The sequence below is a fragment of the Pseudomonas sp. 43A genome (assembly GCF_013363935.1).
Taxonomy (GTDB): Bacteria; Pseudomonadota; Gammaproteobacteria; order Pseudomonadales; family Pseudomonadaceae; genus Aquipseudomonas; species Aquipseudomonas crudilactis.
Map to the genome: position 1 here is coordinate 5,727,832 of NZ_CP054880.1, position 54,499 is coordinate 5,782,330.

Consider the following 54,499-nt stretch of genomic DNA (forward strand, 5'->3'; position numbering starts at 1 on the left):
GCGTTTGCGATTGGCAATGCGATCGGTCTGTCGCTACTGTCCGGCGGTTCGGTGCGCTACCGTTTATATGCACGCCTGGGTCTGGGGGCGTCGGAAGTCGCGCACATGACCTTGTTCGCCAGTCTGTCGCTGGGTTGCGCCTTGCCGCCGCTGGCTGCACTGGCAACGCTGAGCGACCTGCCTGCTGCCTCTCAAGCCCTGGGTTTGTCCGAAGGTCTGCTCGGCACAGTCGCCGCTGTCGTGCTGGCGCTTGGCGCAGTACTGGCTATTGGCATTTACCGTCGGCGCCTGCCGGAACAACCGTTGCGCGACAATCTGCTGGTCAGGGTTGGTCGCCGCACGCTGCGCTTGCCGGGGCGTCGTCTGACTTTCCTGCAACTGATCATTACCGCCCTCGACGTTGCGGCTGCCGCCACGGTCCTTTATCTGTTGCTGCCGGAAGCGCCACCGTTTGGTGCGTTCCTGTTGGTGTACCTGCTGGCACTGGCTGCCGGCGTACTCAGCCATGTACCCGGTGGCGTCGGTGTATTCGAAGCGATCCTGCTGGCTGCGTTCGCCGACAAGCTCGGTGCCGCACCACTGGCCGCCGCCCTCCTGCTCTATCGTCTGATCTACGTGGTGCTGCCGCTGTTGGTCGCCTGCGTATTCCTGCTGATCAACGAAGGTCAGCGTCTGTTCCAGACTCAAACCATGCGCGCAGCCTCCGGTCTGGCGGCACCGATTCTGGCGGTACTGGTGTTCCTCTCCGGTGTGGTGCTGCTGTTTTCCGGCGCGACTCCCGAGATCGACACACGCTTGGAGCACATCGGTTTTCTGATCCCGCATCGTCTGGTCGACGCCTCGCACTTCGGCGCCAGCCTGATCGGCGTGCTCTGTCTGATGCTCGCTCAGGGCCTGCGTCGGCGCTTGTCGGCGGCGTGGATGCTCACCACCATTCTGCTGCTGGTCGGCGCCCTGCTCTCGCTGCTTAAAGGTTTCGACTGGGAAGAAGCGACGCTGATGACCCTCACCGCGGCGTTGCTCGGTGTGTTCCGTCGCTCGTTCTATCGCCCGAGCCGCCTGACCGAACTGCCCTTCTCGCCGCTGTACCTGGTAGCCAGCCTGTGCGTGCTCGGTGCCTCGACGTGGCTGCTGCTGTTCGCCTATCAGGACGTGCCTTATAGCCATCAACTGTGGTGGCAGTTCACCCTCGACGCTGACGCGCCACGTGGCCTGCGTTCGCTGCTTGGCGCTGCCGTGCTGTTGCTGGTGATCGCCCTCACTTGGCTGCTGCGCACCGCGCGCCCGGTCATTCACCTGCCGACGCCTGACGAACTCGATCGTGCGGCGAAAATACTGATGGCGTCGTCACAACCCGACGGCGGCCTCGCCCTGACCGGTGACAAGGCGCTGCTGTTTCACCAGAACGACGAAGCGTTCCTGATGTACGCGCGCCGTGGCCGCAGCCTGGTGGCGCTGTACGACCCGATCGGCCCCGGCCAGCAACGCGCCGAGATGATCTGGCAGTTCCGCGACCTCTGCGACATTCACCATGCCCGCCCGGTGTTCTATCAGGTGCGCGCGGAGAACCTGCCGTACTACATGGACATCGGCCTGACCGCGATCAAATTGGGCGAAGAAGCCCGAGTCGACCTGCACCGCTTTGACCTGGAAGCCAAGGGCAAAGAGATGAAGGATCTGCGCTACACCTGGAACCGTGGCACCCGCGACGGCTTGTCGCTGGAGATTCACGAACCGGGTCAGGCGCCGATGGATGAGCTGAAAGTGATTTCCGATGCGTGGCTGACCGGCAAGAACGTGCGTGAGAAAGGCTTCTCCCTCGGCCGCTTCAGCGACGATTACCTGAAGCATTTCCGCATCGCGGTGATTCGCTTCGAAGGTCGCCCGGTGGCATTCGCCAATCTGCTCGAGACTTACAGCCACGACCTGGCCAGTCTCGACCTGATGCGCGCGCACCCGGACGCCCCCAAGCTGACCATGGAATTCATGATGGTCGGCCTGATTCAACACTATAAGAGTCACGGATACGCGCGCTTCAGCCTGGGCATGGTGCCTTTGTCGGGGTTGCAACCCCGGCGTGGTGCACCGCTGACCCAGCGTCTGGGCTCGATGGTTTTCCGCCGTGGTGAGCAGCTCTACAACTTCCAAGGCTTGCGCCGCTTCAAAGACAAATTCCAGCCTGACTGGGAACCCCGTTATATGGCCGTGCCCGCCGGACTCGATCCGCTGGTGGCGCTGGCCGACACTGCTGCCCTGATCGCGGGCGGCTTGACTGGATTGGTGAAACGCTGATGATTCAACGCTCCCTGAAGTACATCCTGGCCGCACTGATCGTGCTGGCCGTGATTGCCGGCGGCGGTTTCTGGTACCTCAAACGTCCGGCACCGGAACCGACCGTCGAACAGCTCAACCCGGCCGATGGCGCCGCCATGACCCGCGTCATTCCCGGCACCAAGCCCAAGGCGCAGGTGCTGGTAGCCGTCAACGACGACCAGAAGCTCTCTGAAAAACAACTGACCACCCTGAGCCGCAGTGCCTCGGCGCAGATCGTTCAGGTGATTCTGCCCAAGGACTGCCTGCTGCAAAGCCGCGCCCTGCAATCGGGCCTGCGGGAACTGAATGGCCCGGCCACTCTGGTCAGCGGCATTGGCCCAGGTGCTGTGCTGGCCTGGCGCTGGTTGGCTGAACAGAAAGACGACAAGGCCCAAGCCATTTCCGTGGATCTGGCCCTGGAAAAAGGTGGCTGCACCCACCTGCTGCCAAAATCCGCCGCCCACGGCCACTGGCTGGCAGCCTGGAACGACAACCCGGACGACGCCAGCGCAGGTTTCGTGCGCGACCAACCGAACGCCGAAACCAGCATCAGCGACTACGACATCAACCTGCCGCAAGTGCTGAACAACGAACTGCGCAAGATCCTCGTCGGCGGCGACAAGGCCAACGGCGGTCTGGCGATTCCGGTGGTTGAAGTGCCGGCCGGTCAGGCCAAAGACACCGTGACCCTGTTCCTCTCCGGAGACGGCGGCTGGCGCGATCTCGACCGCGACGTGGCGGGCGAGATGGCCAAAATCGGCTACCCGGTGGTCGGCATCGACACCCTGCGCTACTACTGGCAGCACAAGAGCCCGGAGCAAAGCGCACTGGACCTGACCGAACTGATGCAACACTACCGGCAGAAATGGGGCACCAAGCGCTTCATCCTCACCGGTTACTCGTTCGGTGCTGACGTACTGCCGGCGATCTACAACCGCTTGCCAGAAACCGAGCAGCAACGCGTCGACGCGATCATCCTGCTGGCCTTCGCCCGCACCGGCAGCTTCGAAATCGAAGTCGAAGGCTGGCTGGGTAACGCCGGCAAAGAAGCCGCCACTGGCCCGGAAATGGCCAAGCTGCCACCGGCCAAGGTTGTGTGCATCTATGGTGAAGAAGAGACGGATGAAAGCGGCTGCACGGACAAGACTGCGGTGGGTGAAGCGGTGAAACTGCCCGGCGGCCACCACTTCGACGAGAACTACCCGGCGCTGGCCAAGCGCTTGGTGGACTTGATCGAGAAGCGTCAGAGCAAGGACTCGGTCGCCGAAGAGTGATCTGAGCCACGCCCATAAAAAGCCCCCGCAACTTCGCAGTTGCGGGGGCTTTTTACATCTCGGACGATGAACCCGTTCCCCTGTAGGAGTGAGCCTGCTCGCGATAGCGGAGTGTCAGCCACCTAGTTGCCAACTGACACACCGCTATCGCGAGCAGGCTCACTCCTACAAGGGATGGCGCTGGATTCAGACAACTCTTCAGTCTTGCTGGCCAAGCTGAACATCTATCCACGTGACATCATCGTCGCCAACGCTAATGTCGCTTTCCGGCGCCGCCAACAAACTGCTTTGCTGGGCTTGCGTCAAGTCCGCCCAAAAGCCATCAGTGACAAAAACCAAGCGCTCAACAGCGTCCAGTGCACAACAAACAAAGTCAGGGTTCGGAACCCGATTGATCTTCAAGCATCGTGTTACCGAATTTCGCGCGGGGTCTTGCGCCAACTCGCAGTGCGAACGGTCGCGCCGCCAATTGGCCTTGCAGTGAGGTGGCGTAATCCAATCGATGGCTCCCGCCAGCGTCACAATCCCGCATGAACAGTCACCTTCGTATGCAACGGTGAGTCGGCCATGAGCGACCAAGCCAATCAGGTAACAGATCGCTCCCGTCTGATCAGCAGGCAACGATGCATGAAAATCCGCCAGTATTGAACCCAATAGACGCTCAACAGCTTCGGGTTCTGCAGGATAGCTCCCCTGCTCCACCTGTGTGGAATGAGCCGCCAACATGCCGCTTACGAAGCTTTCAGCCAGCTGTCCACTGCCGCGCCTGGAAGTGCCATCCGCGACAACAAAAAAACCACCGTCACCCTCACAGGTCGCTCCGGCATAGTCATTATTTGTTCTGCTGGCTTGCCCAGTGATTGATCGGGAGTGGTATCTCATGCGTTGGCCAGCGCTTTCATACGCCTGTGAATAATCTGCCCTCTGCCCGGATTCGCCTGCACCGAGCCTGAACTTTCGATCACGTAGCCAACCCCATCGAGCGCCATCAGCTTGTGGATTCCCTCTGTGATGAACGCCTTGAGGTCCTTGTCAGTCTGGCGCAACTCCTCCAACAGCTCAGGCCGACCATCGATCAAGATGATCATGTCCTCGACATCCTTGTGATAAGGATCACCATTTCCCCGACCAGCGAAAGCTTCCAGTTTCGTCGCGAGAAAATATGCAGGCTGGAATATCTGGATGGCAGTGCCGCTGGGCAGGGTGAATTTATCCGCCCTCGCCAGCCCCTCGACGAACCAGCGGTTGGCATAGCCGAGCACTGCAGGATCGGAAGGCATGACATCCACGACAACGTCATTGAAGCGAAAACGACAATTGACCTCGTCCTCACCGGTGATCTTGAATCCCTTGGCAGCCAGCCGTTCGGTGAGTTGGTTCCAGGCGCTGATACCGGCCAACTCGATCACTAGATCAACGTCATCAGTGAAACGAATGTCGTCCAGCACGGCTGTATCTGTAACCAGCATGGCGGTTGTGCAACCGCCAACAAAAGCAACTTCGGCGAGAAACGCCTCGCCCAAGCCTTCAGCCACGAACTCAATGAGTTCGTAGTTGTGATCCGCGTTTGACGACATGTTATTTCAGCCCCATCCCTGCCTTCAGAATACTGATTGCCACACCACACTCACGCGGACCACCCAGACGGATTGCATCAGCGAGCGCCAGATAGTGGTAAAGAATCCTGTCTTTTTTCACCGCTTCCGGCACTGTTTTGTAAAGCGGTTCTATCGCTTGGCCTCGCTCAGTTCCCTGCGCATCGGGCCAGACCGGAATCAAACCACCCGCACTCTTGATGCTTTTGGACAGCGCGGGTGCCGCAAAGCCCGTGGGTATGCCACGAACCATCGCGCCAGGCTTGACCGGGAAGAAGTACTTCAGCGCGTGCTCGGTAATTTTCAGCAGTTCCCGGCGGTGCACTTTGGCAAGCCCGGTGTCGTAGTCATGAATGAGCAGTCCGGATTCCCGGCATCGGGCGAGAGCATTTGAGACTTCGCTTTTGCTCAGTCCGAGAGAGGCAGACAGCGCACGCAGAGAGTACCGATCGCTCCAACTTGTCAGCGGTGGATCAGATGCTGGTTCCGCCCATCCCTCCCAGCCTGGCCCATCAGCGAAAGGCGAATCGAGTTCGCGGCGATGGAAGATTGTGTCTTCCCCATCAGTGGAGTAGGTGACCAATGGCTTCCCCACACTCTCCCCTGCAGACATTCGGCTGACGACATAAGGCCTGAGCAGCTCTTCGACCCTGTCCGAATTCGATTCGGCCTCCATCTCCCCCAAGAGGTTCTCTTCCTGAGCGTGGAGACTGGCCATTTTGAATAAAAGTAAAATGTCTTGACTCTTCATTTAGCTCAAAACCTTAAGTGTCCACATTCCATAAAACGTGGACACTTGTCTCACTGACGAGGCCGGGTCGTCAAGCCCTTGGGTCGATCACTAATCACTGCATACCTTGCCCTCATATCGTCATGGCTGATTGCTTTGCCCAAATCAAAGATGAGCAATCGTTCACTGGCCTTCTTTTCGATCCGAAGCTCCTCTGGTTCATCCTGTACTTCTTGTTCCGCTGATGCCGTCATACGTACCTGAATGCTTTGCACACGTCGGTTCGTGCGTGACGTTTAGTATCGTTTACTTCCAGTCTCGCAATATCAGATGACGCCCACAGACCTTGTAGGCAAACTCCGAAACTCTTGTTGGGGCGCTGTGCCGCTCTATTGCGCTGTTTTTCGACGGGATACTCTCCGGACGTCGCTGACCCATTCAGCGATCGGGTGTGGTAACCCGGCTAGGCAAAGTGCAACAGTGCCTCCATCACGAATCAGGTGTTTTTTACCCCTGTGATTTACTGTTATGGCAGTTGTACGTGGGAGACCTTCGGGTCTGCCGGTTTCTTTGCTCTCCCGGTTTACCACCCTGCGTACAGCTGCCACCCATTCGTGTGGTAACGAATGCGGCAGCTCCTCGTTTTAGGGAGCAAAACAATGAGCAAAGAAAGTCCGTCAACGCCATCAGATCTTAAAACCATCGGCTTCACCCCTTTCCTCTACAACTCGGATCAAGCGTTCTTCAACGTCCGCGCCGGCATCCCGATCATCGATGCCTTGTCCCAATCCTCCGACCTGCTATCCCTCGCCAAATCCTTCGCAGAAGACGCTGCCTTCATCAGAGACACCGACCGCCATGCCTGGGCTGCGCATTACCTGACAGTGATGGGCAAAGCCTTGATTGATGATGTGATCCAAGCGCTGATCCCACGACCTGCGCGGACGAAGACCGAATCCGAAGCCGATCTGTCTGAACGCACCTCTTGATTCAATCCGATACCCTGTGGGAGCGAGCTTGCTCGCGAAAGCGGTGGGTCAGCCACCACATGCCTCGACTGACACTACGCCTTCGCGAGCAAGCTCGCTCCCACAGGGGATTTGTGGTGGGTTTGAAGTTTATGTGCAGGTACAAAAAAGCCCCCGCCAACCACAAGGCTGACGGGGGCTTTTCGGTTGAGGCCAGGCTTACATCTCCACCTGCGTCCCCAACTCAATCACCCGGTTCAACGGCAGATTGAAGAACCGCAAATTCCCATTGGCATTCTTCAACATGAACGCAAACAGCGCCTCACGCCAACGCGCCATGCCTTCCAGTTTCGAGGCAATCACCGTTTCGCGGCTGAGGAAGTACGTGGTGCGCATCGGGCTGAAGTCCAGATCATCCAGATGACACAGCTTCAGCGCCTGCGGCACGTCCGGTTCGTCGGTGAAACCGAAGTGCAGGATCACCCGGAAGAAGCCCTCCCCGTGGGCCTCGACTTCGAAGCGTCGCGATGGCGGTACGCGCGGGATGTCTTCGTAGACCACGGTCAGCAACACCACTTGCTCATGCAGCACCTGGTTATGCAGCAGGTTGTGCAACAACGCATGCGGTACGGCGTCGGAGCGCGCGGTGAGGAACACGGCGGTGCCCTGCACTCGATGCGGTGGCTGCACGCGGATGCTGCTGATAAAGATCGGCAACGGCAGTGCGCCTTCGTCGAGGCGATCGACGAGCAACTGCTTACCGCGTTTCCAGGTGGTCATCAGCACAAACAGCGCAATACCGGCAATCACCGGGAATGCGCCGCCCTGAACGATCTTCGGCACGTTGGCGGCGAAGTACAGGCCGTCCACCAGCAGGAAGCCGATCAGCACCGGCACCGCAAGGATCGGTGGCCATTTCCACAGCAGCAACATAACCGCCGACACCAGAATGGTGGTCATCAGCATGGTGCCCGTCACTGCCACGCCATAGGCCGAGGCCAGTGCGCCGGAGGATTCGAAGCCCAGCACCAGCAGCACAACGCCAACCATCAGCGCCCAGTTCACCGCGCCGATGTAAATCTGGCCCTGCTCATCACTGGAGGTGTGCTGGATGTACATGCGCGGGATGTAACCGAGCTGAATCGCCTGACGTGTCAGGGAGAACGCGCCGGAAATCACCGCTTGCGAAGCGATCACCGTGGCCAGCGTCGACAGACCGACCAGCGGAATCAGCGCCCAGCTCGGCGCCAGCAGATAGAACGGGTTACGCGCCGCTTCCGGGTTGTCCAGCAGCAAGGCACCCTGGCCGAAGTAGTTCAGCACCAGCGCCGGCAGCACCAGCAGGAACCACGCCCGGGCAATCGGCTTGCGACCAAAGTGGCCCATGTCGGCGTACAGCGCTTCGGCACCGGTCAGGGCCAGCACCACGGCGCCGAGGATCGCCACGCCCATGCCGGTGTGGACCATGAAGAAACGCACGGCCCAGACCGGATTCAGCGCATGCAGCACTTCTGGCGTGTGGCTGATGCCATACACACCGAGGGCGCCGAGGACGAGGAACCAGGTGACCATGATCGGCCCGAACAGAATGCCGATCCGCGCCGTGCCGTGGCTCTGGATCAGGAACAACCCGACCAGCACCACCAGCGACAGCGGCACCACCCAATGGTCGATGCCATCGAATGCCAGCCCCAGACCTTCAATCGCCGACAACACCGAGATCGCCGGGGTGATCATGCTGTCGCCATAAAACAGCGCCGCGCCGATCAGTCCGCACACCACCAGCAACGAACGCAGCTTTTTGCGATGCCCTGCCGCGCGACGAGCCAGTGCGGTGAGCGCCATGATGCCGCCCTCGCCCTGGTTATCGGCGCGCAGCACGAACATCATGTATTTGATCGACACGACCCAGATCAGCGACCAGAAGATCAACGACAGTATGCCCAGCACGCCATCGTGGTTGACCGGTACGCCGTAACCGCCGGAAAACACTTCTTTGAGGGTGTACAACGGGCTGGTGCCGATGTCGCCGTAAACTACCCCGACTGCCGCGACCAGCATGCTCAGCGGCTTGGTTGCCGAACCCTCGGCGCCTGCCGCATGACTACTTGCCTGACCCATCCAACACTCCTACTTCTCAGAACCGGCTTCTTGAATGAAGCACTATGCTTTGTGGTGCAGCATGCGCTGTTTTACCTGTTGTTACAGACGTTTTGTTGACTGTAAAAAATTGGTAAAGCTCAACGGCGCGAAGCATAGCGCAGCACTCGTCGTATTTCCCTGCATAAAGCTGGTCAAGTGCGTTGCCCGCCGCTAGAATTGCGCACTTTTTGATCAGAGGCGCGCCCTAAGCGCCCGTCCGTCGGCTTTCGCACCAAGAAAGCGATGTCACAAAATACCGAGGTTAGACATGTCCACCACTCCTGCGCCGGCCAATCCAAAGGTTGGCTTTGTATCTCTGGGTTGCCCGAAAGCACTGGTCGACTCCGAGCGCATCCTGACCCAGCTGCGCATGGAAGGCTATGACGTGGTGTCCACCTATCAGGACGCCGACGTTGTAGTCGTCAACACCTGCGGTTTCATCGATTCGGCCAAGGCTGAGTCGCTGGAAGTGATCGGCGAAGCGATCAAGGAAAACGGCAAGGTGATCGTCACCGGTTGCATGGGCGTGGAAGAAGGCAACATCCGCAACGTGCACCCGAGCGTGCTGGCCGTGACCGGCCCGCAGCAGTACGAGCAAGTGGTCAACGCCGTGCACGAAGTGGTGCCACCGCGTAAAGATCACAACCCGCTGATCGACCTGGTGCCGCCGCAAGGCATCAAGCTGACCCCGCGCCACTACGCTTATCTGAAGATTTCCGAAGGCTGCAACCACAGCTGTTCGTTCTGCATCATCCCGTCGATGCGCGGCAAACTGGTCAGCCGTCCGGTCGGCGACGTGCTCGACGAAGCTCAACGTCTGGTCAAATCCGGCGTTAAAGAGTTGCTGGTCATTTCCCAAGACACCAGCGCTTACGGCGTTGACGTGAAATACCGCACCGGTTTCTGGAACGGCGCGCCGGTGAAAACCCGCATGACCGAGCTCTGCGAAGCGCTGAGCACCCTCGGTGTCTGGGTCCGTCTGCACTACGTTTACCCGTACCCGCACGTTGACGAACTGATCCCGCTGATGGCCGCCGGCAAGATCCTGCCGTACCTGGACATCCCGTTCCAGCACGCCAGCCCGAAAGTGTTGAAGTCGATGAAACGCCCGGCGTTCGAAGACAAGACCCTGGCGCGCATCAAGAACTGGCGCGAAATCTGCCCGGACCTGATCATCCGTTCGACCTTCATCGTCGGCTTCCCGGGCGAAACCGAAGAAGACTTCCAGTACCTGCTGAACTGGCTGACCGAAGCGCAACTCGACCGCGTCGGCTGCTTCCAGTACTCGCCGGTTGAAGGCGCACCGGCCAATGATCTGGATCTGGAGATTGTTCCAGACGAGGTCAAGCAGGATCGTTGGGATCGCTTCATGGCGCACCAGCAAGCGATCAGCTCGGCGCGTCTGCAAATGCGTATTGGCCGTGAGATCGAAGTGCTGGTGGACGAAGTTGACGAGCAAGGCGCGGTTGGCCGCTGCTTCTTCGATGCCCCGGAAATCGATGGCAACGTGTTTATTGATAACGGCAGCAATTTGAAGCCGGGTGACAAGGTCTGGTGCAAGGTGACTGACGCTGACGAATATGATCTGTGGGCTGAGCAGATCTGATCTGAAGGTCAAAAGCCCCTCACCCCAGCCCTCTCCCGGAGGGAGAGGGAGCTGACCGTGTTGTTCTTTCGAGGTACATCGACCTGAGCTATCCGGTCGAACTCAGGTTTTGAACAGCACGAAGATCAGCTCCCTTCCCCCTCGCCCCCTTGGGGGAGAGGGTTGGGGTGAGGGGGAGAGATCTTGCTGGCGACAGAAATATCCAGCCAGCCCCCGCAACAAATACAAAAAGCCCCACTCTTTTTACAAGATGCGGGGCTTTTTTACGGCTATCGTTTAGCGGGGGACGGACTCCCTTGAAACGGACAAGAGGCAGACGGGCATGCGTCACCACTCGGTCATCCACACGCCGAAACTCAGCGATTATCAGGAATTGACCCGGGTCTGGGAGGCCTCGGTCCGCGCCACCCATGATTTTCTACCGGACAGCTACATCGAATTGCTGCGCAATCTGGTGCTCACGCGTTATCTGGATGCGGTGATGTTGATCTGCACCAAGGACGCCAATCAGCGCATTACCGGGTTTGCCGGGGTTGCGGCGGGCAAAATTGAAATGCTGTTCATCGATCCGGATTATCGTGGCCAGGGCTTGGGCAAGAAACTGCTCAACTACGCGATGCAGCATCTGAATGCCGATGAACTCGACGTCAACGAACAGAACCCACAGGCCTTGGGCTTCTACTTCAAGCAGGGTTTCGAAGTGATCGGCCGCTCGGAGGTCGATGGCATGGGCCAGCCGTATCCGTTGCTGCATATGCGCCTGCGACAGAATCAGCAACGCTCAAGCAACGGCTGACACACCACAACCCCATGTAGGAGTGAGCCTGCTCGCGATGCATGCGCCGCGGTCAGTCAGATACACCGCGGTGATGCAATCGCCAGCAGGCTGGCTCCCACAGGGAATTGCGAACAGCCTGTAAATGGAACCGGGCTTAACCGGCGCCACACAGGTACAATGCCCACCCCTTTTTTGTTACGGCCCTGTCATGACTGACCCGATTCGCCTCTCCAAACGCCTCATCGAACTGGTCGGTTGCTCCCGCCGGGAGGCCGAGCTGTTCATTGAGGGCGGCTGGGTCACCGTGGACGGCGAAGTGATTGACGAGCCGCAATTCAAGGTCGGCGACCAGAAGGTCGAGCTGGACAAGGACGCCAAGGCCACCGCGCCAGAACCGGTGACCATCCTGCTCAACGCGCCGGCCGGCATGGACGTCGAGACTGCCATGCAGTCGCTCAGCGCCGAAACCCTCAGCGAAGAACACCGCTTCAGCAAGCGCCCGTTGCGCGGGCACTTCCTGCGCCTGACTGCCAGTGCCGACCTGCAGGCCAAGGCCAGCGGCCTGCTGGTGTTCACTCAGGACTGGAAAATCCTGCGCAAGCTCACCGCTGATGCCGCGAAAATCGAGCAGGAATACGTAGTCGAAGTCGAAGGTGACATGGTCGCCCACGGCCTCAACCGCTTGCAGCATGGCCTGACGCACAAGGGCAAAGAGCTGCCGCCGGTCAAGGCCAGCTGGCAGAACGAAAACCGTCTGCGCTTCGCCATGAAAAATCCGCAGCCGGGGATCATCGCCCAGTTCTGCGAAGCAGTTGGCCTGAAGGTCATCGGCATCCGCCGCATCCGCATCGGCGGCGTCTCGATCGGCAAGGTCCCGGTCGGCCAATGGCGCTACCTGTCCGGCAAAGAGAAGTTCTAAGGCTTCCACTGCCGCCACACATTCCGGCAATGCGCCTGCGCGCTGCCCACAACGCTTATCAGGATTACTCAAATGATTCATAACGACGTATTGCGCAGCGTGCGCTACATGCTCGACATCAGCGACAAGAAAGTGGTCGAGATCATCAAGCTCGGCGGCATGGAAGTAGCCCTCGCCGACGTAGTGACCTGGCTCGACAAGAAAGAAGAAGACGAAGAAGGTTTCGTACGCTGCCCGGACGAAGTCATCGCGCACTTCCTCGATGGCTTGGTGATCTTCAAACGTGGCAAGGACGAAAGCCGTCCGCCGCAGCCGATCGAAGTGCCGGTGACCAACAACATCATCCTGAAAAAGCTGCGCGTGGCCTTCGAACTGAAAGAAGACGACATGCACGCGATCCTCAAGGCCGCCGAGTTCCCGGTGTCCAAGCCTGAGCTGAGCGCGCTGTTCCGCAAGGTCGGCCACACCAACTATCGCCCGTGCGGCGACCAGTTGCTGCGCAACTTCCTCAAGGGCCTGACCCTGCGCGTTCGCCCCGCCTGATGCCCTTCTGCGGTGGCGACTGATGGTCGCCGCCGCAGCGCATGACCGTTCATTCCTTTCGAAAATAGTGGCTCCGCTTTTTGCGGCTGACGACTAGGGTGTACTGATCCCTAATCCTCAGGACTCGCCATGCACCCGTATTTTTCCCTGCAAGGCCGCACCGCTCTGGTGACCGGCGGCACCCGCGGTATCGGCAAAATGATCGCCAAGGCCTTTGTCGAGGCTGGCGCGCGCGTTTACGTCTGCTCGCGCGATGCCGAAGCCTGCCATCAAACCGCTGAAGAGCTCAGTGCCCTGGGCAAATGTCATGGCATCGCCGCAAACCTGGCGACGGAAGAAGGCGTACAGGAACTGGCCGCGCGCCTGGGCGAACAGATCACCCACCTGGATATTCTGGTGAACAACGCCGGCACCACGTGGGGCGCGCCGCTGGAGAGCTATCCGGTCAAGGGTTGGGAAAAGGTCATGCAGCTCAACGTGACGTCGGTGTTCAGTTGCATCCAGCAATTTCTGCCGCTGTTGCGCAAGGCAGGTTCAGCGGCGAATCCAGCGCGGATTATCAACATTGGCTCGGTGGCGGGGATTTCTTCCTTCGGCGAGCAGGCGTATGCCTACGGGCCGAGCAAGGCTGCCCTGCATCAATTGTCGCGGATTCTGGCGCGGGAACTGGTGAGCCAGCACATCAACGTCAATGTGATCGCGCCGGGGCGCTTTCCGAGCAAGATGACTCAGCATATTGGCAATGATGAGAAGGCGCTGGCTGAGGATACGGCGTTGATTCCGATGAAGCGGTGGGGGCGAGAGGAGGAGATGGCGGCGTTGGCGATCAGTCTGGCGAGTACGGCTGGGGCCTATATGACCGGAAATATTATTCCGCTGGATGGTGGGTTCAGCCTCTAGATCGGCGGTGCGGCCTTCGCGAGCAAGCTCGCTCCCACAGGTATCTTGTGCACGCCATAGATCTAATGTGCGAGCGAGCCCGCTCGCGAAGAGGCCAGCCCTGCCAGCACCAGACTTTAGACGGGACGGGTTATCATGCCCACCCTGCCCCGCTTCGAATGCAAACCATGACTTACAGCGTCTCCCCCATCGGCTTTGTGCGCTCCTGCTTCAAGGAGAAATTCGCCATCCCCCGCCAGCCCCAATTGGCCCCCGCCGCCCGTGGCGTGCTGGAACTGGTGGCGCCGTTCGATCAGGGTGACGCCGTGCAAGGGCTGGAACAGGTCAGCCATATCTGGCTGCTGTTCCTGTTTCATCAGGCACTGGAAGACAAACCTCGCTTGAAAGTCCGCCCACCACGCTTGGGCGGCAACAAGTCCATGGGCGTATTCGCCACCCGCGCCACTCACCGGCCCAACGGCATTGGCCAATCGGTAGTGAAACTGGACAAGGTCGAAGCCAATCGCTTGTTCATTTCCGGAATCGACTTGCTCGACGGCACGCCGATTCTCGACATCAAACCCTACGTGCCTTACGCCGATATCATTCCCGAGGCCTCCAACAGCATTGCCAGCGCCGCGCCGCAGTTGATTGACGTGCAGTGGACGGATTCGGCGCTGAAACAGGCGCACACACACGCTCAGCGCCTTGATGAGCCGTTGGTGGCTTTGATTGAACAGTGTCTGGCCCAGGATCCGCGTCCGGCGTATCAGACTCCGGCACCTGAACGCGAGTACGGCGCGCAATTCTGGGATCTGGATGTGCGCTGGCATTACCCGACACCCGAGCGGATCCGCGTGCTCGAAGTCATCCCTGCCGGGGCCTGACCCCGGAAACGAAAAAGCCCGCGCTGCCTTCACAGGCAACGCGGGCTTTTTGCTTTTCTGTAGGAGTGAGCCTGCTCGCGATAGGGCCGTGTCAGTCGACATCCATCTTGACTGATCCATCGCTATCGCGAGCAGGCTCACTCCTACAGTTTTGGTGCTTACTTCTCGACGAACGCACGCTCGATCAGGTAGTCACCCGGCTCGCGCATCCGCGCCGAGATCTTCAGGCCGAAGCTGTCGAGCACTTCGCTGGTCTCGTCGAGCATGCTCGGGCTGCCGCAGATCATCGCGCGGTCGTCCTGCGGGTTGATCGGTGGCAGGCCGATGTCGCTGAACAGCTTGCCGCTGCGCATCAGGTCGGTCAGACGGCCCTGATTCTCGAAAGGCTCGCGGGTCACGGTCGGGTAGTAGATCAGCTTGTCACGCAGCGCTTCGCCGAAGAACTCGTTCTGCGGCAGGTGCTCGGTGATGAATTCGCGGTAGGCAACTTCGTTGACGTAACGTACACCGTGCACCAGGATCACTTTTTCAAAGCGCTCGTAGGTTTCCGGGTCCTGGATCACGCTCATGAACGGCGCCAGACCGGTGCCGGTGCTGAGCAGGTACAAGTGCTTGCCCGGGTTCAGGTCATCCAGAACCAGGGTACCGGTAGGCTTCTTCGAGATGATGATCTCGTCGCCTTCCTTCAAGTGCTGCAGCTGCGAGGTCAGCGGGCCGTCCTGCACCTTGATGCTGAAGAACTCCAGATGCTCTTCCCAGTTCGGGCTGGCGATCGAGTAAGCGCGCATAAGCGGGCGGCCGTTAGGCTGTTGCAGGCCGATCATCACGAACTGACCGTTCTCGAAGCGCAGGCCCGGATCGCGGGTGCACTTGAAGCTGAACAGAGTGTCGTTCCAGTGATGAACACTGAGGACACGCTCGTGGTTCATGTTGCTCATGTACGTTTGACTCCTGGAGATTGGGTCTGCGCTGGCTTTGGAAGGCGACGGTGCGCAATTGCATCGCATTCTAATAGCGACGACAATATCTGTTAACTGGATTATTAAGATAAGGGTTATCGGTTATATCGATATGCGATTTACTCTCCGTCAACTGCAAGTCTTCGTCGCCGTCGCCCAGCAGGAAAGCGTATCCCGTGCTGCGGGTCTGCTCAACCTCTCGCAGTCGGCCGCCAGCACCTCGATCACCGAGCTCGAGCGCCAATCCAGCTGCCAGCTGTTCGACCGTGCCGGCAAACGGCTGAGCCTCAACGCCCTCGGCAAACAGCTGCTGCCCCAAGCGGTGGCCCTGCTTGATCAGGCCAAGGAAATCGAAGACCTGCTCAACGGCAAATCCGGTTTCGGCTCGCTGTCAGTGGGTGCGACCCTGACCATCGGCAACTACCTGGCGACGCTGTTGATCGGCAGTTTCATGCAGCGCCACCCGGAAAGTCAGGTGAAGCTGCACGTGCAGAACACGGCCAATATCGTGCAACAAGTCGCCCACTACGAAATTGATCTGGGTCTAATCGAGGGCGATTGCAGCCATCCGGACATCGAAGTGCAGAGCTGGGTCGAAGATGAACTGGTGGTGTTCTGCGCGCCGCAGCATCCATTGGCTCAACGCGGCAGCGCGAGCATGGAAGAGTTGACTCACGAAGCGTGGATTCTGCGTGAACAGGGTTCCGGCACGCGGCTGACCTTCGATCAGGCCATGCGCCACCATCGCAGCTCGCTGAATATCCGTCTCGAGCTGGAGCACACCGAAGCGATCAAACGCGCGGTGGAATCGGGGCTGGGGATTGGCTGCATCTCGCGGCTGGCGCTGCGCGATGCGTTCCGTCGCGGCAGTCTGGTGCCGGTGGAAACGCCGGATCTGGATCTGGCGCGACAGTTCTACTTCATCTGGCACAAGCAGAAGTACCAGACCTCGGCGATGCGCGAATTTCTCGACCTGTGCCGCGCTTTCACCGCCGGGGTGCAGCGCAGCGACGAGATCGTTTTGCCGACGATCGCTTAAAGCAGAATCACCGCCCACACCAGCGCGATCATGCTCAGTGCCACGAATTGCGCGGCGCTGCCCATGTCCTTGGCGTTCTTCGACAGCGGGTGCAGCTCCAGCGAGATACGATCAATGGCCGCTTCCACCGCCGAGTTCAGCAGCTCGACGATCAGCGCCAACAGGCACACGGCAATCAACAGCGCTTGCTCGACGCGGCTGACATTCAGGAAGAACGTCAGCGGAATCAGCACGACATTGAGCAGCACCAACTGACGGAATGCCGCTTCACCGGTGAAGGCTGCGCGCAGGCCGTCCAGCGAGTAACCGGAAGCATTGAGGATACGTTTCAGGCCGGTCTGGCCCTTGAAAGGTGACATAAAGTAGAAACCAACCAAAAAGGAGTGGGAAAGCTAGATCAACAAAAGTCAAAAAAGCGTGAAGACGCCAGCCATTATTGGCTCGGAATTGACTCAAGTTGTTGCAGCAGTAAAGCCGCTTGCGTGCGGGTGCGCACATTCAGCTTGCGAAAGATCGCCGTGACGTGGGCCTTGATGGTCGCTTCGGACACGCTCAGCTCATAGGCAATCTGCTTGTTCAGCAGGCCTTCGCAGACCATGGTCAACACACGGAACTGCTGCGGAGTGAGGCTGGCAAGACCATCGCTGGCGGCTTTGGCTTCGTCGGAAACGGCGACTGCCTCGAACGCTTGCGGCGGCCAGAACACATCGCCATCGAGTACTTTGCGCACGGCTTGCTGAATCACGCTGAGATCGCTGGACTTGGGAATAAAGCCGCTGGCGCCGAACTCACGGGATTTGACCATCACCGAAGCTTCTTCCTGGGCCGAAACCATCACCACCGGAATCTGTGGGTACTGCCCGCGCAGCATGACCAACCCGGAAAACCCGAAAGCGCCGGGCATGTTCAAGTCCAGCAGGACCAGATCCCAATCAGCCTTTTCGGTCAGGCGCGCTTCCAGTTCGGCGATGCTCGCCACTTCCACCAGTCGCACATCCGGGCCAAGGCCCAGCGTCACCGCTTGATGCAGGGCGCTACGAAACAGAGGGTGATCATCGGCAATCAGGATGTCGTATGTGGCCATTTTTCAAATGATCCTGTTTTTGATGGCAGACCCGGAGCATTCCGGTCTCGCCAAAGCAACTCAAGATGCCGCTTTCAAGCGATATCCACAGGGGCACGTTCAACGCCAATCAACAGCAAACACGGCGTTTCAAACCTTGGCCGCACCCTAAACGGCGCCAAGCATGCCCAGCGAAGACGGGGTGGTCAAGCAGCACGGCCGCTGGCTTGTACAGTATGGGCCACTATTGCGCCAACTCCGGCTGCGGCTTTCGTATATAGGGCAGCAGCTCGGCGTGGGCCGGCGTCGATTCATTCATGTCCAACTGTTGTTTGGCGCCGAGATAGTGCTGGCTGAACACGTCGAAATAGGCGTCCAGCGCAGAGGCAGCGTCCGAGTCACCGGCCAATTCCAGGCACAGCGCAGCGACTTCGGCAGTGCACAAATGCTCGCTGCGGGTCGAGCGGCGCAAGCGATAGCGCGAGAGTTTGTCGGGCAGCAGGCTCAAGATCGGCAAGCGATCGAAATACGGACTCTTGCGGAAAATCTTCCGCGCTTCGGTCCACGTTGCATCCAGCAGAATGAACAGCGGCCGCTTGCTGCTATCGATCGCGACGGTGTTGGTCACTCGCGACGGTTCAACGTATTCGCCAGGAAACACCAGATACGGCTGCCACTGCGGGTCGTTGAGCAGCGCCAGCATCTGCGGATCGGGCTCGGTGCGCGACCAGATGAATGCGTGGTTATCGCGCACGACGTCGGCAATCAGCCAACCGGTGTTGCTCGGTTTGAACACTTCCTTGCCGGTCATGATCAGGCATACGCCGGAACGCGTGTCGACGCTGGGCCGCCAGGCGCACAGGCAATGGCTGATGATCACGCGGCAGTCGCGGCAACGCTCGGAGCGAAAGCCACGAGCCTGAATCGGCTTGATGCCTTCATCTTCGCGCTGGTCACGCAGACGAGCGACGGCGTTGGGGGCATGGTTCATCGCGGATAACGCCGAAAAGCAGGAAAACTCGACACGAACGACACTCGGCAGGGCAATAAAGGCCGGCAGTTTACCAGAGCGACGGGCACAAGCCTGTACCCTCCCGACCGGCTCCCCTATAATTCGCCGCCACTGAACGCACAGTCACGTGGCTGGTCGAACCACCAGTCACTGAACCAGGAGAGTTTCATGCTGCGCCTTATCGTTCCCACCGCTGCCATTCTGCTGGCGTCGTCCTTCACCGCTCAGGCTGCCTCCCTGAGTGAGCAGAATCTGAACCGCGAGCTGCGCAACGTCGCCGCCCAGAGCAGCGTCGGCACGCCACGCGCCATCAGTGAAGACATTCTTGATCAGGGCTTCACCGTTGAAGGCACGCAGTTGATCAACCACCTGAGCGTGCAAAAGAGCCACGCCGACAAGATGCGCGCTGACCCTAAAGCCGTGTATTTCCAGTTGGGCGCCTCAGTGTGCAACAACCCATCGTTCCGCAAGCTGATGGCCAAGGGTGCGATCATGCGTTACGACTTCACCGAAGTGAAAACCAACAAAGCGATCGGCTCCGCCAGTTACCAGGAATCGGATTGCCCGAAAGCCGCCCCGGCGAAGAAGAAGTAATTATCGCGAATTGGCGCGCCGCTGTTCATCCTCGGCGCGCAGTTCGGCCAGCAAGGCCTGTAGATAGTGCGAACGGCGCTCGCCGCCCGCCAACCGCCGGCAGCACTCCTCTTCGAGACTGAGATGATTGGTCTCGGCTGCTGCCTTCAACATTCGATACAGCTGCGTATCGATCTCCAGAATCACTCTGGCCATGTGTCCCGCCTCCTTGCCACCCGCAAATCCTTGAATCGCGTGCACCGTGACGCAAAGCTGTCGTACGGCACCTGTACGTTAGTTAATCAGAGGGATTGCTGCTCGGCGCACGTTCGGACGAGCGGTGACGGAACGGGCGGAAAATCAATAAACGGTTGCCAGCCAAAACCTTGCAGCGCAATGATCAAGTCAGCGCGATTGCGTGCAAGGGTCTAGATTCAGAGTATTCCCGATCACTTTTCAACGGCAGACAAGGAACTGCCGATCGTGTGTTTTTTTGCAGCGCGGCACTGACGCCGCTCGTCAGGGCCAACCGCTCTGTGCAGAAGGAGACGTTGAATGCCTTACCAACCGAATGACCTCTTGAGTCGTCATTTTCAGGAAAGCGGCCCCGACCTCATCAGTAAGGTCGAAGAACAACTCAACCGTGTTTCCCCCAACAGCCCGAACATTCCGATCTACCGCGACATGATCCTGACCGTGCTGCGCATGGCTCAGGAAGACCACAACCGCTGGAATGCCAAGATCACGCTGCAAGCCCTGCGCGAACTGGAGCAGGCGTTTCGAGTACTGGAGCAATTCAAGGGCCGACGCAAAGTCACGGTGTTCGGCTCGGCGCGCACCCCCGTAGAACATCCGCTCTATGCCATGGCCCGAGAGCTCGGGGCCGCATTGACGCGTTCGGAGATGATGGTCATCACCGGTGCCGGGGGCGGCATCATGGCCGCCGCCCATGAAGGCGCCGGCCGCGATCATAGCCTCGGCTTCAACATCACCCTGCCCTTCGAACAGCATGCCAACCCCACCGTCGATGGCACCGGTAATCTGCTGCCATTCCACTTCTTCTTCACGCGAAAACTGTTTTTCGTCAAAGAAGCCGACGCGCTGGTCTTGTGCCCGGGCGGTTTCGGCACACTGGATGAGGCGCTGGAAGTGCTGACATTGATCCAGACCGGCAAAAGTCCATTGGTGCCCGTGGTGCTGCTGGATGCGCCGGGCGGCACATTCTGGCAAGGCGCGATGGACTTCATCCGCCAGCAACTCGAGGCCAATCGCTACATCCTGCCGACTGACATGAAGCTGATGCGATTGGTCTACAGCGTTGAAGAAGCCGTAGAACAGATCAACCAGTTCTATAGCAACTTCCACTCCAGCCGCTGGCTCAAGCGCCAATTCGTGATTCGTATGAATCACAAGCTCAGCAATCAGGCGCTGGCGCACATGCAGGAAGCATTCGCCGATCTATGCCTGAGCGACCAGTTCCATCAACACTCTTACGCTGGCGAGGAACACGATGAAGCGCAGTTCAGCCATCTGGCGCGGCTGGCCTTCGCCTTCAATGCCCGCACTCACGGACGCCTGAGGGAGTTGATCGATTACATCAACCTGCCGGAAAACTGGGCGGATTCCAAACCGCAAACAGCGCAACGCAGCCGCGAGCCGTCAAAGGCAATTTGAAGCAAAAAAAAACGGCCCGCTATTTCCATAGCGGGCCGTTTTTATTGAGGCGTCTTAATCGTCCATCCCTCGACCGCTGAACAAGCGGTTGATCATCTCCATCGAAAAGCCCCGATACGCCAGAAACCGGCCTTGTTTGGCCCGTTCTTTGGCATCAATCGGCAAATGCCCGGAGAATTTGCGCTGCCACGTTTCCCGAAGTTGCTCCTGCCAACTGATACCGCTTTCGCGCAGGGCGAGTTCGATATCGGCACGTTGCAAACCGCGTTGGCTCAGCTCCTCACGAATCCGTAGAGGGCCGTAGCCGGAACGGGCACGGTAGGAAACAAAGCTTTCAAGGTAACGGGCTTCGGAAAGCAGCCCCTCTTCTGTTAAACGGTCGAGGGCTGTTTCGATCATCTCCGTCTCAGCGCCGCGCTGACGCAGCTTGCGCGTCAGCTCGACTCGACCATGCTCGCGGCGTGCGAGCAGGTCCATAGCGGTTCGCCGCACCGCGACGAGGGTATCGAGTACGGCGGAGGTCATCGCTGCAATCAGATATCAGCGTCGGCCAGGTCGTCTTCAGTCTCTTTGACTGCAGAGGCCTTGGAGTCGATCACTGCCGGCGTCAGCAGTTTGTCACGCAGTTGCTTCTCGAGCTTCGCGGCGATTTCCGGGTTGTCCGCCAGGAACTTGGCCGAGTTGGCCTTGCCCTGACCGATCTTGGTGCCTTCGTAGGCATACCAGGCGCCGGACTTCTCGACGAAACCGTGCAGCACACCCAGGTCGATCATCTCGCCATTGAGGTAGATGCCTTTGCCGTAAAGAATCTGGAACTCGGCCTGACGGAACGGCGAAGCGACCTTGTTCTTCACAACCTTGACGCGGGTTTCGCTACCGACCACTTCGTCGCCCTCTTTCACCGCGCCGGTACGGCGGATGTCGAGACGAACCGAGGCGTAGAACTTCAGCGCGTTACCACCGGTGGTGGTTTCCGGGCTGCCGAACATCACACCGATCTTCATACGGATCTGGTTGATGAAGATCACCAGGCAGTTGGCGTTCTTGATGTTACCGGTAATTTTACGCAGCGCCTGGGACATCAGACGGGCTTGCAGGCCCACGTGCATGTCACCCATTTCGCCTTCGATTTCAGCCTTCGGTACCAGGGCAGCCACGGAGTCGACGATGATCACGTCAACGGCGTTGGAGCGCACCAGCATGTCGGTGATTTCCAGCGCCTGTTCGCCGGTGTCCGGCTGGGAAACCAGCAGGTCGTCGACGTTGACGCCCAGCTTGCCAGCGTACTCAGGATCGAGGGCGTGTTCAGCGTCGACGAATGCGCAGGTCGCGCCGGCTTTTTGAGCCTGGGCGATCACGGACAGTGTCAGTGTGGTTTTACCGGACGATTCCGGACCGTAGATTTCAACGATACGGCCTTTTGGCAGGCCGCCAATGCCGAGTGCGATGTCCAGACCCAGAGAGCCAGTGGAGATAGCCGGGATCGCCTGACGGTCCTGATCGCCCATACGCATCACGGCACCCTTGCCGAATTGACGTTCGATCTGACCCAGGGCCGCAGCCAAGGCTTTCTTCTTGTTGTCGTCCATTAAAGTCCTCACGTAATCAATAAGGCCTGACGGCCAACACCTGTATAAGTAGCCAGTATTATTCCACAGCGTTCGCGGATCGCCTACCCCTGATTTTCGATTTCTCGTGCCGCTAGTCGCAGGAGCCCCTCTAGCGCGGCCTTCACCGTTTGTCGGCGGACTTCATCACGGTTGCCGGGAAAGTGCTGCACCTCACTGGTTACCGATTCGCCAACGCCCCAGGCCAGCCACACAGTGCCCACCGGTTTGTTTGGCGAGCCACCGTCGGGCCCGGCCACCCCGCTGACCGCCACGGCAAATCGCGCCAGGCTTTTGTCCTGCGCACCACGCACCATCGCTTCAACCACCTCGCGACTGACCGCTCCGACCGTTTCGAACAACTCGACCGGCACATTCAGTTGCTGGGTTTTCTGCCGGTTGGAGTACGTCACATAGCCCGCCTCGAACCACGCCGAACTGCCGGGAATCCGTGTGATGGCTTCGGCAATTCCGCCACCGGTACAGGACTCAGCAGTGGTGACGTGGGCATTGAGCAGTTGCAGACGTCGGCCAAGGTCGGCGGCCAGTTGAGTGATCTCTTTCACGGCATGCTCCGGATCGTGTGGAATGCCTCCACCGTACACGACCCGGTTGCGCTTTCAATACACAGACTCATTCAAAATGTTCGGGCGCGAGCGCTCTGACATACGCCTGACACGCCTGCAAGGCAATCAGTCCGCGATCGCCGGTGTCGGTGATGGCGATAATTCGTTGAGCATGCGCCGGGTCAAGTCGGGCGCGTACGGCTGCATGATCCACGCCGCTGGCGTCGGAGGTGGCTGGCACGTTGCAGCCTTGGGCAACGTCGCCGGCGTCGAGAAGGACTGACAGGCGCACATCAGCAGTGGCAAGACGATCGCGCAGGCGATCCTGATCACGTTGGGCATCGCTCAGCGCTCGGTAATGGGTTTGTTCACTGGACGCGAGCCGTTGCTCCAGCGCCAGACGTTTATCCTGCTCGGCCTGTTGCGCGGTGGCGGCAGTCTGCGTCAGTTGATTAAGGGTTTCGGTGTTTAACCGGGCCTGCTCGGCCAATTGCCGTTCGTAGCGCCACTCCTGAAACTGCCAGGCCGCGGCAAAAGCAGCAGCGGCCAGCAACACAATGCCAATCATTCGCCAGGGGATTGGCATAGCACCACCCTCGCCCGCGCCCAGATTTCCAGACGATCCTGCAAGCCGTTCAACCCGCCGTTGATGCGACGGGTAATGGTGTTGAACTCGTCGCGGTCGGCCAGTGCGTTCAAACCTTTCTGCTCCCAAAACCATGCCGCGGACTCGGCCGCCCATTGCGGTTGTTCGAGCAGTTCAGGCAACGACAGCAGACGCTCATCGCCAAACAGACCGAGGCTGCACTGGCGGTAATTCGAACGGCCAGTAATCTGGATCAACCCGCGTCCGCGGTATTTTTGCCCGTCGCCGTCGGCTTCAGGCGTGTTGCCCAAACGCAAGGCCAACGTACCTGTGTCGTACTTGCTCAGGTATTGGTTATTGCCCAGTTCGCGCACATAACGCAATTGCCCCGACTCATGGCCGACTTGCGCAAGGAACGCCGCGATACGTTTCGGCGAGTCGATATGACGGCGCGCCATGGCACTGTTGAGCGCAGAAACAAAAACGCCCGCTTGGGAGCGGGCGTTGGGCATGATGTCGATAAGGTTGTTTTCAGTTAATTGCATAATGCTTGATCCTCCCTGGATATTGCCCCGATTGAATCATGGTTGAACGCCAATGCCGCTCAGCCATTTTTTTGCCAGAGTTTTCAGGGTGCTGTCCGGCGCGGGCTCTTCAGGCGATGCGAAGACCCAACCGAGGGTGCCGAAGTTAGCGGTCCAGTTGATTTGTGGCGTCGGAATGATTTCAGTGATGTCGACCCAGAGCAGATCCGGATGAAACATCTCGGCCATATTTCCATCGGTGGAGAACAACTCGACCACCGCGTCGTTGACGATGCGTGCGTAGGTTTTCATCAGGCGTACTCAAAGATGATCACGGCGCCCGGTGCTCCTGAAGCACCCGGCCGGCCAGACTGACTCGGGGCATTGGCGATGCCACCGGCTCCGGAACCGAACCCGGAGCCAGGTGCGGCAATGGCACCCTGCGCGCTGCTGGCAACCCCACCACTGCCCAAGGGAGAGTTGGCACCGTGTCCGGCCAGAGTCGACGCGTTGATGGATATACCTGACGAACCGGCAGCCCCGGCCATGCTGACGATATTTCCACCCTTCGCTGCCTGGCCGGGATAACCCCCGACATACAGGCCGGTACCGGGGAAGTTGGTGTAGCCGAGCGAGGTCGAACCTGCTCCGCCGGGCGCTGAAACCAGCGCCCCCAGAGAGCTGGTTCCGCCGGCTCCGGCGTCAGTTGCGATCAAGCCGCCGGCGCCACCGCCACCGACTGTTACCACCTGACTGGCTCCAACCGTCGAGGCTGGAAGCCAAGCCTCTGCATAACTGCCTGAGGCTCCTCCGCCGGCGGCTGAATATTGGGAAGCGACGGTGGCAACAATTCCTGCACTTCCTCCGCCACCGCCGACAACTTTCACCAGCACATTTTTCATGCCCATCGTCGGCACGTAAGTCCCCGACGCAGTAAACGTCTTCACGCCCAACAACCGCCCGGTGAAGCCGTTGCCACCGCTTGCAGAGACCAGCACCCAATTTTCCAGTGCTGCGCTATACGTCACCGAACACACACTGCCGCCGACAATCTCGGCAGGCCGCAATGCACTTGATGCAAGGTTGACCAGCGGCTTGGGCATCAGCCCATTCGGTGCAAACGTACTCGCCCCGGTATTGGCATTACCGGCAGTAAAACGCAGCGCCAATCCGTCCTTCAATACGGTGACGGCAGGCACATAATTGGCCATGTAGAGATTGGCGGCGCCGATGTCAGCGGCATGTTTGTCTTCACCCGCCTGACTGAGTTTTTTCACCGCTTGCAACAACTGGGTTGCATCGGCTTCGCTCGGCTCAAGACCGGCGGATTTGACGACGTTCAACAATTCATCGGTAACACCGTTACCCCAGGTCGCCGGGATCAACGATCCGGGCAATCCCGCGACGACGTCCTCATTGACGAATTTTCCATTCACCAGCCCGACGCTGGGAACGCTTTTGGGATAATCCACGTTAGTTCCTCAACTGTCTGTCCGAAGCAAGCCTTCCAGCCAGTCAGGCTCAACGGGTCGGGAAAGTAAATTCGGGAAGTCCGGATCATTCGGCCAATCACGCAGTGCCTGCCGATACGCCAATAGTTGTTTGAATTCCTCGGAGCGCAAAGTCGTACCCTCGCCCACTTCCAGTTCTTCGGCATCACGAAACACCAGCCACTGGGTGTTTTGCAGAACGCGGTTGCGCCATGCGCGCTCGTGGCTGGCAAGCGTTTCAGGAGAAACGACGGGGTCGGTCAAAACGGGCTGACCACTGGCACTGGCACTGATGACTTTGCCGCTCGCCTGCCCGGCGAACAGCTCGGCGTATTGCGCCTGGGTGATTTCAACCGCCCCTTCAGGCACTTCGGGAAGTGCGCTGTCGACCCGATCAAAGCCGAGGCTTTGTGCATAAAAGTAAATCGTCATGGTCAGTACCCCCAAACCAGAATGCGACCCGAAATGCCCGAATCAACCTTGACACTTGAAGCCTGGACACTTCGGACCCGAGCCACCACTGTCGTTGTCGTGGAGTTCGCGCCGTCAAATGCCCAAACCGTGACGTTGGAGGCCCCCCAACCTGCCGGGTAGCCTTCATTGGCAACACCGCCGACGACAGCATTGGGAAACCTGATCGGCAGCGACACTGTCATGTTGCCATTCGCATCGGAGCCCCCCGTTACCCACTGCAGGATCAAACCGCTGGGAAACTTTTGATATCCAGCTGTGGCGAACTGTGCGGCGTAATTAACGGAGTACTTCAGCGCAGCGGTGCCATACACCACCCACACTCCAGACTCTCTGACAAAGTTCGCACTCTCACCATTGTTCAACACGATCGAGGCCAGATAAGCCCCTTGCGGACTGATCTGCGTGCCGGTTTTACTGGCCACGGTGACGGGTGCGCTGTTGCGGCAATGCAGGCTGATCGTGGCACCGCTCGGCACCGCAGCGGCATCCGGAAGCGTCACGGTATACGTCGCGTTGCCACCGAGACCGATCGAGCAGCCAACGTCGGCCTGAGTCAATTGGGTGGCGGCGAATATACCGCGAGCACTTGCGTAGCTGCCCAGCGCCCGCTGCACAAACTCGGACGTTGCTGCAGAGCGCCCGCCATCAAACTGGGGCGCTGTCATGAACAATGCCGGGCTGCGCAGCGCCCCCAGCAACTGATTATTCGACGACTCGTTCGGTGCCAGACCGGCAGCTTGAACGACGTTGAGAATTTCTTGCGTGACGCTGTTGCCCCATGTCGCCGGGATCAGCGAACCGGGTTTTCCGGCAATGGGGTCCTCATCGACAAACTGGCCGTTGACCAGTCCGACACTGGGCACACTCTTGGGATAATCCAATGTTCATCTCCTTGATTGAAATACAGTGGGCGCGCTGGCCTCAGCCAATCACTCTGGCCAGCCAAAGCGGTGCTGACGGTCGGGAATCCGCTGCGGGAAAAAACGCCGAATCAGGCCAGTCGCGCAGCATTTGTCGGTACTCGAGCAATTCCAGATACTGAGCGGCCTTGAGCAAGGTTCCGCGCCCCAGTTCCTGCTCATCGCGATGGCGAGTGACCAGCCATTCGGTCGCAGAAAGGGATGCCTGACGCCAGCTACGCTCCGCTGCCGCAGGCGCTTGATCTGCAACAACCGGCGCCTGGAGGATCACCGGACTTTGTTGCGCGGGCAGTGGGTCGGCAGCTGTCGGCAACTCACTGATCGGCGCGCCGATTTCGACCGCCTGCCCCTCCGGCACTCGCACCATCGACTCGACAAAAGACGGCGCGAACAGTTGGCTGATTGCGTAGTCACCGGTGTCGATCCGTTCGACGACTACGCCGTTCTCGATCCGTGCATAAACGGCCATTACTCGTACTCCCAGATTTCACAGAAGGCGTTGCCGCCGACACCGCTAAGGACAGAGGCGGACGCACTGGTCGAACAAGAACCGCTGCCACCCGAGCCTCGGCTCCCTGAAGTACCGGGGCCACTGAGGCCCATCAACGGGCCACCGCCATCAAACGGGCTCGCCCCACCACCGCCAGCCAATACGCCCCAATTGGCGTTGTACATGGCGTAACCACCGCCCACTCCACGTGCGTTAGCCAAGTTGCCACCCGTGACGGCTTGCCCTCCGGCGCCACCCTGAACGAAGCCGACTGCCGTGGCTGTCACGGGGAAGGTCAGGATTTGCCCGCCCATGCCTCCCGCCGCGCTCATGTAGCTGCCAAAAGAAGCACCACCACCGGCCTGCCCCATCGCGTTACGTGAGGCGCCACCCGCTCCCAGTGAAACCGGCACGCCGGCCATCATTTCCGCGCTCACGTCATACAAACTCTCGCCATAGGCGCCACCACCACCGCCACCGCCGATGCTGTGATAACCCGCCGCCACCGGTGCACAGCCTCCCCCCGAGCCACCGGCTCCAACCAGACGCACACGAATGCGCCGGGCTCTTGGGTTGGGCTTGTAAACCGTGATCCCGACCGTCTCGAACTGTCGAACTCCCAGCAACCGCCCCACCGCATCGGTGATGCCGTAACCAGCCAACGTGGTTGGGGTATTTTTCAGTTTGCTGAAGTCGACCAGGGCACCGATCGCCGTCGCCAACTGATCGTTTTTCGTTTCATCCGGCGTAATCCCGGCGGCCTTGATCGCATTGAGAATTTCTTGCGTGACGCTGTTGCCCCACGCGGCTGGGATCAGTGAACCCGGTGTTCCGGCGACGGGGTTTTCATCGGTGAAGCCACCATTGACCAGTCCCACACCGGGTATGCTTTTCGGATAATCCATTGCACGTCTCCTTGTGCGGGCTCAGTCAGCGCCAGCGGCGCCAGGCACCACCGGCCAAGAGATGTTTTCGGGAAAGCCGCCCTGCTTTTCAATGCGGTTCAGCTCGACGCTGTAGAGCTTCCACTCGATCAGCAGCAGTTGTTCGTCATGGCTGGCATCGCCGATGTCTTCGGCGTATTGCAGGGGCGCGATGCGCAGGACGGCGTCGCGCAGTAAGGCATCACGTTTAGCGAGAACGATGCGTTTGCAATCCGCCAGTTGCGCAACTTCATCGACCCGCCAAGCGTTATCCACCCAGACGTGAAAGCCACCTGGCCAAGGCAACCGGGTGAAGCCTTCCGGCAACTCGCCCAGTGCTGTCCAGGTTTCCCGGATGCCCGTGTCAGTTCGATAAACATCGCCGCGGCAATCGATCTGCTGTTGCAGCGAGCCGTTGTCATAGGCCCAGGCGAACCCCTCGGGCGCCGGCGACAGTTCGATGCTTAGCGTCACCGCATTGCTGGGCAGCTGCAGACCGATTCCCGGCACGAGCGGGAACTCGACAGGGCCGACCAGGGCACCGCTGTCATCTATCAGATAATTGAACATGGGCACCTCAGATCAGTTTGATTCGCGCGGGAAGGGCGATGTTTCGCGGTCGGGTTTCGCCGGCGAAAATGCCGATATTGCCGATGAATGTGTCGGAGTCGAATGCCGGGTTGGGATAGGTCGTCGCAATGGTTCCGCTGGTGGGATAAAAATTGACGTCGCTGGAAACACTCCAGACGGTATCGGGGATAGCAGGCGCAGGACGGTTGGAAGAACCTGTACCGGTCGGCAAGTAGTGGTTGTGGCTTTGCAGTGCATGGTTCTGCAAACTGCCAACGACTCGTCCAACATCCATACCCCGGTTTTCATCAAGGACTCGCAGAAATTCACCGCGAACCTCGGGTATTCGAAAGGTCGACGCACCGTCGCCAGTGGTCCACGCACCTTCTCGGGTAAGTCGGGCCGCTTCGGTCGTCAAGACTCCCGAAGCCTGGGCGAAGTCCCACAGCCAAGGCCATTCCGCACGCTTGAAAAAGTTACCGTTGAGCAGGCCATAACCGCCGGGATTCAGCGCCATTGTGGTTTCAAACGAGGGTCTGCCCAGCGGGGTATTGTCGAAGCGTCCAACCGGCCACCAACTGCCAGCACCGTCACTGCGCAACTGCCACCAGTCCCCACCGCCCATCAGCACCAGAAACGGATAGCCGTTCGCTGACAGATGTGTATGAAACCTAATCCGGTCGCCGCCGGATGCCTGGACTACCAACCGGTTAACCGAGTTATCCATACGACGAACAATCACATCGCGCACACCCAGAGCAGCATTGGCCGCTGGCAATGTCACAGTCATGGGCGCGGTGCCCCCATCAATCAGTACCAGGCCAAGTTCTTGTTCGGTGAGTGTCTTCGTTGCGGCGAGGCGAGTGATGATCGAACGCATCGGGCTGGCGTTGCCGACAATTGACTGAATCGCCTTGAACAACTGAGTGGTGTCCGCCTCTGAGGCCACCAACCCACCCCCTGTAATCACACTCAGAATTTCCTGAGTCACACTGTTGCCCCACACTGCCGGAATCAACGACCCCGGCGTACCCGCCACCGGGTTTTCATCGACGAAGCGGCCATCGACCAGGCCGACGCTGGGGACGCTTTTTGGATAATCCATAGATTGTTCGTTCCTTTGAAATGACAAATGACCGGCGTCGACACAGCGTCTTCTGCGTGCCTGTACACGGTCCGTTTTCTGAAAATAAAAAGCCCACAACGAAGTGGGCCTGGGTGACGCTGAACGAAGGCTTTTCGGCTTAGCTGGAAAGGCCGCTGGCCAATTCGCGAATGGCAACCAACGCTTCGTCACCAGCGCTGCGCGCCAGATCCATGTTGCCCTTGGCAGCCTGTACGCGAATTTGCGCTTTGGCCTTCAGGCGCAGCGTACGCAGCGCCAGCAGATGGTCGGTCAGTTGATCGGCCTTGCTCAGAATCTGCTCGGCGGCCTGTTTGGCGCTGCGCCCTTTGGCGACCCACGCAGCGACCGACAGTGGCACTTCCTTTTTTGGGTAACCGGCGTCCTGATAGGCCTGTGCGTCGGCGGCGGCCTGGGCGTATTCCATGGCTTTGAGCGGGTCGCCAGCCAATGCGATGCGAGTGCTGTCGGCAGCGGCGTCGACTTTGACGCAAATCTGTTCAACTTCCTGCGCATTCAATTCAGTCTGTTTGTCAGCGTTCAGAACCCATGCCTGACCGTCCCAGTCATGGGCGGCAGAGGGTTGAGGAAGGCGCATTTCGCCGTCGAACTGATGAAGCTCCTGAATAACGATCATCGAATAAGCTCCCAGGACAATTGGACGTTGACGGCATCGGCGAAATTGACCGCGATACCGACACTGTAATCAGTGACCGGATGGCTCTTGATGCCCATGCTCAGTAGCAGTTCATCACTCTCGGCGTTCGACTGGCCAAGGTTGTGCTCTGCCTGATAGCACTGCCACAGCGAGCGCAGATTGGCATGGTCGAAACTGGCGGCCAGCGTTGAAACCGTCACGTCGTTGACGATGTTGTTGGTAAACAACACACACGGGGAAACCGTTGCGGGGTTCCAGCCACCAGCATTATTGGAGCTGCCAGCAATCATGGGCGACAGGAAACAATAATTGCCCCCCGCCCAGCCGGTTGATGGAAAACCAACAGCCGTCACTGCGGTTGACGACGGTGTCGGGTTGCCGGCAACCAATCGTGCAGAACGAGCATGGGGATCCAGAGGCAGGAAAATTGCGCCCGTTCCGTTGACCGTCTGAGTCCAGGTCAAACGAGCACGGTTGTAGATGGTTCGAACCGTGGGCACCGAGCCCGGTGCGCCGGTCACGATCCAGGCCAGACACATGTCCAGTGCCGTCGACTGGAAGCCGCCACCGGCAGCACCGTTGACCGTTCCTTTCAACGATTCGGGCGTCACGTCATGGATGTTGCCACGCTGCACGTAGAACGTCAGCGCACCGCCAGAGACCTGAGCGCGTAAAAAGTAATGGCTGCTGGGCAACAGATCCGCACTGCTCCAGGCCGACGTCACAAAGGTGCGCGAACGACCCAACTGACCATTCACGACTTCCTGACCGAGGCTGATATAAGTGCCTGCCGCAATCGAAACCCTGCCACCACTGGTGGATGCCGCAGCCGGGCTGACCGTCAACCGACCATCGGCGGTGGCCACCGTCGGCAGCGGCAATGCCACCAGCGGCAACGCCAGATCCTGATTCCAGCCCTTGGCCGTCACCGACTGAATCGCTTGCAGCAACTGATCGTATTTTTTCTCGTCCGGCGTCAGACCCGCCGCATTGATCACACTGAGAATTTCCTGCGTAACCCCATTCCCCCAATCCGCCGGAATCAGCGATCCCGGGGTTCCGGTCATTGGGTTCTCATCGACAAACTTCCCATTCACCAAGCCGGCGCTGGGCACACTGTTCGGATAATCCATGGCTTATTCCTCCCTAGTCATAATTGATGTGCACCTTGGTATGCGCCGGTGCGCTGCGGTGAATCAGGCATTCCAGCGCCGAGCCCGGATTGACGCCGAAGCGCTCGCCCCAGTAGCTCGCGCCGAAACGCCGACCCAGCAACAAACGGCCGCCGGTGTTGAGCGTCCACATGAACTGCGCTTCCCACGTGCCCCAGTGCGCCGAGCCGAAACGCGAACGGCCCATGCGCGGGGCTTCAAGTTCGGTGATCGTGGCGTTGGGATAGCCCTGGCTTTTGGCGATTTCGAGGTAATAGCCGACGGCCTGACTGCCGACCGCGAGCAAGCGTCGGCGTACGGCGAGGCGACGGTCGTCGAACAGTGGCGTGGCGCCCAGGCACGGGTCGGGCAGGTTCATCACCCTTTCCCAGTCCGGCACCAGTTCGCTGACCCCGGCCGGGTCCATTTCGTTGAGCAGGTCGGCAGCACGCGCATCGAGGCGCGCCAGTTCGACGGCAACGCCTTGCAGCACTTCCTCAAGCTCCGGCACGCGCTCCGGGTCCCACGCCGGGCCACTGGGCAGCAAGGCGCGCAGTTGCGCCTGATATTGCGCGGCGGTTCTTATGCCCCCCATACACAACCTCCGAAGGTCAGCAGTTCGCTGTCGTTGGCCGTGACGTTGGCCACGGGCGCTGTCAGCACGTGGTCGGTTTCACCGGCGGCGCTGCTGATCGCTTCGCGAATATGGCTGATCAGCAGATCCTCGCCGAGGTCGGCCTCGCGGTTGTGCAGATCGCGCAGTTGGGTTTCGACGGCTGCGCGTACAGCGCTGGTGTCGGGGGTCAACTTCAGGCGATAAGTCACCGGCACCTGAATCGGCGGAAGCACATGCACTTCAGCCGTCACCGGGCGCAGCGGCTCGATGTAGGCCTGCACCTCGGCCAGTTGCTCGTCGTTCGGCACCGGTTGCGGGTCGTCGTCACGCATGATGTACACGCCGACAGTGCCCGGGCCAAGCAAGCCACCACGGCACCAGGCGCGCGTCACGCCGGGCACTTCCAGCGCCCAGGTCTCGTAGTCGCTGGCCGAGCCGCCATGGGGAATCACGCGGTAGGAACGGATCACCCGCGAACGCAGCGACTCCAGACTTTCCCGCGCCACGCCGCCGCTGAGTCCCGGCGCCAGCACGACAAAACTGTTGCCGATCACGCCGGCAATCGGCTGCACCGGTGTCAGCGCCAGCCCGGCGTCGGCATTGCCCAGACTGCCGGCATCCAGCGCGGCGATGGTGGTGGTATTACTGCCATTGGCCGTAGTGCGTGCGGCGGTGACCTTGTAGGTGCGGCCGTCATTGGTTTGCAGCAGCGTATCGGCGTCCAGCACCGCGCCGGCAGTAGCGGTAAAACTGACGCTGCCGGTAGCCACTTGCGCGGGTTTGCGCGGCTGGTTCAGACGCAGAGCGGCAATGCGCTCCAGGGTCGACTCGTCGGCCTTGTCCGGCAGAATCTGTTCGGCAATCCAGTCGAGATAACCGTACAGACCATAAGCCGCGCCACCGAGGGTACGGGCCAGCACTTGCGCATCGGACTGGCGCAGCGAATCGCCGGCCAGGTCGCTTTGGGTGCGCTTGATCAGCACCGGCAGCGAAGGGGTTTCAAACGGCATAGATCACCTGCCAACTGTTATCGGGGTTGATGTCCAGACGTTCGCCGTCGGCCAGGGTCAGGACCGTGCGCAGGTTCAGGCGCTGGGCGTCGAGGCGTTCGCTGATGATGTCGATGGCGCTGCAATGGCCGTCGTCGATCAGCCACTGCAAGGCTTCACGGGCGTAGAACTCGGCGTCCATCTGCGTTTGTCGGGTCAGTTTCACCCGGCGCAGCAGCCATAGCCGCGAGCCGATGCGGTCGTCGGCAACGGTGGGAAACGTGTCGCCCCACCAGCCGAAACGTTCGTCGTCGTCGAGGGCGTCGTCATCGGCGGCGCGGCGCCAGGTGAACAGGCTGATCAGTACGGAGCGGGTCAGTGCAGCGTGGAGATTCGGGCTGATCAGCATCACTTGCCTCCTGCCGGCGCGCCGGTCTGGCCGCTGCCGGCTTGTACGCCGACATGCACGTGTTTGATCTGGCTGATGCCACCGGCGAGTTGATCGCCGGTGGAAACGATCTTGCCGGTCTGGTTGATCACCGGCGTATCGAAGTTCACCGCGCTACTGGCGCGGATGTTCAGCGTGGCGGTTTCAATATCGATGATCCGCCCGCGCTTGAAGTGAATCTTGTCGCCCTCGTCGGTGTAGATTGCCACTTCACCCGAAGCGAGCGATTGCAGGCGATAACGGCGATCGGCAATGACCAGGGCGATGGCGTGGGAACGGTCGCCACCGATGAAGGTGACGACACCTTCGGCACCGGCCAGCGGATGGCTGGTGAAGCCGTAAGGTTCGAAGTGCTCCATGTCGTCATTCACTTCGCCGGCGGTGAGGCGCATTTGCAGCGATTGCAGCTTGGATGCCGAATTGGCGAGCACGACAGTGCCGCGCGCCAGCAGGCGTGTCAGTAGGCTCATGCTTGGTTCCTGTAAGAAACGGGCCGACGTCAAAAGATCGCAGCCTTCGGCAGCTCCTACATGAGATCGGCGTACACCTGTAGGAGCTGCCGAAGGCTGCGATCTTTTCAGGGCCTATGTGGTTTTTTTCGGGGGGCTGGGATTGGCATCGAAGGTATGCGGCGGCGCCACTTGCAGCGTGGTCACCGAGCCTTGTGCCGACAGCGAATAAGTGACCTTGGAGATCAGCATGTCGCCATCGAACCCAAGCACCGGATCCGTGACTTTGACCAGCGTGTTGTGCCGCCAAAGATCACCGTTGGCCTGGCGCCAGCCCTGCACCCGATACGTGGTGGTCTGCGCCCGCCCCATACGGGTGGCGCACTCCCACTGGGCGCGTTGCTGGGCCAGTTCGAATGTCAGCGCGGTGCCCTCGTTGATGATAGTGGTGCGTCGACGTTTGAAGCTCAGATCGGTCGCGCTGGATTCAACCTCGCTGACTGCCGCCCCGCTCTTCTTGTCCGAACCTTTCTGCTGGCCGATCACCCGGTATTCGGAGAACACCTGACTCTGATCCATGGGGGCGTTGGCCGACAGGATATTCTTGCCCAGTTCCAGCGCATCGCTGGCCCGACCACCGCTGCCGGGTTTGGCCAGCACCAGCCGGCCCTGCTCGTCATCGGTGGAGAACACCCGCAGCAACGAGAGCAAACGGTCGATCGACTGGAACACGGTTTCACCCGGCACGATCGTGTGCTTGGTCAGCCGTGCAGTCTCGGGAATTTCATTGACCACCATCAGCCCGTACTCCATCGCCAGTGCCTGAACGATGCTCAACAGCGGTTGCTCCTGCCACTGGTTCGGCTGGTTTCTGGCGGCGCAATCGACCAGATCCTGGGTCTTGGAACTGCCCTCGATGCTCAGGCTGATCTGGCGTCCGTCATAGCTGATCGGCGCCTTGAACACATAGCCGGTGAGCACCAGGTCCTGGCCGATTTTCACTTCGCAGGGGTCACCCGGCTTGATCCGCTGGTCCACCGTCTGCCCCGGCCACTGCCAGGTGATGTCAAGTTTGAAAGTGCGGAACTGGCGCTCCAGATCGGCCGTGATCTCCACGCTTTTCCAGCCGCCGTATTCCATGTTGTTGACGGTCAACGTGACGCGGTTATCCATCTCACTCATGGTTCACTCCCTGGACACTTTCACGTCGTTGGGTGAAAAGCCTGGATGGTTCATCGCGTTGCTCTGAGTCACTTGCGTCACCCGTGTCGCATCGGCAAATTGCTTGTAGGCCACAACCAGCGCCGGCAGGCTTTCCTGGAACGATTTGGTGACCTGTCGCACACCGGATGACGCCACTGCCTTGAGATGGGCCAGCAGCGCTTCCTTGACATCGTTGATTGCCTGGTGGTGCTTGGGATCGGCCTTGTCCAGCATCGGATCAATGGCCACCCCGACAGCTTTCTGCAGCGCTTTCATTTCGTCGGTCACCGGTACTTCCTGACGGGTCACCGGTTGATCCGCCTGATGAGCCACCGAGGGTGTCGACGACAGCTTCACGGCGGGGCTCGCCACTGGCATCGACGCCACCCACTGCGCCACTTTGACCAGCATCGTGTCCTGCACCAGATCGGCCATGGCCTGCGCCGCGGCGTTGGTGTCCTTGCCGGTGGTGATCTTCGGCGCATCAGCCTTGCGGATGGCTTCGAGTTGTTGGGAAACGTCGGCAATCACGCCACGGTAGCCCTCCTTCGCGAATTCCTTGAGCTCCTTGATATCGCCGAGCAAACCTTTGAACTCAGCCGCCACTTCCTTGGGCAACTCCTTCACTGCCTTGACCAGTTCGGTGATCTGCCGGTACTGCTCGATCAGCGGCTTGAGCTGTTCTTTGATCACCTCATAAACGCCGGTCAGGCTGTTACGCAGATTGGCAATGCCGATCCGCGCGGCCTTGATCAGCGTCATCGCCTGTTCGAAACGTGCCACCGCAGACCCCAACAGCGTATCGGCCTTGGCCAGCAGCACTTTCTGTGTGCTGACCGTAGCGGTCGGAAACGGCAACGGTTGGTCTGGATAGAACTTCAGGGTAAAGGTCACCAACCCGCCGTCCTGGCGGGTGTGGGTCATGTCGCATTCGCCAACCTTGACTTGCAGTCGCCCCAGCCACGGATGCACCAGTTCACCACTGCCCGCCTCCAGTGCCTTGAGCAGCTTGTCGCGCTGCTCCAGGCAATCGGCGCCGATGATGAACGCCGTGACATCGTGGATCCTGACCTGTTGGCCGAGATCTTCGAAGTACGGCAGATCGCGTTGCGGATACTCGTGCAACTGACCTTTACGACCGACCGGGGTTTTCGCCTGATCGATCCAGAAACCGACACCACGAAAGGATGCCGGCAATAAACGGTCACGCCAGTTCATTGGAACCTCCCATCGACAGCGAGCGATAGCCGATGCGCGAAGACAGCGCCAGGCCCGGTTGATTGGTTTGCGGTTGATCGGTGCGCAACCCGTCCGGCGCATTTTCGAAGCGTACGGTCAGGCCGCCTTCGAGTTGCGTGCGGTTGTTGGCAGCGCTTTGCTGGATCAGTGCGCCAGAACTCTGCGGCAACGAACCACTTTGCAGTGCACCGTTACCCGCTGCTTGCGGTGTTGCTCCGAAGAACGCCGGCGCCAGCTCACCTTTGCCTTCGGCATTGGTCTGGCGTTGCGCTTCGGTGAACGTTTCCACCTTGCCGGTGACCTTGGCGATCAGTCCGGCAAAGCCACCGTCGAACAACTCCTTGATCGGCGCAATGACGGTTTGCAGCTTTTGCCACAACTCGCCGAACCACTCGGTGATCGGCCCCCAGTTCTTGATGATCTGCCCCAACGGTGTCCATTCGAACATGTTGTGCAAAAACTCCAGCACCGGCGCGGCCAACGCTTGCACCACGCCCCACAGCGCCGAAAACACTTCGCTGATCGGTTGCCAGTACATCGCGATCTGTTCCAGCGGCGACCATTCGAACAGGCTCTGGAAGAAGCCTTTGATCTGCTGCGCCGACGCTTGCAATGCGGCCCAGACCGGTTCGAAGAAGGCCACGATACTGCCCCAGTTGTTGACGATCATCCCCAGTGGGGAATAGTCGAACAACGTGCCGAAGAAGTCCTTGATGGCTTGCGCCGCCGGTTGCAGCGCCGTCCAGATCGAGCCGAAGAAGCCAGTGATCGCCCCCCAGTTGTTGATGATCATCCCCAACGGTGTCCAGTCGAACAGACCTTTGAGGAACGCCATCACCGGCACACTCAAGGCCTTGAGCAAGTCCCAGATCGCCGAAAACAGACCGGTCAACGGCGCCCAGTTTTCCAGAATCATGCCGGCGGGCGTCCACGAGAACACCGATTTGAAGAAGTCGATCACCGGCGCGGTGACCGCTTTGACCTTGTCCCAGATCCCGGAGAAAAATCCCGCGACTGGTGACCACAGCGCCGCCAGTGCATCCAGCGGTCGCCAATCGAGGATCGAGCGCAACGTCGCCATCGCACTCACACCGATGTTTTTCACGCCTTCCCACATACCCTTGAAGAACGCGCTGATCGGCGTCCAGTTGGCATAAATCAAACCGGCCGCCACTGCGATACCCATGGCGATCAGCATGATTGGATTGGTCTTGAGCACCATGCTCATCACGTCCATCACCTGGGTCATGCCGGTAACGGCGGTTTGCATGGCGGAGAAAGCGATTGCCCCCGCCGCCAGGCCTTCGACCAGTTTCGGGTTGTCGGCGAGCAGGCTGCCGACCTGGGTCAGCATCGGTTCCAGCCCGACCACCAACGCCCCCACCGCCGGCACCAGCGCGGCATCCACGGCTGCGGAAACCTTTTCCATCGACGCACTGAACACGTTCATGTTTTGCGCAGCGACTTTCGGCGTGGCGGGCAGGTCGACGGTTTTCGCCGTGTCGCTGACTTCAGTCAATTTGCCCTGAAACGCCGCCGCCGACTTGATCCCCTCCACGAACGGCGTGATCACGCTGCCGCCCTTGAACAGCCCGCTGATGTCCAGTTTGTCGAGGCCGACCTGTTCGAGATTTTTCTTGAAACCCTCGACATTGGCCTGAAGGGCGCCAAGCTTGGGCGACAGTTCATCGATGCCCGTGATCAGCACCGGCGTTTTCACTTTTTTCTCTTCGTCTGCCATCACTGCACCTGCTGCATCGCATTGATCCGTTGCGCGTGCTCCAGCGATTCGCGGAGCACATCCAGTGGCCTGGCCATCATCTGTTCGGGGTCAACCTTCCAGAACCAGGCCAGGTCATAGGCGACGGCAATCAGGTCGGTGATGGCGCCGACGCCGCACTCATGAAAAAACTCGCAACGGCCCAGCTCAGCGCATTGAGGTCAGCCAGGTCCAACTGGTTGACCGACGACGGCGGAATGCCGGCGCACACGGCGATGTATTTGGCCGCCACGTCCATGTCGAGGCTGACTTCTTCGCTCTTGTCGATCTTGTACGGCAGCGCCTTGATCGCTCGCACCTCCTGCACCGTCGGACGGCGCAGGACGAGTTCGGTCAGGGGCTCGCCGTGAGCTTCGATCGCAACCTGAAGCTTCACGGCGCCGCTCATTGCCAGGTCCCCTTGATGCCTTCGAATTTCAGTTCGATGGTGGCGTCATCGCCTTTGGAGACCGGTTCTTCAACCAGATACGCACCGGCCAGCACGTAGACTTTGCCGTTGCTGAATTCGCAAGTGACGGTGATATCGGTGCCTTCGATCAGCTTCTTCAGCGGGAAGTCGGCGGTGTGCAGCGCGGTCACTTTGAACGACGGCGCGATGTCGGTTTCCTTGTAGAAGCCGGGTACGACGGTTTCGCGTTTGACCGCCATCAGCGGGGCTTCGCAGCCGCCATTGATGGTCAGTTGTGCGCCGTCGACTTTGACGTAGCAGGTGCCTGCAATCAGTTGACCCATGGTGTTACTCCCTTGAATAAAAAAGCCCACGCGCGGTGGGCTGAAAACTTGCCGTCAAACGCGCGGATCAAGCCGCGTCGTCGTACTGCAGACGGAATTGGTTGAGCAGCGCGAACACACGCAGACCGTTGATGTAATCCGGCGGGAACAGCACGTTCACGCGGCTCGGGTCCTGCACGTCGCGCTCGACGATCAGGTGCTCGGCGAACAGCTCGGCGTTCTCCACATGACCTTCCAGTTCGAGCTTGGCGTACTGCGCGATCAGCTCACCGCGAATGGTCGCTGGCGTCACGATCGGTTGGCCGGCGCCGAAACGGGTGCCGTCGGAAGCCAGTTTGTGGCGACCGTATTTGCTGGTGATCACGCTTTGCAGACGGCGCACGATGAACGCCGACTGGTGCATGGTTTCGCTGTCCAGGTAGGAGTTATCAGCCTGGCCGTAAGCGTTTTTCTGGTAGGTAGTGATCGAGCGCTGGATGCGCACGTAACCGCCTTCGTAGTACGCAGTGGCAATGCCGTAGTTGAGCAGCGACTGACGCTCGGTCAGGGTGAAGCGTTCGCTGGCCGGCGCCGGATCAACGCCCGGCAGGCTGCCGCTTTGGGTCGGACGGCTGGCATCGGCGGAGATGAACACCGCGGTGCGTGCAGCCAGTGCGGCAGCTTGCACCCAGAACGGTTGCGGAACGCCCGGTTCCAGCGCCTGAATGGTCATGTGCTGGTCATTGCGTGCCTGGCCGGCAGCAACCAGAGTGCCGACAGTGCCGCGTTTGGCGCTGTAGACGTGACCGAACAGTTGCTTGGCCCACGACCAGCGACCGGTGCTGTCGTCCATGACCGCTTGCCAGGTGTTGAGCGTCGACAGATCGGACCATGGCAGTGCGATGAATTCGAACGGCTCGTCACCCAGTGCGGCAATCGCGTCAACCTGATCCGGCACGCCGGCGCCACCGGTCATGGCAGTGATCGCAGTGGTCAGGCCGGCCGGGGTGTCTTCGCCGTTGCTCTTGCCCAGGCGATTGAATTGCAGGCTGATGTCGTTACCGCTGTCGCCCGTCCATTTGGCGTTCAGGGTGACCACACCTTCGGCAGCCGCAGCGCTCACCGGCAGGTCGGCGGTAGCGTTGATTTTCTGCGCCAGGTCGGTAGCCGCTTGTGCCGCAGTGGCACCGTTGACCACAGTGGCTTGCACACGCACGCCGCCGACATACAGATTGAGCACGCCAGCCTGAGTGGCGGTGCCGGTCAGGGTCAGCACACCTTTGGCGATCGCGCCTTCGGCGTTGTGCAGCGGCAGGCACCAGATCTCACCGATCGGGTCGGCCTTGCGGAAGGTCTCGTACATCGAGGCGAGCATCGAGCCTTGGCCGCCGATGCTCTTGGCCAGCGCAACGCTGGAGACCAAAACCAGTTTGCCGACTTCGGTCGGGGCAATGTTGTCGTTGACCTGAGCGACGATCAAACGACGCAGGGTCGAACTCGCGCTATTGGCGGCCGAGTTGTCCATTTCGGCATAGAACAGCGGTACACGAATGTCCGCGGGGATATTGCTGAATCCGATCGCCATTATTTGGCTCCCTTTTGTTTGGCTGGTGCGGTTTTGAGGGTGATATCGCCGTCGGCCAGACGTCGGCGCCACCAGGCGCTGTCCAGCACTTCACGGCCTTCCAGCGGCAGCAGATCGCCCGCCTCTGGGTCAGGTACGACACGGCCTTCGGCCGGCAGTACGGTGATGCGATTGCTCATGGGGTTACGTCTCCAGAGAAAGTCATTTCCACGCGCCCATCGGGGCCCGGGCGTTTCAGGTTGGGATCGGCCGGGTCGATCGCATCGACCCGTACGGTGGCCCCGGTAAAGGACGACAAACCGTCCAGTTCACGTTCGTGCCAACTCTCCGCAGGCTGACTTGGCAGATTGCGGCCGAGCTGGAACTCGGCAAAAAAGCGCAGCCGGTAGAAGACGCGGTTGCTGTTGATCGAGACCATTTCGCCGCCGTCATAGACGATGGCGCTGTCGTCGGAAGAGGGTTTGAATCCCACCAGTGCGCGCCACAGTTCGGCACGCAGGTCGTGCAACAGATCCAGCGCTTTTGTAGCGTCGCTGGCGTCAAGCACCAGGACGATTTCGAAGCGCTCGCGGATCGGTTGAGTGGTGAGGTTTTGGGTGGTGCTGGCGCTGGCGATATCCGCTTGGGGCAGCACGTGGGCCGAAGGCGTCGGCAGATCCGGGTTGCCTTGCAGCAACGCCAGATCGAGGCCCACCGAAATGTGATTGGCCAGGCTTGGGCATTGCCCACGCAATTGCGTGAGGATCGGGGTGATCTTCATGGGGGTGTTCCAAATAGTGGGAGTTACCGCAGGACTCATGTAGGAGTGAGCCTGCTCGCGATAGCGGACTTACAGTCAGAATCGATGGTGACTGACACACCGCAATCGCGAGCAGGCTCACTCCTACAAGGGATTTGTGGTGTTGAGAGATCAGTCTTCAGCCTTTGGATCGAGGCAGCTGGCATCGATCAGGCAGCGATAGCTGTTCTCGCGATTGCCGCTGGCGGTGACCTTGTCGATCGACCAGCGCCCGCGCATGAAGTCCGGCCAGGTGTCATCAAGCAGCACCAGGCCTTCAGCCGCCAACCGTGGATCGCCGGGGCAGGTGAGCTTCACCTTGTACTTTTGCCGGAGCATTTTGCGCACTTCGCCTTCGCCCACGGCAATGGCGTCGGCTTCATTGGGTTGCTTCTGGCGGATGGTCTTGAACGGCGCAAGTCCCGTCTCGACCCAATGCAAAACGCCTGTAACCGCATCGACAAAACAGGTCTTGCAGCCCTTGGCCTGTTCGCGGGCGGCCTCTTCCAGCGTGGCGCTGATGAAGGCCTGATCGCCGGGACGATTGTTGTGGGTGACCGACAACGTCACATCCTGCAGTTTCTGGCCCGAGATTGATTTGATCTGCCCGGCCCGCGCCAGCACATACGCATCGCCATAAGGTTTGGCGACCAGGTTGTACTTCTTTGCCAGCCGCGTCAGAAAGCCCATGTCAGTTTCATTGGACTGGTCGACGTGGGCGATCTTGATCATCGACACGTCCGCAGCGACACGCGATGAAAATCCGTGTTGCGACACCAGTTTGCTAAACAGTTGACCGAGCGTCGTCGGTCCATGACTGGCGGTGCGACGCTGCTTGAAGCCGGTTTCATCATCCTTGCTGAACGGCGCTGCAGTGGCCACCAGGGTCAGGCGAAACGGAAACAGCGTCGGCGTCAGGCGAGTGACTTTGAACTGGCCCTTGTCGACCATCTCTTCCATTTCCAGGTAACCCACCAGCAGGCCGATTTTCCCGCCGAGGTTCGGCAGCCCTTCGAGGCCTTCCAGATCAATGGTCAGGGTCAGTTGATCCGACTCGATACCGGCGGCATCAATGTGTTCCCAACTGATCAGACGCTGGTTGAGCAGATCCGCGTTTGCGCCATAAATCTGCACGACCGGGGTAAAACCCAATGCCATACAACCTCCTTAATCCCAAGCCGTGAGCGCTTTGATCGCGGCGGGTTTGCTGCCGAGTTCAGGCAGTACGATCCAGATACCTGCGGGCAGAACCGGGCCATGCTCGGCGAGGGTCGGATTGAGCTTCCACAGGGCCTCTTCGGCAGAATCATCGCTGCGCCCGGTTTCGCGGTAGAGCAGCAGATTCACCGAATCACCGGCCACGCTTCGAACCTTACGCATTATTGAACTCCGCCAATTCGATGACCCAGTCGACCACCATCGCCGTACCGTCATCGATGATCTGGGTCTGGGTTTCCTGAACGTTGTTGATCCGCCACAGACCCCAATTGCGACCGATGCCGTCGATCAACGGCAGCGGTATTCGCAGCGCCTGCAAGGCGCGCAATTCATCCAGCCGATCCATGGCCACGGCGTACATCGACTTGCCGGTGATGGTCAGGGTTTCCGGCTTCTGCCCGGTCTGGCTGGATTTCGGTTTGCTGGTGAGGATCTGTATTTCGCTCCAGCCGCCATCGGACTTGCGCAACAACGAGTGGTACGCAAATTGGCGCGAGAGGCCGAAGATGAAGCTGCCTAATGCCATTTGTTGTTTCATCAGGCGGCTCCATCGGTCAGGGCTGCGTCACGGCGGGTGGCGAGGGGATTGGTTGGCATGATCTGACCCAACTGCCCCATGGTTGTTTGTACCACCAGATTGGCGAGCGCCTGGGCGCTGGCCAGATCCTGGCCATTGATCTGAATCGTTGAGTTGAACGTGACAGGCTGGCTGGCGGCTGTGGTGGCCGGGATCGCGGAGGTCGCCGAGGTCGCGATCAGGTCCTTGCTGACCTGAGCAGGCGCGCCGAGACGATCGGCTTGGGTCCCCAGTTTGTCGCCCAGCGACTCACCGATGGCTCCCCCCGCCATGCTTCCGAGCCACCCGCCAATTGCAGTACCCACGCCAGGCAGAATCAGCGTGCCAAGCGCGGCACCGACAGCGGCGCCCGCTGAAGACCCGGCCAACGAAGCACCGGATGACACCACTGAACGCGTGTCCCCGTGCATCACACCATTGACCAGTTCATAACCTGCGCTGAGCAAGCGCAGCGGCGGCGCTTTTTTGGCCAGCAGCGCGCCGGCCTTGGCGTAGGAGCCGGACAGCCGCGCAGCGGGCATTGGGTTGGCGCCCGATGAGCCGGCGAATGCCGTCATGCTTGCGGGCCACGCTGAGGTCTGGCGAATGAGAGGATTGCGAGCTGCAGAGCTGCCGGAACCAATCAGTGGTTGATGGCTCTTTCGCTTGTTCAAAGAACCGAGGCTCACCCTGCGTGGTTTCAGGCCTCCCCCCTTTCTCTGGGTGGGCTTTTTCGGATCGGGTTCATCAAAAGTCGAGTTTTCAACGGGTTTACCGCTATCGCCGACAACATCGATATCCGCAATCCATTTGCCAAGTCCCTTCGGCAGTTTCGTTGCGATGCCCTTCACAAGCTTGCCAACGAAATTGTCGGCGGCCTTTGTAAGCAACGCCCCCACAAACGCCGTAAGCCCCGCCGCCGCAATAGTCAGAGACGTGGCGACTTTCGGGTTCGCCTCGGCTTTTTCCGCCGCCCAGTTCAATGTATTGGTGAGCGAGTCCAGCGTTTGCGCATCCGGAGCGACCGCTGTCGCCAAACGGTTTCTACTGGCGTCGTAAGCGTTCCAGCTTTGCTGAGGACTGCCGCCAGCCGGATCGGCTGACCTCTGCACCGCACCTTTGTATTGCGGCTCGGTGCTGTGGGTCGGTCCTTGAAGGGGAACCGGCGAGAACGTCGTTTCAGCAGGTTTCGCCATCAACTGATGCAAACCGTCGCTGCCGGTCGACAGCGTCTTCAGCAACTCGGTCTGTGGATCTAGCGGTTTTCTCGCGGTCAGCAACGCAAATGTCTTGTCGACATCCTGCGGTTTCTCCAGCAGTTTGCTGACGCCTTCGTCACCGTTGAACAATGTCTTGATCAGTGCCGATTGTTGGCTCACCGACTTTTGTTTGAGAGCCTCGAGCGCTTTGAAAACGGTTTGCGGTACATCCTCGGTGAGCTTGTCCGGCTGGAGTCCAAGTGTTGCCCAGGCGGCACGCTCGGCGACCGAGCCTTTGGCACCTTTGGCCAGCGCAGCGCTGATGCTTTTCACCGATGTAGCGGCGCCAGACGTGCCCACATCTGCGTTGAGCAAAGCGGCCGCAAGAGCAGCCAGTTGCTCAGGTGCAATACCCGCCGCGACTCCTGTTTCGCCAGAGCTCTGTACCACCGAGCCAATGTCGGCTGCGGTCGCTTTCAGCGAATTCTTCCCGAGATGAATACTGGCGTCGGCCAAGCTTTGAGCCTGCGCGCGATCGAGCTTGAGCGAGGTTCTCCAGACCGTCAGCATTTCTCCAGCGGCTTTCAGTTCAATGCCAAACGCTGTCGCGTTCGTGGCGGCATCACGGCCGAAATCCAGCAGTTCCTGTTCCTTGGCGTCGCCAGTGAGATTGGCACCTACCCCGGATTTGCCCGCTGCATATTCGACCTCGGCCAGGCTAACCGCAGTCGCACCACTGCCCGCCACCGCTTTTTCACCGGCCATTGCCAGGTTGGCGATCTCCATGCTCTTGAGATCGCCGTCCATGCCCGGCACTTGTTTTAGCCTGGCCATGGCCGTTTGAAGCGCCATGGTCGACTGCAGAAACGCGGGAGGCTGACGCTGTTCGATCTCGGCCGTGAGTTTTGACTTCGGCGCACTTACTGGCGCCGACGTTGGCGAACCGGCCTTCGACAGCGATTGCAGCGCGACCATGACTTCCCGAAGCTTGATCTGCTCCTTGATCAATAACCGGATGTCCTGACTGGCGGTCACGACCGCGAGCTTCAACTCCGCCAGTGGATTGGCGATAACGTCGAATGTGAACTTCTCACCTGCCAAGCCAGTGTTGCTGAACCCGACGCTGCTGTTCGCGCTGGCCAGCATTGGCGAATACCTTGTTTCTGCCATTGCCGCTCTACTCCTGTTTTACGCCAAGGCGAGTGATCGCTATGTCGTAGCGGCGCAACGCCTTTTCGGCGTCCCATTCCAGAATCTCCGCTTCACTTACCGGGTAAATGAGCGGGACGATATCGAGGATTACTTCGATATCGCGTTCCGAAAGTAGGCCGCCGGCTGGTTTAAAAAATCGTCGATGCGCACCTGCAATTGAGTCCAGTCCGGAACAGTCATCAGGGCCAGATCGGGGATCATCAGGCCGGTGCAATGGGCGGTGATGAACTCGGCGCGTTCCTTGGCCGTTTTCAGTTTCTTCATCACTTTGGTGGCGCGCAGCACGGGCATTTCCAGGCTCAGCGAGGTCACGGTGCGGCCGGTCACGGCGAGCGGTTGCAGCAGCTGGATCTGATCGGGATCGGCGGATTTTTCCGCGTCTTCGACCTGCTCGAGAAAGTACGACGCAGGCTGGGTCGACATCTCATGCACGTACTGGGCGATGCTCACGTAGTCCGGGCGCTTGAGCTGGTCGAGTTCCTTGACCGACAGGCCGGTGGCGAGCAGGGCCAGTTCGAAGAACTGATCGTCTTCGTCATCGCCGGCGCGTTCCAGCGCTTCTTTTTGCGCGGCGTAGAACAGTGGCTTGAGCTGGATCGTTTCGATCTGCGAACCGTCGTCGCCGGTGATCGGCGACAACAGGTCATGCTGGGGTGGCATCCACGACATGTATGAATTCCTTGGTGATTCTTGGGGGTTACTCAATTTCTGCCAGTCACACTGGCCCACTGTGGGAGCGAGCTTGCTCGCGAAAGCGGTGGTTCAGTCACATTGATGTTGCATGTGCCAAAGGCTTCGCGAGCAAGCTCGCTCCCACAGGGTTTTTTATGATTGCCTGTAAACCGGGATTACGGCATCAGCACCGCACGCCGCGCATCACCGAGGATGTCGACGCCGTTGAGCACGAACTTCTGGGTGCGCACGTCGATGTCGATCACCGGCACGCCGTTTTCCAGGCGGTTGTAGGTGCGGCAGGACAGCTCCAGATTGGTCTTGGGTTTTTCACCCATTTTCACGGCGGTTTCTTCGAGGGATTTCAGCTTGCCGCCGACGGTGTGGTAGGTGAACCAAGTGTTGCCGTCCTGATCCTGACCGGCTTCACGCACGTTCAGCAGGATGTCGTCGCCCAGCTTCACACCCAGTGCCAGCATGACCTCGGCGCCGAGACCTTGCAGGGTCAGCTTGGCGTTGAGCGCTTTGCCACCCTTGGCCATTTCTTCGACGATGAAGCGGCCGCCACGCATCTCTTCCACATCGAATTCGATCTTCGGCGGGGTGAATTCTTCAACGGTCGCCGACAACGGCAGGCCTTGCAGGGTGGCCGCGATGGCCTGTCTTACGCGGTTGGTAAACATTAGAGAACGTCCTCCAGGAACTGCTCGATGATTTCATCGCGGGCGTTGAGTTGATAAACCATGTGTTCGTTCGGCGCGTAGCGGCCGTAGTCGATAACCACGTACCAGGTGCCGTTCTTGTACTTCTCGACGCTGTTCAGTTCCGGGTGCAGATAGACGCTGCCGCCAGGGATGGTTTCGTCGGCGACCAGGGTTTGCAGCCAGTCGTTGATGCGCTTGACCTCTTGATCCATGAAGGACTTGGTGAGGTTCTTGGCCATGGCTTTCTGGCCGGCCTTGACCAGCTTGCGGCTGATCGCATCTTCGAGGCCGACATAGCTGATGAACTTGCCGGTGATCGAACGGTTACCCAGCAGCGAGAAACCGCCGAGCACGGTGCGGGCGTAGTAGCTGACGCCGTAGCGGTTGAGCAGATCGCCTTCGGTGGAGGTGTCGAGGATGTTGTATTCAACGACCCGCGAAACGTCCTCGGCGTAAGTGACCTGGTTGCCTGGGCTCTCCCACTGTTTGACTTTGGCCAGCGCGGCAATCGCCAGGCTGGACGGCGACAGGAAGACGTTTTTCTTCGCTGCTTTCGAGTACACGGCGGGCATGTTGTGCACCACCAGGCAGCGGTCGAAACCAAGATCGGCGCCGCCGAGTTCCTGGCTGTACAGCACTTGATCGGCGACCGAGGCGTCCTTGCCGTCCAGCACCACTCGGGCCTTGATGCGCTTGCCGAACGAGGCGAACTCGCCGGCCACCGCTTTAGTGCCGGTGAAGCCCGGCGCGCCGATGATGGTCAGGTCTTCCGGAACACTGCCCAGCGCCGCCAGACCGAGCTTGCGACCAGTCAGCGGATCAACGCCGCCGATCACGTTGTTGACGGTGTCAGCCGGGGTAGCGCCCGCTTCGACGATCACTACGTAAACCGGCACCTTGACCACTTTGAGGATCTGATAAACCGCGTGGTACAGGGTGCCCTCTTCGGAACCGGTCGGATCGAGCAGCGCGTGGGTGGTGAAGCTGTTGATGCGGAACGGTGCGTTACGCGGAATCAGCGGATCGGCTTTCGGCGCAGTGCCGACCAGACCGATGACGTTGTCACCCAGGCCACCCATGGCCTCGGGGGATTCGGTGGCATTGACAGTAATGCCGTTGTGCTCGAAGTTCAGAACCTCAGCCATATTCAGTCAGCCTTCTTGGCAGCGGCCTTTTTGGCCTGGGTGGTTGGGGTTTTCAGTTCCAGTCGACCGGCGAAGTGCAGTGCACTGGCCTCGACATCGAGCAGATCAAGGTCTTGACCGACGCTCGACCAATGCCCACCGCCGGTGGGAAATGGGACGAGCACGGTGTAGGTTTGGCGGGTTGCCATTCGGGTTTCTCCAAAGACGAAAAAGCCCCTTGGTTTCAACAAGGGGCTATCAGTTGCTGATCAGCGGATAAGAAAACGCCCCGTCAGTGCGGGGCGTTTTTATTCAGGCAGGCTAGCGAGCCATTCCGGCGCTGCCGGGCGGTGTTCGCTCAAGGGCAACTCACCGCCCTCCGGCCACAGACGAAGCACATGGCGGTACGTTTGCAACTCGATGTATTGCGCCGGGGTCAGCTGGGTCGGCCAACGGTCCACCTCGTCACGATGACGGTTGACCACGGGATCAGTGGCTGCAATCTGCAGGTTGCGCCACGAACGCTCATACCCCTCCAGTTGCTCAGGCGTTGGGCCGGGCCGTTCAACCAGCACTGGGTAGTTTTCATCATTCATGACAATCATCTTGCCCAGGGACAATCCGTCCAGTAACTCCCTCCAGTACTCCTGAGAGATTTCAACTGCATCGCTTGGAATTTCTGTATGAAAGGTGGGATCGTAAAAACCGCCAGTGGAGTGTGAATAAAACATAGGTTCTTCCTTGTTTGATTAACGACGACTCTAAAACCACCCTCGTGAGTGGCCAGATATGAAAACGCCCCAGAGAATGGGGCGTTTACTGATGCGCTGTGATCGGTGGCGAGAGCGGCCAACCTTCAGCGAGCATTTCATCTTTATAAGTTCGCGCCTCGAGGGCCCGGAGCAAATCCAGTTCGCGATCAAAGCAGGCCTGGACATGGCTGCGCACAGCCTTGGCAATGGCGAGAATCTGCTCGGCGCCGATCTCGACAAAACCATTGAGGGTTTTGAAGTTGCAGCGATACTCGGGGTCGAGAATGGCAGACAGACCTGTGCTGGCGATCAGCGCCTGGCTGTCGCGAGATGTTTCTATATTCAATCCCTCTATAGCGATACCGTGTGTTTCATGCAAGAACCGCGTTTGCGCGAACAGTTCGGGGTAATTCGGTTCCACTATTGCAAAGGGTACTTTTACGACCTCTCCATCGACCAGCCTCCACTCACCCGTTTGATCGGTTCTGGTGGCGAGAAAAACTTCATCGCTCAGTTCGACCGCTTGTTCAGGAATGACTGAGTGGAGGGCCGAGTCATAACGTCCGGTCAACTCACCGGTTTCACTAAATGTTGCGAACTTCATAGCTAACCCTCGACTGGTTCTCGGCCTCAACGGCCGATAGCCAGAAAATAAAATTGTGCCGGGGTGGGGCCAATGTTGCGAATGGTCACGTTCGCCTTACTCTGAGCTCGAACCTGACCGATATAGGTCGAGCCCGTCGGCGCATCCACTGCAGCATTGGGATAAGTCGTAAATACTGCTGGCACGAACAACGGGAACGCTACCGGAAAGGCCTGGAGGTAATTTGCGCCGGATGCGATTGCGTTCGTCATCCCCCACTGAATGATCAATCCTCCGAGCCACGTCGGAAATACAACGTAGCTACTGCCCAGGTTCTCAGAAATGCCAATTGAAAATCCCCAACGCATTTTTTTGGGAGTGACTATGGCTTTGTCATCAGTGCCCGCGTCTGTCTGGGCTTGGGTAGCGATTTTTGCTGTGCCTTGATTGCTTTCGGAAGCTTGTTGCGCCAGATTCGCCAGTGCAGTGATATCGATGTTTCCCTGATTGGTCGGCGCATCCCAGGCTTTGATGCACCACATGACGGCGATGTTGCGGGGGCGGGTTTCAGCGCCTCCGGTACTGGCAATGTAGCTTTGAGGGCCGCCGCTGGACGCATATTGCGCACCACTTCCCACCCTGTCACCGGCAGCCGAGTTGGTGATCCCCAGAACGGAGCCAGCGCCTACTGGACCTGTCGCGAACAGGGCATCGTGATAGTGGGATTTTACTTCGTCTCCCTGATAAATTCCGATCTGCCGCCCCGCATCCACACCGCGCCCATGATCCCAGCCGCGCAGGAACTCACCGCGTGATTCCGGCAATCGGAAGTTACCTGCGCCCTCATTGCCTTTGTTGTACGTGGTACCGAGATAGGCGGCCAGATCCGGATAAGTCGCAATGCTCTGCACACTGCCGTCCAGCTCCAGATAACCGGGTGCGACAATACCCGTCGGGAATGCCAGAACAGCGCCAATCGGAACGGCGGATTTGAGCCGTTCGACTTCCTTGGCCAGCGCGGCGACATCGATGGTTCCCTGATTGACCGGGGCGTTCCAGGCTTTGATGCACCACATGACGGCGATGTTACGCGGCCTCACAACTCCGCCATCCGCCAGTATCGATGAGGTAACAACCCCCGAAGTCGTGTACGTCCTGGCTACCCCAGGATAATCAGTGGATACGAATACATCGGCCTGTGCAGCCGCTACCGATGCCTGCACAACCTCGACCGTGAGGTTCGGATTCGGGTTGCTGTCGAAAGTAGTTACCGTACCCTTTTGGGTCGAGCCAACCACACGGCTAGCGTCTACGCCTCGCCCATGATCCCAACCACGCAAGAATTCCCCACGCGCCTCCGGCAAGCGGAAATTCCCAACGCCTTCATCACCCTTGTTGAACTTTCCGCCCAGATAAGCGCTCAGGTCGGGATACGTCGCACTGCTCTTGACGCTGTTATCCAGCTCCAGAAAACCCGGCGGCGGCGAATCAACCGGAAACGCGACAATCGACCCCACCGGCAACGCCGACGCCTTGGCAATCAACGCTTCAACTTCAGCCTTGGTGTACGAATCCTTGATGCCAAACCCGGCCAACGTTTCAGGGTTCGCACCGGCAGTCGCGCGGCCATATTCATCAACCGTCAGACTTTTGTATGTCCCGGCCGCAATCCCGGTACGCCCCGCCAGCATCTTGAACGTCAGCGCTGTGGTACCCAAAGTGATCGGCGCGTTAGTCGTGAGATGCCACAACGAATCTCCATTCGCCGTGCCCTCCTCGACCATGACCGTAAGTCCCGGCGTGACCTTGGCGCTGCTGTTGGCATCGGTCGCCCGCACCCAGTCACCATTGGCGACAATCCACAGGCCGTTGTCCTTGGCCAGCGTCTGGTTCGCAACAAGCACGCGGTCGCCAGCAATCACTGCCACACCATCAATCTGCTGCGCACCGTTCAACACGACATTGCCAGTCGCAGCAACACGCACCGATTGCTTGCCATCGAGCTTGCCGAGTTCTTCGGCGAGATAACTCATGACCCAGGCACGGGTGGCTTTAACCACCGTGTCATCAATCAACAACGTCACCAAGGACGCATTGCTGGTCTCGAAAATCGAGCGAATGTAGAACTCTTTCCCCGAACCCGACGTGGCCAGAACCGGTTTGAACGACTCCGGATATTTGACGATGGCGTAGAGAACGCCAGTGTCAGTCCACAACCCGGCTTCACGCACATACCAGCCGCCAACATCCGGCGGAATGGTCACTTCGGCGAGCAGCCAGCTCGGATTTTTCTCGTCCTGGAACAGCGCATTGAGCGGCCCGCGCCAGACTTCGCGTTTCAGCGCAGTGGCGGTCGCGGCCGGGTTGTAGACCGAGCCGCCACCGTCACCGACGGAAATCTGCGTCAACTTGATCGGCGTACCCGCGGCCTTGCACGCCGTTTCGTAGGCAATCCCTGCGTTGGTGAGCAGGGTGTAATAGTCAGCCATTCAGGCCCCCTGAGGATAAATAGTGGATGTTTCGACGGTGTACATGCCGGCGGCCATGAATGCCTCTCCCGAGGTTTCCAGCCCTTCGATGAACACCGGATAAACCGTGGTCAGTTCGCCGCAGAACGTCGCGGCGCCGATGACGTGATTGCCGAAAGCGCTCAAGCCGACCGAGACCGTCAGCACATCGCGTTCGCTCTTGGCATCCGCCAGGCGTCGGTCGAGACGGGCGTCGATTTCTTCGCTGTAGGGTTGGTCGCTGAAGGCTCGTACGGAAAAGCTGTACGGCGCACCGGGCGGTGTCTGTTCGTACCAGGCGCGGATCTCCGGGCGTAGTTGCAAACCCTTGGCGGCGTTTTCCAGCGCCTTGCGAGTGCCGGCCTGGCGCGCGGTGGGCCAGGCCAGTTCGACGGTCAGGCGTTTTTCCGCTTCCGGTGCGGCGGTGCTCCATTCAGCAACACCGCGATCCGCTGCCAGATAAGGCAGAAAGGCGACCGGGGTTTTTGCGGGGTTCATCAGTTCCGGAAATGGCGGCGCGATGCGATCGAGCAAAGCGCCAAAGCCCAGATCCAGACCTCGTTCCAGTGCCGAACTGTTGGCCGGCAGCAGCGTTGGGCGCTGAGTTTTTTCACTCATAGCGTCAGCACCTCAACCTCGACCGCCGTGCAATACGGCGCTTGAAACGCCGTCGTCACGATCGGCGCCAGCGGTTCGAGAATCTGCAGTTGCACGGCACCGGCGCTGTGCAGCGTGTAGTCGATCCAGCTTGGATCAACGCGGCCTTCAAGACGATGACAACTGTCGGCGTAGGCCTGCAATTGCTGTTGCGCGGCGACTTTGGTCAGGCCTGAATCGGGGCCGGAATTGATCTTGGCGACGACGCGGATCTTGTAGCGCTGAATGTCGGCAGCCTTGACGGTGACGAGGTCGGTTTCAGGTCGTACATCCGGCCGAGCGAAGTGCTGACGAACGCCGTCCAGCAATGACGCGGAAGGCGTGCCATCGCCGTCGCGGGACAGCACAGTGACCTGCACTTCGCCCGGCGCGGTGCGCCGAGCATTGCCATCCTTGACCTGCGCGGCGAGACCGTCCGGGTTGAAGGTGTAAGTGACATTCACCACACCTGCCTCGGTGGATTCGACCTGCACCGTCGGACGCTCGCCAAGGGTGAAAACTTCGCGGCGATACTGCATCCGCGAACCTGCTGCCGGCGCATGCGGCGCCAGGTAATAACGCAGGCGAGCGTCTTCGTCGCTTTCATAAATCGCCGGCACCGGCGGGAATGCCGCCGGGTCGCCCGGATCGAGCAACTGCCGCTCAAGCCCCATGTCCGCCAGCCGCGCATCGAGGTTGCTGCCCGTCGCCCACCACGCCAGCATCTGTTTGATGCGGGCGTTGTATTTGCGCTCGTGGGTTTGCAGCCGCACGCAGAAAGCCTCAAGCGCCAGGGTCAGCAGTTCACTCTCGTTTTCCAGGCTGGTCTTGAGTTTTGCGGCGCTGTCCGGCGAGCGCGCACCGACGTATTCGATGACGAAAGTCTTGAACTCGGCGAGCAGATCTTCGAAAGCCTCGACGGTAATCAGCGCGGGTTCGGCCAATTGGTTCTGGCCGGGGATCAACATGCTCATGTCACGACCTCGAAGGTTTGTTGACGGTTTTTCCAGGTGCCGGCGAAGCGCAACAGCAGACCGGCGCCCTGACGGCTGGCGACGATCACTTGCGGCTGAAAATCGCTGATCCCGTTCTGCGCGTTATAGAACGCCTGCGCCGCATGGCTCTGGGCCAGAAGCAGGACGTCGTCGCCGAGGTTCTGCCCCAGCAGCGAGGGGATCAACGAGCCATACAGGGGCCTTTTTTGCCGGGTGCCCAGCGGCGTAGTCAGGGCCCGGGTCGCACGCTGCACAAACTGCAGCCAGTCGTCGACCGTGGTCCCGCTGTCTCTATCGATTCCGATCATGGGAGGCTCTTGAATCAGGGGCTGATGACACGGCCCTGGTGATCGACCAATGGGCCGCTGAAGTGCACGCCGGAAGCGTCGATGGTCAGGCCGACTGCACCCAGTTGCAGGGTGATCAGTTGTGGCGTCATTGCCAGGCGTGCCGGGCCGATACTCAGTTCCAGTGACTCGCGAGAGCCGTTGAAAGTCGCCGGGCCGT

64 protein-coding genes (2 of these 64 running past the window's edge) are annotated in these 54,499 nt (G+C 59.7%); 13 read left to right on the top strand and 51 right to left on the bottom strand.

Annotated elements, in window-relative coordinates; translation table 11 throughout:
* Both mprF and HUW52_RS25155 read left to right on the top strand, forming a co-directional pair.
* Positions 1-2,292 carry the 3' portion of a bifunctional lysylphosphatidylglycerol flippase/synthetase MprF gene (gene mprF, locus HUW52_RS25150; RefSeq protein WP_175555178.1) on the top strand. It extends 348 nt beyond the left edge of the window, so only the last 2,292 of its 2,640 coding nucleotides appear in the window; its start codon lies off the left edge, out of view; it ends in the stop codon at positions 2,290-2,292.
* Positions 2,292-3,587: a virulence factor family protein gene (locus HUW52_RS25155; RefSeq protein ID WP_175555179.1), complete on the top strand. Its 1,296-nt coding sequence runs from the start codon at positions 2,292-2,294 to the stop codon at positions 3,585-3,587. Before mprF ends, HUW52_RS25155 begins: the two co-directional genes overlap by 1 nt.
* A 198-nt stretch (positions 3,588-3,785) precedes the next feature.
* On the opposite strand, the gene HUW52_RS25160 is transcribed toward HUW52_RS25155, so the two are convergent.
* From HUW52_RS25160 to HUW52_RS25170, 3 genes are read right to left on the bottom strand one after another with little or no spacing between them, the layout of a single operon-like run.
* A complete protein-coding gene (locus HUW52_RS25160; RefSeq protein WP_175555180.1) occupies positions 3,786-4,469 on the bottom strand; it encodes a serine/threonine protein phosphatase in 684 nt (227 codons plus the stop codon).
* Entirely contained in the window at positions 4,466-5,164 is a 699-nt protein-coding gene (locus HUW52_RS25165; protein ID WP_134176853.1) for a hypothetical protein, read from the bottom strand. The genes HUW52_RS25160 and HUW52_RS25165 overlap by 4 nt, the downstream gene beginning before the upstream one ends.
* Before the next feature lies 1 nt (position 5,165).
* Positions 5,166-5,933, bottom strand: a complete 768-nt coding sequence (locus tag HUW52_RS25170; protein WP_175555181.1) for a MarR family transcriptional regulator — start codon at positions 5,931-5,933, stop codon at positions 5,166-5,168.
* A gap of 638 nt (positions 5,934-6,571) precedes the next feature.
* On the opposite strand from HUW52_RS25170, the gene HUW52_RS25175 reads away from it, so the two are divergent.
* The gene (locus HUW52_RS25175) at positions 6,572-6,901 is read left to right on the top strand and encodes a DUF3077 domain-containing protein (protein WP_175555182.1); all 330 of its coding nucleotides are present in this window, start codon (positions 6,572-6,574) and stop codon (positions 6,899-6,901) included.
* Between the two features lie 198 nt (positions 6,902-7,099).
* Here HUW52_RS25175 and HUW52_RS25180 read toward each other — a convergent pair whose 3' ends face one another.
* Positions 7,100-8,941, bottom strand: coding sequence for a potassium transporter Kup (locus tag HUW52_RS25180; RefSeq protein ID WP_371929265.1), 1,842 nt, complete (start codon positions 8,939-8,941; stop codon positions 7,100-7,102).
* A gap of 349 nt (positions 8,942-9,290) precedes the next feature.
* Here HUW52_RS25180 and rimO point away from each other — a divergent pair, with 349 nt between their 5' ends.
* The 6 genes from rimO (at position 9,291) to tsaA (ending at position 14,634) form a co-directional block, all read left to right on the top strand.
* Positions 9,291-10,628 carry a 30S ribosomal protein S12 methylthiotransferase RimO gene (gene rimO, locus HUW52_RS25185; RefSeq protein ID WP_008088939.1) on the top strand — a complete coding sequence of 446 codons (1,338 nt, stop codon included), beginning with the start codon at positions 9,291-9,293 and terminating at the stop codon, positions 10,626-10,628.
* A 322-nt stretch (positions 10,629-10,950) separates the two neighbouring features.
* Positions 10,951-11,424, top strand: coding sequence for a GNAT family N-acetyltransferase (locus HUW52_RS25190; RefSeq protein ID WP_016985729.1), 474 nt, complete (start codon positions 10,951-10,953; stop codon positions 11,422-11,424).
* Positions 11,425-11,614: 190 nt separating this feature from the next.
* On the top strand, positions 11,615-12,325 hold the full coding sequence (locus HUW52_RS25195) for an rRNA pseudouridine synthase (RefSeq protein ID WP_042704893.1): 711 nt from the start codon (positions 11,615-11,617) through the stop codon (positions 12,323-12,325).
* A gap of 72 nt (positions 12,326-12,397) precedes the next feature.
* Complete coding sequence (locus HUW52_RS25200; RefSeq protein ID WP_007908719.1) at positions 12,398-12,868, top strand: DUF1456 family protein; 471 nt, start codon at positions 12,398-12,400, stop codon at positions 12,866-12,868.
* Positions 12,869-12,997: 129 nt separating this feature from the next.
* Positions 12,998-13,768 carry an SDR family oxidoreductase gene (locus HUW52_RS25205; protein WP_007908720.1) on the top strand — a complete coding sequence of 257 codons (771 nt, stop codon included), beginning with the start codon at positions 12,998-13,000 and terminating at the stop codon, positions 13,766-13,768.
* 167 nt (positions 13,769-13,935) lie between these two features.
* Positions 13,936-14,634, top strand: a complete 699-nt coding sequence (gene tsaA, locus HUW52_RS25210) for a tRNA (N6-threonylcarbamoyladenosine(37)-N6)-methyltransferase TrmO (protein WP_175555184.1) — start codon at positions 13,936-13,938, stop codon at positions 14,632-14,634.
* Positions 14,635-14,792: 158 nt separating this feature from the next.
* Here the strand turns inward: tsaA and fpr are convergent, their stop codons facing one another.
* On the bottom strand, positions 14,793-15,572 hold the full coding sequence (fpr, locus tag HUW52_RS25215; protein ID WP_007908723.1) for a ferredoxin-NADP reductase: 780 nt from the start codon (positions 15,570-15,572) through the stop codon (positions 14,793-14,795).
* A gap of 133 nt (positions 15,573-15,705) precedes the next feature.
* Between fpr and HUW52_RS25220 the strand changes: the two genes are divergently transcribed.
* Positions 15,706-16,632, top strand: coding sequence for a LysR family transcriptional regulator (locus HUW52_RS25220; protein ID WP_077571374.1), 927 nt, complete (start codon positions 15,706-15,708; stop codon positions 16,630-16,632).
* Here HUW52_RS25220 and HUW52_RS25225 read toward each other — a convergent pair.
* Together HUW52_RS25225 and erdR are read right to left on the bottom strand one after the other, a co-directional pair.
* Positions 16,629-16,991, bottom strand: a complete 363-nt coding sequence (locus HUW52_RS25225) for a diacylglycerol kinase (RefSeq protein ID WP_003222276.1) — start codon at positions 16,989-16,991, stop codon at positions 16,629-16,631. The two genes, HUW52_RS25220 and HUW52_RS25225, sit on opposite strands and share 4 nt — an antisense overlap.
* 74 nt (positions 16,992-17,065) lie before the next feature.
* On the bottom strand, positions 17,066-17,716 hold the full coding sequence (erdR, locus tag HUW52_RS25230) for a response regulator transcription factor ErdR (RefSeq protein WP_016985724.1): 651 nt from the start codon (positions 17,714-17,716) through the stop codon (positions 17,066-17,068).
* Between erdR and HUW52_RS25235 the strand changes: the two genes are divergently transcribed.
* Entirely contained in the window at positions 17,709-17,867 is a 159-nt protein-coding gene (locus tag HUW52_RS25235) for a hypothetical protein (protein WP_157786312.1), read from the top strand. The two genes, erdR and HUW52_RS25235, sit on opposite strands and share 8 nt — an antisense overlap.
* A gap of 72 nt (positions 17,868-17,939) precedes the next feature.
* Here the strand turns inward: HUW52_RS25235 and HUW52_RS25240 are convergent, their stop codons facing one another.
* Positions 17,940-18,686, bottom strand: coding sequence for a tRNA-uridine aminocarboxypropyltransferase (locus tag HUW52_RS25240; protein WP_175555185.1), 747 nt, complete (start codon positions 18,684-18,686; stop codon positions 17,940-17,942).
* Between the two features lie 189 nt (positions 18,687-18,875).
* On the opposite strand from HUW52_RS25240, the gene HUW52_RS25245 reads away from it, so the two are divergent.
* Positions 18,876-19,301, top strand: coding sequence for a PA3611 family quorum-sensing-regulated virulence factor (locus tag HUW52_RS25245; protein WP_016985722.1), 426 nt, complete (start codon positions 18,876-18,878; stop codon positions 19,299-19,301).
* On the opposite strand, the gene HUW52_RS25250 is transcribed toward HUW52_RS25245, so the two are convergent.
* A complete protein-coding gene (locus tag HUW52_RS25250) occupies positions 19,302-19,496 on the bottom strand; it encodes a hypothetical protein (protein ID WP_150706119.1) in 195 nt (64 codons plus the stop codon). It lies immediately after the preceding gene.
* 339 nt (positions 19,497-19,835) lie between these two features.
* Here HUW52_RS25250 and HUW52_RS25255 point away from each other — a divergent pair, with 339 nt between their 5' ends.
* Positions 19,836-20,954 (top strand): TIGR00730 family Rossman fold protein, encoded by a 1,119-nt coding sequence (locus HUW52_RS25255; RefSeq protein WP_175555186.1) that lies wholly within the window; start codon positions 19,836-19,838, stop codon positions 20,952-20,954.
* 54 nt (positions 20,955-21,008) lie between these two features.
* Here HUW52_RS25255 and recX read toward each other — a convergent pair whose 3' ends face one another.
* The 42 genes from recX to HUW52_RS25465 form a co-directional block, all read right to left on the bottom strand.
* Complete coding sequence (gene recX / locus HUW52_RS25260) at positions 21,009-21,479, bottom strand: recombination regulator RecX (RefSeq protein WP_016985719.1); 471 nt, start codon at positions 21,477-21,479, stop codon at positions 21,009-21,011.
* 8 nt (positions 21,480-21,487) lie between these two features.
* The gene (recA, locus tag HUW52_RS25265) at positions 21,488-22,543 is read right to left on the bottom strand and encodes a recombinase RecA (protein ID WP_007908746.1); all 1,056 of its coding nucleotides are present in this window, start codon (positions 22,541-22,543) and stop codon (positions 21,488-21,490) included.
* Positions 22,544-22,626: 83 nt separating this feature from the next.
* Complete coding sequence (locus tag HUW52_RS25270) at positions 22,627-23,127, bottom strand: CinA family protein (protein ID WP_175555187.1); 501 nt, start codon at positions 23,125-23,127, stop codon at positions 22,627-22,629.
* Between the two features lie 67 nt (positions 23,128-23,194).
* Complete coding sequence (locus HUW52_RS25275) at positions 23,195-23,713, bottom strand: lysis system i-spanin subunit Rz (RefSeq protein ID WP_016985029.1); 519 nt, start codon at positions 23,711-23,713, stop codon at positions 23,195-23,197.
* Positions 23,692-24,258, bottom strand: coding sequence for a glycoside hydrolase family 19 protein (locus tag HUW52_RS25280; RefSeq protein ID WP_016985030.1), 567 nt, complete (start codon positions 24,256-24,258; stop codon positions 23,692-23,694). Before HUW52_RS25280 ends, HUW52_RS25275 begins: the two co-directional genes overlap by 22 nt.
* 36 nt (positions 24,259-24,294) lie before the next feature.
* On the bottom strand, positions 24,295-24,549 hold the full coding sequence (locus HUW52_RS25285; RefSeq protein WP_016985031.1) for a hypothetical protein: 255 nt from the start codon (positions 24,547-24,549) through the stop codon (positions 24,295-24,297).
* Entirely contained in the window at positions 24,549-25,709 is a 1,161-nt protein-coding gene (locus tag HUW52_RS25290) for a hypothetical protein (protein ID WP_175555188.1), read from the bottom strand. Before HUW52_RS25290 ends, HUW52_RS25285 begins: the two co-directional genes overlap by 1 nt.
* 9 nt (positions 25,710-25,718) lie before the next feature.
* Complete coding sequence (locus HUW52_RS25295) at positions 25,719-26,159, bottom strand: phage tail assembly chaperone (protein ID WP_175555189.1); 441 nt, start codon at positions 26,157-26,159, stop codon at positions 25,719-25,721.
* Positions 26,160-26,161: 2 nt separating this feature from the next.
* A complete protein-coding gene (locus HUW52_RS25300; protein ID WP_175555190.1) occupies positions 26,162-27,082 on the bottom strand; it encodes a phage tail protein in 921 nt (306 codons plus the stop codon).
* Positions 27,083-27,122: 40 nt separating this feature from the next.
* A complete protein-coding gene (locus HUW52_RS25305; RefSeq protein WP_175555191.1) occupies positions 27,123-27,590 on the bottom strand; it encodes a phage tail assembly chaperone in 468 nt (155 codons plus the stop codon).
* Complete coding sequence (locus HUW52_RS25310) at positions 27,590-28,516, bottom strand: hypothetical protein (RefSeq protein WP_175555192.1); 927 nt, start codon at positions 28,514-28,516, stop codon at positions 27,590-27,592. The genes HUW52_RS25305 and HUW52_RS25310 overlap by 1 nt, the downstream gene beginning before the upstream one ends.
* Positions 28,517-28,537: 21 nt before the next feature.
* The gene (locus tag HUW52_RS25315; RefSeq protein WP_102902648.1) at positions 28,538-29,104 is read right to left on the bottom strand and encodes a tail fiber assembly protein; all 567 of its coding nucleotides are present in this window, start codon (positions 29,102-29,104) and stop codon (positions 28,538-28,540) included.
* A gap of 7 nt (positions 29,105-29,111) precedes the next feature.
* On the bottom strand, positions 29,112-30,209 hold the full coding sequence (locus tag HUW52_RS25320; RefSeq protein WP_175555193.1) for a phage tail protein: 1,098 nt from the start codon (positions 30,207-30,209) through the stop codon (positions 29,112-29,114).
* A gap of 139 nt (positions 30,210-30,348) precedes the next feature.
* The gene (locus HUW52_RS25325; RefSeq protein ID WP_175555194.1) at positions 30,349-30,864 is read right to left on the bottom strand and encodes a phage tail protein; all 516 of its coding nucleotides are present in this window, start codon (positions 30,862-30,864) and stop codon (positions 30,349-30,351) included.
* A complete protein-coding gene (locus HUW52_RS25330; RefSeq protein WP_016985040.1) occupies positions 30,861-32,018 on the bottom strand; it encodes a hypothetical protein in 1,158 nt (385 codons plus the stop codon). The genes HUW52_RS25325 and HUW52_RS25330 overlap by 4 nt, the downstream gene beginning before the upstream one ends.
* A 13-nt stretch (positions 32,019-32,031) precedes the next feature.
* Positions 32,032-32,631, bottom strand: a complete 600-nt coding sequence (locus tag HUW52_RS25335; RefSeq protein ID WP_016985041.1) for a YmfQ family protein — start codon at positions 32,629-32,631, stop codon at positions 32,032-32,034.
* Positions 32,619-33,662, bottom strand: a complete 1,044-nt coding sequence (locus HUW52_RS25340; protein ID WP_175555195.1) for a baseplate J/gp47 family protein — start codon at positions 33,660-33,662, stop codon at positions 32,619-32,621. Before HUW52_RS25340 ends, HUW52_RS25335 begins: the two co-directional genes overlap by 13 nt.
* On the bottom strand, positions 33,652-34,050 hold the full coding sequence (locus tag HUW52_RS25345; protein WP_016985043.1) for a phage GP46 family protein: 399 nt from the start codon (positions 34,048-34,050) through the stop codon (positions 33,652-33,654). The genes HUW52_RS25340 and HUW52_RS25345 overlap by 11 nt, the downstream gene beginning before the upstream one ends.
* Positions 34,050-34,559, bottom strand: a complete 510-nt coding sequence (locus HUW52_RS25350; RefSeq protein WP_016985044.1) for a phage baseplate assembly protein V — start codon at positions 34,557-34,559, stop codon at positions 34,050-34,052. The genes HUW52_RS25345 and HUW52_RS25350 overlap by 1 nt, the downstream gene beginning before the upstream one ends.
* A 114-nt stretch (positions 34,560-34,673) precedes the next feature.
* Positions 34,674-35,720 carry a phage baseplate assembly protein gene (locus HUW52_RS25355; RefSeq protein ID WP_134176879.1) on the bottom strand — a complete coding sequence of 349 codons (1,047 nt, stop codon included), beginning with the start codon at positions 35,718-35,720 and terminating at the stop codon, positions 34,674-34,676.
* A gap of 3 nt (positions 35,721-35,723) precedes the next feature.
* On the bottom strand, positions 35,724-36,959 hold the full coding sequence (locus HUW52_RS25360) for a DNA circularization protein (RefSeq protein ID WP_175555196.1): 1,236 nt from the start codon (positions 36,957-36,959) through the stop codon (positions 35,724-35,726).
* Entirely contained in the window at positions 36,946-38,721 is a 1,776-nt protein-coding gene (locus tag HUW52_RS25365; RefSeq protein ID WP_175555197.1) for a phage tail protein, read from the bottom strand. The genes HUW52_RS25360 and HUW52_RS25365 overlap by 14 nt, the downstream gene beginning before the upstream one ends.
* A gap of 130 nt (positions 38,722-38,851) precedes the next feature.
* On the bottom strand, positions 38,852-39,148 hold the full coding sequence (locus tag HUW52_RS25370; RefSeq protein WP_007908778.1) for a phage tail assembly protein: 297 nt from the start codon (positions 39,146-39,148) through the stop codon (positions 38,852-38,854).
* Entirely contained in the window at positions 39,145-39,492 is a 348-nt protein-coding gene (locus HUW52_RS25375) for a phage tail tube protein (RefSeq protein ID WP_007908779.1), read from the bottom strand. Before HUW52_RS25375 ends, HUW52_RS25370 begins: the two co-directional genes overlap by 4 nt.
* A gap of 67 nt (positions 39,493-39,559) precedes the next feature.
* Positions 39,560-41,056 (bottom strand): phage tail sheath subtilisin-like domain-containing protein, encoded by a 1,497-nt coding sequence (locus HUW52_RS25380; protein WP_175555198.1) that lies wholly within the window; start codon positions 41,054-41,056, stop codon positions 39,560-39,562.
* Entirely contained in the window at positions 41,056-41,235 is a 180-nt protein-coding gene (locus HUW52_RS25385; protein WP_007908782.1) for a DUF2635 domain-containing protein, read from the bottom strand. Before HUW52_RS25385 ends, HUW52_RS25380 begins: the two co-directional genes overlap by 1 nt.
* Positions 41,232-41,816 carry a hypothetical protein gene (locus HUW52_RS25390; protein WP_175555199.1) on the bottom strand — a complete coding sequence of 195 codons (585 nt, stop codon included), beginning with the start codon at positions 41,814-41,816 and terminating at the stop codon, positions 41,232-41,234. Before HUW52_RS25390 ends, HUW52_RS25385 begins: the two co-directional genes overlap by 4 nt.
* A 150-nt stretch (positions 41,817-41,966) precedes the next feature.
* A complete protein-coding gene (locus HUW52_RS25395) occupies positions 41,967-42,992 on the bottom strand; it encodes a phage late control D family protein (protein ID WP_175555200.1) in 1,026 nt (341 codons plus the stop codon).
* Between the two features lie 9 nt (positions 42,993-43,001).
* The gene (locus HUW52_RS25400) at positions 43,002-43,214 is read right to left on the bottom strand and encodes a tail protein X (RefSeq protein WP_175555201.1); all 213 of its coding nucleotides are present in this window, start codon (positions 43,212-43,214) and stop codon (positions 43,002-43,004) included.
* Positions 43,207-43,590 carry a phage tail protein gene (locus HUW52_RS25405; RefSeq protein WP_016985052.1) on the bottom strand — a complete coding sequence of 128 codons (384 nt, stop codon included), beginning with the start codon at positions 43,588-43,590 and terminating at the stop codon, positions 43,207-43,209. Before HUW52_RS25405 ends, HUW52_RS25400 begins: the two co-directional genes overlap by 8 nt.
* Positions 43,590-45,953, bottom strand: coding sequence for a phage tail tape measure protein (locus HUW52_RS25410; RefSeq protein ID WP_256667866.1), 2,364 nt, complete (start codon positions 45,951-45,953; stop codon positions 43,590-43,592). Before HUW52_RS25410 ends, HUW52_RS25405 begins: the two co-directional genes overlap by 1 nt.
* A 153-nt stretch (positions 45,954-46,106) precedes the next feature.
* Positions 46,107-46,688 (bottom strand): phage tail assembly protein, encoded by a 582-nt coding sequence (locus tag HUW52_RS25415; protein WP_175555203.1) that lies wholly within the window; start codon positions 46,686-46,688, stop codon positions 46,107-46,109.
* Positions 46,689-46,867: 179 nt separating this feature from the next.
* Entirely contained in the window at positions 46,868-47,374 is a 507-nt protein-coding gene (locus HUW52_RS25420) for a phage major tail tube protein (RefSeq protein WP_016985055.1), read from the bottom strand.
* Positions 47,374-48,540, bottom strand: a complete 1,167-nt coding sequence (locus HUW52_RS25425) for a tail protein (protein ID WP_016985056.1) — start codon at positions 48,538-48,540, stop codon at positions 47,374-47,376. The genes HUW52_RS25420 and HUW52_RS25425 overlap by 1 nt, the downstream gene beginning before the upstream one ends.
* 2 nt (positions 48,541-48,542) lie before the next feature.
* Positions 48,543-48,728 (bottom strand): hypothetical protein, encoded by a 186-nt coding sequence (locus tag HUW52_RS25430; protein WP_122843259.1) that lies wholly within the window; start codon positions 48,726-48,728, stop codon positions 48,543-48,545.
* A 99-nt stretch (positions 48,729-48,827) separates the two neighbouring features.
* Entirely contained in the window at positions 48,828-49,115 is a 288-nt protein-coding gene (locus tag HUW52_RS25435) for a phage tail protein (protein ID WP_246376106.1), read from the bottom strand.
* A 220-nt stretch (positions 49,116-49,335) separates the two neighbouring features.
* Complete coding sequence (locus HUW52_RS25440; protein ID WP_175555204.1) at positions 49,336-49,875, bottom strand: DUF4376 domain-containing protein; 540 nt, start codon at positions 49,873-49,875, stop codon at positions 49,336-49,338.
* Positions 49,876-49,901: 26 nt separating this feature from the next.
* A complete protein-coding gene (locus HUW52_RS25445) occupies positions 49,902-52,343 on the bottom strand; it encodes a phage tail protein (protein ID WP_175555205.1) in 2,442 nt (813 codons plus the stop codon).
* A complete protein-coding gene (locus HUW52_RS25450; protein ID WP_175555206.1) occupies positions 52,344-52,979 on the bottom strand; it encodes a phage tail protein I in 636 nt (211 codons plus the stop codon).
* Positions 52,976-53,971, bottom strand: a complete 996-nt coding sequence (locus tag HUW52_RS25455; protein WP_175555207.1) for a baseplate J/gp47 family protein — start codon at positions 53,969-53,971, stop codon at positions 52,976-52,978. Before HUW52_RS25455 ends, HUW52_RS25450 begins: the two co-directional genes overlap by 4 nt.
* On the bottom strand, positions 53,968-54,300 hold the full coding sequence (locus HUW52_RS25460) for a phage baseplate protein (RefSeq protein ID WP_175555208.1): 333 nt from the start codon (positions 54,298-54,300) through the stop codon (positions 53,968-53,970). The genes HUW52_RS25455 and HUW52_RS25460 overlap by 4 nt, the downstream gene beginning before the upstream one ends.
* A 14-nt stretch (positions 54,301-54,314) precedes the next feature.
* Positions 54,315-54,499, bottom strand: partial view of a phage baseplate assembly protein V gene (locus HUW52_RS25465; RefSeq protein ID WP_175555209.1) — the 3' portion only. The gene runs 424 nt beyond the window's last position; only the last 185 of its 609 coding nucleotides appear in the window; the start codon falls outside the window, past its right edge — the gene reads right to left on this strand; its stop codon occupies positions 54,315-54,317.

Excerpts from the sequence above, each read along its gene's own strand:
- HUW52_RS25155 (WP_175555179.1), top strand. The coding sequence starts at position 2,292 with ATGATTCAACGCTCCCTGAAGTACATCCTGGCCGCACTGATCGTGCTG.
- HUW52_RS25160 (WP_175555180.1), bottom strand. The coding sequence starts at position 4,469 with ATGAGATACCACTCCCGATCAATCACTGGGCAAGCCAGCAGAACAAAT.
- HUW52_RS25165 (WP_134176853.1), bottom strand. The coding sequence starts at position 5,164 with ATGTCGTCAAACGCGGATCACAACTACGAACTCATTGAGTTCGTGGCT.
- HUW52_RS25170 (WP_175555181.1), bottom strand. The coding sequence starts at position 5,933 with ATGAAGAGTCAAGACATTTTACTTTTATTCAAAATGGCCAGTCTCCAC.
- HUW52_RS25175 (WP_175555182.1), top strand. The coding sequence starts at position 6,572 with ATGAGCAAAGAAAGTCCGTCAACGCCATCAGATCTTAAAACCATCGGC.
- HUW52_RS25180 (WP_371929265.1), bottom strand. The coding sequence starts at position 8,941 with ATGCTGGTCGCGGCAGTCGGGGTAGTTTACGGCGACATCGGCACCAGC.
- rimO (WP_008088939.1), top strand. The coding sequence starts at position 9,291 with ATGTCCACCACTCCTGCGCCGGCCAATCCAAAGGTTGGCTTTGTATCT.
- HUW52_RS25190 (WP_016985729.1), top strand. The coding sequence starts at position 10,951 with ATGCGTCACCACTCGGTCATCCACACGCCGAAACTCAGCGATTATCAG.
- HUW52_RS25195 (WP_042704893.1), top strand. The coding sequence starts at position 11,615 with ATGACTGACCCGATTCGCCTCTCCAAACGCCTCATCGAACTGGTCGGT.
- HUW52_RS25200 (WP_007908719.1), top strand. The coding sequence starts at position 12,398 with ATGATTCATAACGACGTATTGCGCAGCGTGCGCTACATGCTCGACATC.
- HUW52_RS25205 (WP_007908720.1), top strand. The coding sequence starts at position 12,998 with ATGCACCCGTATTTTTCCCTGCAAGGCCGCACCGCTCTGGTGACCGGC.
- tsaA (WP_175555184.1), top strand. The coding sequence starts at position 13,936 with ATGACTTACAGCGTCTCCCCCATCGGCTTTGTGCGCTCCTGCTTCAAG.
- fpr (WP_007908723.1), bottom strand. The coding sequence starts at position 15,572 with ATGAGCAACATGAACCACGAGCGTGTCCTCAGTGTTCATCACTGGAAC.
- HUW52_RS25220 (WP_077571374.1), top strand. The coding sequence starts at position 15,706 with ATGCGATTTACTCTCCGTCAACTGCAAGTCTTCGTCGCCGTCGCCCAG.
- HUW52_RS25225 (WP_003222276.1), bottom strand. The coding sequence starts at position 16,991 with ATGTCACCTTTCAAGGGCCAGACCGGCCTGAAACGTATCCTCAATGCT.
- erdR (WP_016985724.1), bottom strand. The coding sequence starts at position 17,716 with ATGGCCACATACGACATCCTGATTGCCGATGATCACCCTCTGTTTCGT.
- HUW52_RS25240 (WP_175555185.1), bottom strand. The coding sequence starts at position 18,686 with ATGAACCATGCCCCCAACGCCGTCGCTCGTCTGCGTGACCAGCGCGAA.
- HUW52_RS25245 (WP_016985722.1), top strand. The coding sequence starts at position 18,876 with ATGCTGCGCCTTATCGTTCCCACCGCTGCCATTCTGCTGGCGTCGTCC.
- HUW52_RS25250 (WP_150706119.1), bottom strand. The coding sequence starts at position 19,496 with ATGGCCAGAGTGATTCTGGAGATCGATACGCAGCTGTATCGAATGTTG.
- HUW52_RS25255 (WP_175555186.1), top strand. The coding sequence starts at position 19,836 with ATGCCTTACCAACCGAATGACCTCTTGAGTCGTCATTTTCAGGAAAGC.
- recX (WP_016985719.1), bottom strand. The coding sequence starts at position 21,479 with ATGACCTCCGCCGTACTCGATACCCTCGTCGCGGTGCGGCGAACCGCT.
- recA (WP_007908746.1), bottom strand. The coding sequence starts at position 22,543 with ATGGACGACAACAAGAAGAAAGCCTTGGCTGCGGCCCTGGGTCAGATC.
- HUW52_RS25275 (WP_016985029.1), bottom strand. The coding sequence starts at position 23,713 with ATGCCAATCCCCTGGCGAATGATTGGCATTGTGTTGCTGGCCGCTGCT.
- HUW52_RS25280 (WP_016985030.1), bottom strand. The coding sequence starts at position 24,258 with ATGCAATTAACTGAAAACAACCTTATCGACATCATGCCCAACGCCCGC.
- HUW52_RS25285 (WP_016985031.1), bottom strand. The coding sequence starts at position 24,549 with ATGAAAACCTACGCACGCATCGTCAACGACGCGGTGGTCGAGTTGTTC.
- HUW52_RS25295 (WP_175555189.1), bottom strand. The coding sequence starts at position 26,159 with ATGACGATTTACTTTTATGCACAAAGCCTCGGCTTTGATCGGGTCGAC.
- HUW52_RS25305 (WP_175555191.1), bottom strand. The coding sequence starts at position 27,590 with ATGGCCGTTTATGCACGGATCGAGAACGGCGTAGTCGTCGAACGGATC.
- HUW52_RS25310 (WP_175555192.1), bottom strand. The coding sequence starts at position 28,516 with ATGGATTATCCGAAAAGCATACCCGGTGTGGGACTGGTCAATGGTGGC.
- HUW52_RS25315 (WP_102902648.1), bottom strand. The coding sequence starts at position 29,104 with ATGTTCAATTATCTGATAGATGACAGCGGTGCCCTGGTCGGCCCTGTC.
- HUW52_RS25320 (WP_175555193.1), bottom strand. The coding sequence starts at position 30,209 with ATGGATTATCCAAAAAGCGTCCCCAGCGTCGGCCTGGTCGATGGCCGC.
- HUW52_RS25325 (WP_175555194.1), bottom strand. The coding sequence starts at position 30,864 with ATGATCGTTATTCAGGAGCTTCATCAGTTCGACGGCGAAATGCGCCTT.
- HUW52_RS25330 (WP_016985040.1), bottom strand. The coding sequence starts at position 32,018 with ATGGATTATCCGAACAGTGTGCCCAGCGCCGGCTTGGTGAATGGGAAG.
- HUW52_RS25335 (WP_016985041.1), bottom strand. The coding sequence starts at position 32,631 with ATGGGGGGCATAAGAACCGCCGCGCAATATCAGGCGCAACTGCGCGCC.
- HUW52_RS25340 (WP_175555195.1), bottom strand. The coding sequence starts at position 33,662 with ATGCCGTTTGAAACCCCTTCGCTGCCGGTGCTGATCAAGCGCACCCAA.
- HUW52_RS25345 (WP_016985043.1), bottom strand. The coding sequence starts at position 34,050 with ATGCTGATCAGCCCGAATCTCCACGCTGCACTGACCCGCTCCGTACTG.
- HUW52_RS25350 (WP_016985044.1), bottom strand. The coding sequence starts at position 34,559 with ATGAGCCTACTGACACGCCTGCTGGCGCGCGGCACTGTCGTGCTCGCC.
- HUW52_RS25355 (WP_134176879.1), bottom strand. The coding sequence starts at position 35,720 with ATGAGTGAGATGGATAACCGCGTCACGTTGACCGTCAACAACATGGAA.
- HUW52_RS25360 (WP_175555196.1), bottom strand. The coding sequence starts at position 36,959 with ATGAACTGGCGTGACCGTTTATTGCCGGCATCCTTTCGTGGTGTCGGT.
- HUW52_RS25365 (WP_175555197.1), bottom strand. The coding sequence starts at position 38,721 with ATGGCAGACGAAGAGAAAAAAGTGAAAACGCCGGTGCTGATCACGGGC.
- HUW52_RS25370 (WP_007908778.1), bottom strand. The coding sequence starts at position 39,148 with ATGAGCGGCGCCGTGAAGCTTCAGGTTGCGATCGAAGCTCACGGCGAG.
- HUW52_RS25375 (WP_007908779.1), bottom strand. The coding sequence starts at position 39,492 with ATGGGTCAACTGATTGCAGGCACCTGCTACGTCAAAGTCGACGGCGCA.
- HUW52_RS25380 (WP_175555198.1), bottom strand. The coding sequence starts at position 41,056 with ATGGCGATCGGATTCAGCAATATCCCCGCGGACATTCGTGTACCGCTG.
- HUW52_RS25385 (WP_007908782.1), bottom strand. The coding sequence starts at position 41,235 with ATGAGCAATCGCATCACCGTACTGCCGGCCGAAGGCCGTGTCGTACCT.
- HUW52_RS25390 (WP_175555199.1), bottom strand. The coding sequence starts at position 41,816 with ATGAAGATCACCCCGATCCTCACGCAATTGCGTGGGCAATGCCCAAGC.
- HUW52_RS25395 (WP_175555200.1), bottom strand. The coding sequence starts at position 42,992 with ATGGCATTGGGTTTTACCCCGGTCGTGCAGATTTATGGCGCAAACGCG.
- HUW52_RS25400 (WP_175555201.1), bottom strand. The coding sequence starts at position 43,214 with ATGCGTAAGGTTCGAAGCGTGGCCGGTGATTCGGTGAATCTGCTGCTC.
- HUW52_RS25405 (WP_016985052.1), bottom strand. The coding sequence starts at position 43,590 with ATGAAACAACAAATGGCATTAGGCAGCTTCATCTTCGGCCTCTCGCGC.
- HUW52_RS25410 (WP_256667866.1), bottom strand. The coding sequence starts at position 45,953 with ATGCTGGCCAGCGCGAACAGCAGCGTCGGGTTCAGCAACACTGGCTTG.
- HUW52_RS25415 (WP_175555203.1), bottom strand. The coding sequence starts at position 46,688 with ATGTCGTGGATGCCACCCCAGCATGACCTGTTGTCGCCGATCACCGGC.
- HUW52_RS25420 (WP_016985055.1), bottom strand. The coding sequence starts at position 47,374 with ATGTTTACCAACCGCGTAAGACAGGCCATCGCGGCCACCCTGCAAGGC.
- HUW52_RS25425 (WP_016985056.1), bottom strand. The coding sequence starts at position 48,540 with ATGGCTGAGGTTCTGAACTTCGAGCACAACGGCATTACTGTCAATGCC.
- HUW52_RS25430 (WP_122843259.1), bottom strand. The coding sequence starts at position 48,728 with ATGGCAACCCGCCAAACCTACACCGTGCTCGTCCCATTTCCCACCGGC.
- HUW52_RS25435 (WP_246376106.1), bottom strand. The coding sequence starts at position 49,115 with ATGAATGATGAAAACTACCCAGTGCTGGTTGAACGGCCCGGCCCAACG.
- HUW52_RS25440 (WP_175555204.1), bottom strand. The coding sequence starts at position 49,875 with ATGAAGTTCGCAACATTTAGTGAAACCGGTGAGTTGACCGGACGTTAT.
- HUW52_RS25445 (WP_175555205.1), bottom strand. The coding sequence starts at position 52,343 with ATGGCTGACTATTACACCCTGCTCACCAACGCAGGGATTGCCTACGAA.
- HUW52_RS25450 (WP_175555206.1), bottom strand. The coding sequence starts at position 52,979 with ATGAGTGAAAAAACTCAGCGCCCAACGCTGCTGCCGGCCAACAGTTCG.
- HUW52_RS25455 (WP_175555207.1), bottom strand. The coding sequence starts at position 53,971 with ATGAGCATGTTGATCCCCGGCCAGAACCAATTGGCCGAACCCGCGCTG.
- HUW52_RS25460 (WP_175555208.1), bottom strand. The coding sequence starts at position 54,300 with ATGATCGGAATCGATAGAGACAGCGGGACCACGGTCGACGACTGGCTG.